At 44.1% G+C, this 57,671-nt stretch carries 47 protein-coding genes, 1 tRNA gene and 1 other RNA gene (1 of these 49 running past the window's edge); 20 read left to right on the top strand and 29 right to left on the bottom strand.

All coding sequences use genetic code 11. From position 1 onward, the window contains the following. From pflB to R7F64_RS03460, 8 genes are all read left to right on the top strand, one after another. Positions 1-1,207, top strand: the 3' portion of a protein-coding gene (gene pflB, locus R7F64_RS03495; protein WP_005378442.1) for a formate C-acetyltransferase. The gene continues 1,070 nt to the left of window position 1, outside the view; only the last 1,207 of its 2,277 coding nucleotides appear in the window; the start codon falls outside the window, past its left edge; it ends in the stop codon at positions 1,205-1,207. A gap of 153 nt (positions 1,208-1,360) precedes the next feature. Beyond that, positions 1,361-2,338, top strand: a complete 978-nt coding sequence (locus R7F64_RS03490) for a lipid A deacylase LpxR family protein (protein WP_005378443.1) — start codon at positions 1,361-1,363, stop codon at positions 2,336-2,338. A 211-nt stretch (positions 2,339-2,549) separates the two neighbouring features. Then, complete coding sequence (gene pflA, locus R7F64_RS03485; protein WP_005387854.1) at positions 2,550-3,290, top strand: pyruvate formate lyase 1-activating protein; 741 nt, start codon at positions 2,550-2,552, stop codon at positions 3,288-3,290. Positions 3,291-3,444: 154 nt separating this feature from the next. Further along, positions 3,445-4,110, top strand: a complete 666-nt coding sequence (locus tag R7F64_RS03480; protein WP_104978939.1) for an energy-coupling factor ABC transporter permease — start codon at positions 3,445-3,447, stop codon at positions 4,108-4,110. A gap of 136 nt (positions 4,111-4,246) precedes the next feature. After that, positions 4,247-4,747, top strand: a complete 501-nt coding sequence (locus R7F64_RS03475; protein ID WP_005378446.1) for a YfbU family protein — start codon at positions 4,247-4,249, stop codon at positions 4,745-4,747. 493 nt (positions 4,748-5,240) lie between these two features. Next, positions 5,241-7,175: a PrkA family serine protein kinase gene (locus tag R7F64_RS03470; protein WP_005378447.1), complete on the top strand. Its 1,935-nt coding sequence runs from the start codon at positions 5,241-5,243 to the stop codon at positions 7,173-7,175. Positions 7,176-7,222: 47 nt separating this feature from the next. Continuing rightward, positions 7,223-8,494, top strand: a complete 1,272-nt coding sequence (locus tag R7F64_RS03465) for a YeaH/YhbH family protein (RefSeq protein WP_005378448.1) — start codon at positions 7,223-7,225, stop codon at positions 8,492-8,494. Positions 8,495-8,505: 11 nt separating this feature from the next. Beyond that, the gene (locus tag R7F64_RS03460; protein WP_005378449.1) at positions 8,506-10,065 is read left to right on the top strand and encodes a SpoVR family protein; all 1,560 of its coding nucleotides are present in this window, start codon (positions 8,506-8,508) and stop codon (positions 10,063-10,065) included. Between the two features lie 79 nt (positions 10,066-10,144). Here the strand turns inward: R7F64_RS03460 and kdsB are convergent, their stop codons facing one another. Genes kdsB through R7F64_RS03435 form a run of 5 tightly spaced genes read right to left on the bottom strand, consistent with a single transcriptional unit; the run spans position 10,145 to position 16,108 of the window. Continuing rightward, positions 10,145-10,900, bottom strand: coding sequence for a 3-deoxy-manno-octulosonate cytidylyltransferase (gene kdsB, locus R7F64_RS03455; RefSeq protein ID WP_005378450.1), 756 nt, complete (start codon positions 10,898-10,900; stop codon positions 10,145-10,147). Beyond that, positions 10,900-11,079 carry a Trm112 family protein gene (locus tag R7F64_RS03450; RefSeq protein WP_005378451.1) on the bottom strand — a complete coding sequence of 60 codons (180 nt, stop codon included), beginning with the start codon at positions 11,077-11,079 and terminating at the stop codon, positions 10,900-10,902. The genes kdsB and R7F64_RS03450 overlap by 1 nt, the downstream gene beginning before the upstream one ends. Continuing rightward, positions 11,060-12,067 (bottom strand): tetraacyldisaccharide 4'-kinase, encoded by a 1,008-nt coding sequence (gene lpxK, locus R7F64_RS03445; RefSeq protein WP_065274294.1) that lies wholly within the window; start codon positions 12,065-12,067, stop codon positions 11,060-11,062. Before lpxK ends, R7F64_RS03450 begins: the two co-directional genes overlap by 20 nt. 5 nt (positions 12,068-12,072) lie before the next feature. Then, a complete protein-coding gene (gene msbA / locus R7F64_RS03440) occupies positions 12,073-13,821 on the bottom strand; it encodes a lipid A ABC transporter ATP-binding protein/permease MsbA (RefSeq protein WP_213866959.1) in 1,749 nt (582 codons plus the stop codon). Between the two features lie 31 nt (positions 13,822-13,852). Beyond that, a complete protein-coding gene (locus R7F64_RS03435; protein WP_115385843.1) occupies positions 13,853-16,108 on the bottom strand; it encodes a DNA internalization-related competence protein ComEC/Rec2 in 2,256 nt (751 codons plus the stop codon). 8 nt (positions 16,109-16,116) lie between these two features. On the opposite strand from R7F64_RS03435, the gene R7F64_RS03430 reads away from it, so the two are divergent. Next, positions 16,117-16,626 carry a DUF2062 domain-containing protein gene (locus R7F64_RS03430; RefSeq protein ID WP_005387834.1) on the top strand — a complete coding sequence of 170 codons (510 nt, stop codon included), beginning with the start codon at positions 16,117-16,119 and terminating at the stop codon, positions 16,624-16,626. A 149-nt stretch (positions 16,627-16,775) separates the two neighbouring features. On the opposite strand, the gene lolE is transcribed toward R7F64_RS03430, so the two are convergent. Genes lolE through lolC form a run of 3 tightly spaced genes read right to left on the bottom strand, consistent with a single transcriptional unit; the run spans position 16,776 to position 19,931 of the window. Then, positions 16,776-18,020: a lipoprotein-releasing ABC transporter permease subunit LolE gene (gene lolE / locus R7F64_RS03425; protein WP_065274291.1), complete on the bottom strand. Its 1,245-nt coding sequence runs from the start codon at positions 18,018-18,020 to the stop codon at positions 16,776-16,778. Between the two features lie 2 nt (positions 18,021-18,022). Next, positions 18,023-18,730, bottom strand: coding sequence for a lipoprotein-releasing ABC transporter ATP-binding protein LolD (gene lolD, locus R7F64_RS03420; protein ID WP_005378457.1), 708 nt, complete (start codon positions 18,728-18,730; stop codon positions 18,023-18,025). Further along, positions 18,723-19,931, bottom strand: a complete 1,209-nt coding sequence (lolC, locus tag R7F64_RS03415) for a lipoprotein-releasing ABC transporter permease subunit LolC (RefSeq protein WP_053349430.1) — start codon at positions 19,929-19,931, stop codon at positions 18,723-18,725. Before lolC ends, lolD begins: the two co-directional genes overlap by 8 nt. A gap of 249 nt (positions 19,932-20,180) precedes the next feature. Here lolC and R7F64_RS03410 point away from each other — a divergent pair, with 249 nt between their 5' ends. From R7F64_RS03410 to R7F64_RS03395, 4 genes are all read left to right on the top strand, one after another. Then, positions 20,181-20,750, top strand: a complete 570-nt coding sequence (locus R7F64_RS03410; protein WP_065274290.1) for a hypothetical protein — start codon at positions 20,181-20,183, stop codon at positions 20,748-20,750. A 5-nt stretch (positions 20,751-20,755) separates the two neighbouring features. Continuing rightward, on the top strand, positions 20,756-24,217 hold the full coding sequence (gene mfd, locus R7F64_RS03405) for a transcription-repair coupling factor (RefSeq protein WP_033905041.1): 3,462 nt from the start codon (positions 20,756-20,758) through the stop codon (positions 24,215-24,217). A 7-nt stretch (positions 24,218-24,224) separates the two neighbouring features. Continuing rightward, positions 24,225-24,992 carry a peptidoglycan binding protein CsiV gene (locus R7F64_RS03400; RefSeq protein WP_021707672.1) on the top strand — a complete coding sequence of 256 codons (768 nt, stop codon included), beginning with the start codon at positions 24,225-24,227 and terminating at the stop codon, positions 24,990-24,992. A gap of 160 nt (positions 24,993-25,152) precedes the next feature. After that, positions 25,153-25,701, top strand: a complete 549-nt coding sequence (locus R7F64_RS03395) for a GNAT family N-acetyltransferase (RefSeq protein ID WP_005387823.1) — start codon at positions 25,153-25,155, stop codon at positions 25,699-25,701. Between the two features lie 76 nt (positions 25,702-25,777). Here the strand turns inward: R7F64_RS03395 and R7F64_RS03390 are convergent, their stop codons facing one another. From R7F64_RS03390 to hinT, 7 genes are all read right to left on the bottom strand, one after another. Beyond that, a complete protein-coding gene (locus R7F64_RS03390) occupies positions 25,778-27,067 on the bottom strand; it encodes an NAD(P)/FAD-dependent oxidoreductase (protein WP_005378463.1) in 1,290 nt (429 codons plus the stop codon). 533 nt (positions 27,068-27,600) lie between these two features. After that, positions 27,601-28,143 (bottom strand): alpha/beta hydrolase YcfP, encoded by a 543-nt coding sequence (gene ycfP / locus R7F64_RS03385; protein ID WP_005378464.1) that lies wholly within the window; start codon positions 28,141-28,143, stop codon positions 27,601-27,603. Between the two features lie 75 nt (positions 28,144-28,218). After that, positions 28,219-29,100: a thiamine kinase gene (gene thiK / locus R7F64_RS03380; protein WP_258509561.1), complete on the bottom strand. Its 882-nt coding sequence runs from the start codon at positions 29,098-29,100 to the stop codon at positions 28,219-28,221. Positions 29,101-29,124: 24 nt separating this feature from the next. Beyond that, entirely contained in the window at positions 29,125-29,715 is a 591-nt protein-coding gene (gene lpoB, locus R7F64_RS03375) for a penicillin-binding protein activator LpoB (RefSeq protein ID WP_005378467.1), read from the bottom strand. Between the two features lie 66 nt (positions 29,716-29,781). Beyond that, positions 29,782-30,174 carry a YcfL family protein gene (locus tag R7F64_RS03370; protein ID WP_005378469.1) on the bottom strand — a complete coding sequence of 131 codons (393 nt, stop codon included), beginning with the start codon at positions 30,172-30,174 and terminating at the stop codon, positions 29,782-29,784. Further along, positions 30,174-31,571, bottom strand: a complete 1,398-nt coding sequence (locus R7F64_RS03365; RefSeq protein ID WP_025766940.1) for a COG3014 family protein — start codon at positions 31,569-31,571, stop codon at positions 30,174-30,176. The genes R7F64_RS03370 and R7F64_RS03365 overlap by 1 nt, the downstream gene beginning before the upstream one ends. A 69-nt stretch (positions 31,572-31,640) precedes the next feature. Then, the gene (hinT, locus tag R7F64_RS03360; RefSeq protein ID WP_005378473.1) at positions 31,641-31,991 is read right to left on the bottom strand and encodes a purine nucleoside phosphoramidase; all 351 of its coding nucleotides are present in this window, start codon (positions 31,989-31,991) and stop codon (positions 31,641-31,643) included. A gap of 269 nt (positions 31,992-32,260) precedes the next feature. On the opposite strand from hinT, the gene R7F64_RS03355 reads away from it, so the two are divergent. Further along, positions 32,261-34,252 carry a methyl-accepting chemotaxis protein gene (locus R7F64_RS03355; RefSeq protein ID WP_318071463.1) on the top strand — a complete coding sequence of 664 codons (1,992 nt, stop codon included), beginning with the start codon at positions 32,261-32,263 and terminating at the stop codon, positions 34,250-34,252. A 163-nt stretch (positions 34,253-34,415) separates the two neighbouring features. Further along, a complete protein-coding gene (locus R7F64_RS03350; protein WP_005378476.1) occupies positions 34,416-35,576 on the top strand; it encodes a DUF1887 family protein in 1,161 nt (386 codons plus the stop codon). 156 nt (positions 35,577-35,732) lie between these two features. Here the strand turns inward: R7F64_RS03350 and udp are convergent, their stop codons facing one another. The 7 genes from udp to R7F64_RS03315 all read right to left on the bottom strand — a co-directional run bounded on the left by udp (position 35,733) and on the right by R7F64_RS03315 (position 44,033). Continuing rightward, positions 35,733-36,491, bottom strand: coding sequence for a uridine phosphorylase (udp, locus tag R7F64_RS03345; protein ID WP_005378479.1), 759 nt, complete (start codon positions 36,489-36,491; stop codon positions 35,733-35,735). Positions 36,492-36,805: 314 nt separating this feature from the next. Beyond that, complete coding sequence (locus tag R7F64_RS03340; protein ID WP_318071462.1) at positions 36,806-39,112, bottom strand: zinc/cadmium/mercury/lead-transporting ATPase; 2,307 nt, start codon at positions 39,110-39,112, stop codon at positions 36,806-36,808. A 173-nt stretch (positions 39,113-39,285) separates the two neighbouring features. Beyond that, positions 39,286-39,705 carry a CBS domain-containing protein gene (locus R7F64_RS03335; protein WP_005378483.1) on the bottom strand — a complete coding sequence of 140 codons (420 nt, stop codon included), beginning with the start codon at positions 39,703-39,705 and terminating at the stop codon, positions 39,286-39,288. A 247-nt stretch (positions 39,706-39,952) separates the two neighbouring features. Beyond that, positions 39,953-40,687, bottom strand: a complete 735-nt coding sequence (locus tag R7F64_RS03330; protein WP_005378485.1) for an RNA methyltransferase — start codon at positions 40,685-40,687, stop codon at positions 39,953-39,955. A gap of 212 nt (positions 40,688-40,899) precedes the next feature. Next, positions 40,900-40,996, bottom strand: an RNA gene (gene ffs, locus R7F64_RS03325) — signal recognition particle sRNA small type. Positions 40,997-41,133: 137 nt separating this feature from the next. Then, complete coding sequence (locus R7F64_RS03320) at positions 41,134-43,137, bottom strand: GGDEF domain-containing protein (protein ID WP_005389940.1); 2,004 nt, start codon at positions 43,135-43,137, stop codon at positions 41,134-41,136. 152 nt (positions 43,138-43,289) lie between these two features. Next, positions 43,290-44,033, bottom strand: a complete 744-nt coding sequence (locus R7F64_RS03315) for a hypothetical protein (protein ID WP_005389942.1) — start codon at positions 44,031-44,033, stop codon at positions 43,290-43,292. Between the two features lie 257 nt (positions 44,034-44,290). Between R7F64_RS03315 and R7F64_RS03310 the strand changes: the two genes are divergently transcribed. Then, complete coding sequence (locus R7F64_RS03310; RefSeq protein WP_005378570.1) at positions 44,291-44,593, top strand: DNA base-flipping protein; 303 nt, start codon at positions 44,291-44,293, stop codon at positions 44,591-44,593. A gap of 30 nt (positions 44,594-44,623) precedes the next feature. On the opposite strand, the gene R7F64_RS03305 is transcribed toward R7F64_RS03310, so the two are convergent. Next, positions 44,624-45,058 (bottom strand): YbaY family lipoprotein, encoded by a 435-nt coding sequence (locus R7F64_RS03305; RefSeq protein WP_318071461.1) that lies wholly within the window; start codon positions 45,056-45,058, stop codon positions 44,624-44,626. Positions 45,059-45,298: 240 nt separating this feature from the next. Here R7F64_RS03305 and tesB point away from each other — a divergent pair, with 240 nt between their 5' ends. After that, positions 45,299-46,159, top strand: coding sequence for an acyl-CoA thioesterase II (gene tesB / locus R7F64_RS03300; protein ID WP_005378575.1), 861 nt, complete (start codon positions 45,299-45,301; stop codon positions 46,157-46,159). A gap of 68 nt (positions 46,160-46,227) precedes the next feature. Here tesB and R7F64_RS03295 read toward each other — a convergent pair whose 3' ends face one another. Both R7F64_RS03295 and R7F64_RS03290 read right to left on the bottom strand, forming a co-directional pair. Next, the gene (locus R7F64_RS03295; RefSeq protein WP_053307490.1) at positions 46,228-49,269 is read right to left on the bottom strand and encodes a hypothetical protein; all 3,042 of its coding nucleotides are present in this window, start codon (positions 49,267-49,269) and stop codon (positions 46,228-46,230) included. 456 nt (positions 49,270-49,725) lie between these two features. Continuing rightward, on the bottom strand, positions 49,726-50,190 hold the full coding sequence (locus tag R7F64_RS03290; RefSeq protein WP_025998626.1) for an Lrp/AsnC family transcriptional regulator: 465 nt from the start codon (positions 50,188-50,190) through the stop codon (positions 49,726-49,728). Positions 50,191-50,330: 140 nt separating this feature from the next. On the opposite strand from R7F64_RS03290, the gene R7F64_RS03285 reads away from it, so the two are divergent. Beyond that, entirely contained in the window at positions 50,331-51,425 is a 1,095-nt protein-coding gene (locus R7F64_RS03285) for a PLP-dependent cysteine synthase family protein (protein WP_005389952.1), read from the top strand. A 62-nt stretch (positions 51,426-51,487) separates the two neighbouring features. Here the strand turns inward: R7F64_RS03285 and R7F64_RS03280 are convergent, their stop codons facing one another. Then, positions 51,488-51,805: a DUF1244 domain-containing protein gene (locus R7F64_RS03280; protein WP_005378586.1), complete on the bottom strand. Its 318-nt coding sequence runs from the start codon at positions 51,803-51,805 to the stop codon at positions 51,488-51,490. Positions 51,806-52,019: 214 nt separating this feature from the next. Between R7F64_RS03280 and R7F64_RS03275 the strand changes: the two genes are divergently transcribed. Then, the gene (locus R7F64_RS03275) at positions 52,020-52,595 is read left to right on the top strand and encodes a porin family protein (RefSeq protein ID WP_033905033.1); all 576 of its coding nucleotides are present in this window, start codon (positions 52,020-52,022) and stop codon (positions 52,593-52,595) included. A gap of 90 nt (positions 52,596-52,685) precedes the next feature. Here R7F64_RS03275 and R7F64_RS03270 read toward each other — a convergent pair whose 3' ends face one another. From R7F64_RS03270 to R7F64_RS03260, 3 genes are all read right to left on the bottom strand, one after another. Continuing rightward, positions 52,686-52,883, bottom strand: a complete 198-nt coding sequence (locus tag R7F64_RS03270; RefSeq protein WP_031781369.1) for a type II secretion system protein — start codon at positions 52,881-52,883, stop codon at positions 52,686-52,688. A gap of 221 nt (positions 52,884-53,104) precedes the next feature. Further along, positions 53,105-56,218 carry a multidrug efflux RND transporter permease subunit gene (gene vmeF, locus R7F64_RS03265; RefSeq protein WP_213871759.1) on the bottom strand — a complete coding sequence of 1,038 codons (3,114 nt, stop codon included), beginning with the start codon at positions 56,216-56,218 and terminating at the stop codon, positions 53,105-53,107. Then, on the bottom strand, positions 56,218-57,312 hold the full coding sequence (locus R7F64_RS03260) for an efflux RND transporter periplasmic adaptor subunit (protein ID WP_262645627.1): 1,095 nt from the start codon (positions 57,310-57,312) through the stop codon (positions 56,218-56,220). The genes vmeF and R7F64_RS03260 overlap by 1 nt, the downstream gene beginning before the upstream one ends. 292 nt (positions 57,313-57,604) lie before the next feature. Between R7F64_RS03260 and R7F64_RS03255 the strand changes: the two genes are divergently transcribed. Further along, positions 57,605-57,671 (top strand) — tRNA-Tyr (locus tag R7F64_RS03255).

Below are 57,671 nucleotides of genomic sequence, written 5' to 3'. Positions count from 1 at the left end.
CTCACTATACACTATGGGTCCTTCTCCAGAGCCAAACATCACTGTTCTTTGGTCTGAGCAACTACCTGAAGGCTTCAAGAAGTTCTGTGCGAAAGTATCTATCGATACTTCTTCTATTCAGTACGAAAATGACGACTTAATGCGTCCAGACATGAACTCTGACGACTACGCGATCGCATGTTGTGTATCTCCAATGGTTGTTGGTAAGCAAATGCAGTTCTTCGGTGCTCGTGCGAACCTTGCGAAAACAATGCTTTACACCATCAACGGTGGTGTGGATGAGAAGCTAAAAATCCAAGTTGGCCCGCAAATGCCTAAGATCGAAGGCGATGTTCTTAACTACGATGAACTGTGGGAGAAAATGGACCACTTCATGGATTGGCTAGCGAAACAATATGTGACTGCACTAAACGCTATCCACTTCATGCACGATAAGTACAGCTACGAAGCGGCACTAATGGCTCTACACGACCGTGACGTTAAACGTACTATGGCTTGTGGTATTGCTGGTCTATCTGTTGCGGCTGACTCACTATCTGCAATTAAATACGCAAAAGTTAAGCCAATTCGTGACGAAGACGGTCTAGCAATCGACTTCGAAATCGAAGGCGATTACCCTAAATTCGGTAACAACGACCCACGCGTTGATGACATTGCATGTGAACTTGTTTCTGTATTTATGGGCAAAATCCGTAAGCTTAAGACTTACCGTGATGCAATCCCTACTCAGTCAATTCTTACTATCACTTCAAACGTGGTTTACGGTAAGAAAACTGGTAACACGCCTGACGGTCGTCGTGCTGGTGCTCCATTTGCTCCAGGTGCAAACCCAATGCACGGTCGTGACGAGAAAGGTGCTGTAGCATCACTAACTTCAGTTGCTAAACTGCCGTTTGCTGACGCACAAGATGGTATCTCTTACACATTCTCTATCGTACCTAACGCACTAGGTAAAGATGAGGGTTCACAACGCGCTAACCTTGCTGGTCTTATGGATGGTTACTTCCACCACGAAGCGGGTATCGAAGGTGGTCAACACCTAAACGTGAACGTTCTTAACCGTGAAACTCTAGAAGACGCAGTTAAGCACCCAGAGAAATACCCTCAGCTAACAATCCGTGTATCTGGTTACGCTGTTCGCTTCAACTCTCTAACTGCAGAGCAACAAGCTGACGTAATCGCGCGTACATTCACTGAGTCTCTATAAGACTATAGCGAAATAACGTTCTAGTAATACAACAAAGGCTGATGCTAAGTAGCATCAGCCTTTTTTTATTTCTTGAATGAAAGTTGTGATATCGCGAAAGACTTTTGCCCGCATTCTTACGTATGATGCGAAAAAAGTTAGCAAATAAAGTCTATGAGATTTAGTAAATTAATTATTCTTACCCTTCTTTCTCCAGTTGCAATAGCATCCACTAAGTCTACGGTTTCTTTTACCATCGACAACGATGGTATTTTTGGCGTCGATCAAGACTATACGAATGGTGTTTTCCTTTCTTACGCGACAGACCAACTGACACAAGAAAGCCAATGGAAATGGCTGAGTCTAGCTAACTCAGAGCACGCCAATATCGATAAAATAGAGTTGGTTCTTGGCCACAAGATGTGGACTCCAAGCGACATTGAAGCCGATTATCCACTAATCAATGATCGCCCATATGCCGGTTACCTACACACCGAAATCAACTACCTTTCCCTAACGAGTGACAAAGCTGTACGGTACAATTTCACCATAGGAACTACGGGTGAAAGCTCGCTATCAGAAAAGGCGCAAGAAATCGTTCACGGCATAACAGGATCGACGGACCCTCAAGGTTGGGATTACCAGATTGAAGATAAAGTGGCGTTCAGCCTTGGTTACCGCGTATTTAACAAATTGATGCGCAGCGAAGAACAAAAAACACAATGGGAGATCACCAACATTAACGACATCAATGCGGGTAACTTCCGTAGTGATGTCTCTCAAGGCGTCATGTTTCGTTGGGGTACAAACCTAGCGAATAGCATCGGAGCCGCCAATATCAGTGTCGAAAGCCCTTTCTCAGCAAGTATGATCGCTCAGAACACGTCGAGTTGGTTCTTGTTCACCGGGTTTGAAGGTCGTTACCGCTTTAATGACATGACTATCGAAGGAGATCGTCCTGGCATTCCTGAACCGTCAGCGCCATACGACGTCACACTGCAAAATTGGCAAGCAAGTGCCGTCGCGGGAGTATCTTGGTACAACCAAAATTACGGTGCAAGCATCACCTTTACAATTAAAACACCGGATTATGAAGAAGCCCAAACCGATGTTTATGGGACAGGCTCGTTCTCCGTGTTCGCCTTTTTCTAAAAACTGGATTATCCCAGCATCGAAGTCAATCTAGATACACGGCAAGTTCTCGGGGTAGGTATTAACCACCTCGTGTTCAAGCGTTTATGCAGATTGGCTCCATCTATTTTCTTTCTTCAAATAACCTTGCCTTTAGTACCGACAAAGCTGTTTTAACCCTGCTTTTTGTAATAAAATAACAGCTAGAATTTACTAGTAATGAGAGCAAAAGATGTCAACAGCTGGTCGTATTCACTCATTTGAGTCATGTGGTACCGTAGACGGACCTGGTATTCGATTTATCGTCTTCTTGCAAGGTTGTTTAATGCGCTGTAAGTATTGCCATAACCGCGATACTTGGGACACGCATGATGGCAAAGAAGTCACGGTTGAAGAAATCATTTCCGAAGCGAAAAGTTACCGCCACTTCATGAATGCATCAGGTGGTGGCGTTACTTGTTCTGGCGGCGAAGCGATGCTTCAACCGGAATTCGTACGTGATTTTTTCCGCGCAGCTAAAACCGAAGGCATTCATACATGTCTAGATACTAACGGTTATGTTCGTAAGCACACTGATGTTATCGATGAAGTACTGGATGCAACAGACTTAGTCATGCTTGACATCAAACACATGAAAGACGAAGTGCACCAAGATCTCATCGGTGTATCCAACCGACGCACATTGGACTTTGCTCGTTACTTGCAAAAAATCGGAAAGAAAACATGGATTCGCTATGTCGTCGTGCCTGGTTACACAGATGACCCAGAAGCAGCACACATGCTTGGTGAATTTATTAAAGACATGGATAACATCGAAAAGGTCGAGTTACTTCCTTACCACAAATTAGGGGCTCATAAGTGGGAAGCGTTAGGCTTAGAATACCCACTCGAAGGCGTAAACCCGCCACCGAAAGAAACCATGGATGAAATTCAATCCATTCTTGCTCAATACAACGATAACGTAAAATACTAAGTGAACCGCAAGACTAACCTCTTTAAAATACCAGCTTATTGCTGGTATTTTTTTGATTATATCTAAGCCTTATCAGTGAGTTTCTCTGCGGTCATTTAGGTATAAAAAGAACGATAGAAATGATTGCGTCATGTTCGCATAGGAAGGAAGTAACATGGATTTGTTTAACTTAGGCTCTCTTGTTGTCTCAATTTGGATAGTAGTAGTCTACTGCCTACCAGATTGGAAAAAAGTCGTTTGGCCCAAACTGGAAAAAGAAAAAGGATTTCAGCACCTCGTTTTTGCAACGCTCTTCTTTTTCAGTATTTTATGGGCCGCTCAAGCAGGTGTAAAAGAAGGATTACAGATTCATTTTCTTGCACTAACAACGCTGACGATGATGTATGGTTGGCGCATGGCATTTATACTCAGCATTCCCGCTATGTTGGTCAACCACCTACTACATGATGTGTCCTTGCTACTCTTACCCACGTCGTTAGTTCTATCTGCCCTAATTCCGATTTTCATTAGTTACTTAGTGTTTCTTCTGAGTTACCACTACTTGCCACGAAACATTTTTGTTTTCATCTTCGTTGCTGGATTTTTCAATGGCGCGATAACAGGAAGTCTGCACCTCATCATTAACTCTTTTTATCACCTATCAGTTGGTCACTACGATTGGGAAACCATTCAACATAACTACTTTGTTTTTGTGCCGTTGCTCGCCTTTCCAGAAGGTCTATTAAATGGTATGGCACTGGCGGTTTTAACCGTATTCAAGCCAGAGTGGCTGAGAGTATTTTCAGACCGAGACTACATATACAATCATTACCATAAATAAGTGTTTTCAAACTGGTCAAAAGTGACAGTTCTTGCCATTTTTTAGTATTAAATATGTGTTGAGATCATGTTTCACTCATGTCTTAAGCGTTAACCTAAGCACATTAAAAATGTATTAGATATCTAGTGAGGTCACCATGGAAATGTCAAACGCTCAACGTTTGATTCTATCAAACCAATACAACCTTATGTCTCAACTTGATCCAAGTAATGCGGCCAAATACAAACGCTTACAAACGATCGTTGAACGTGGTTATGAACTACAAATGCGAGAGTTGAACAAAGATTTCGGCTGCCTCTCAGAAGCAGAATGTCGTGAGATCATCGACGTTATGGAGATGTATCATGCGATGCAAGAATCTTACAACATGCTAGACGATGAAGACCGCAGCAACGTAGATCAGCGCCGCTTGAAGTTCTTGGGATTTGATATCGCTTCAGAAGCGCAACAAGTACATTACGTACGTTTTCTCATCGATTCTGAAGGTTTGTACCCTCAGTTTGACAAGGCAGATCATCACTTTAACAGCCAAATGCCGATGCTAGATAAATACCGCCGTATGCTGCAAACTTGGCGTAACTGCCCTCGTCAGTATCATTTATGTGAAAACGAACTAGCGCAAATCTTCAGCGCATAAAATGGTCGTCTAAGAATGAGGAGAGCGCCCGCTCTCCTTGTTATTTACCCTGTCACAAACTTATCTAAGACTTTGCTCTCTTCCTACCTCTTTCACTTACCTTGCTCAATGTAGAACAACGAATCACTGAGACTCTTCTGTCTTTGCCAAATATTTGATTTCTATTGCACCTATTCACGACATAAATTCGTCCTTAATAAAAGAGTGATTCAAATGTCACTTTTACAATAAATTCATAATTGTTAAGCAAAATTGCAAATCCCCGACTAGGCTTAAGTAGAGAAAGGCTGTGATTGAAAAATTCATATCCACCGCTCACCGTTGTAACGAAAAAACCGTCCATAAAGCAAAGTCTTTGGTGTCGCCAATCTTACATTCTGTACGAACCAAATGTGATAACAGGACGTATATTCAAACAACAACGAGCATAACTGTTGGTGGAAAGCCTGAATCAACGTTCGTCGGTAGACTGACTATTAAAGGGGAAAGCGACATGAGTATTTTCGACCACTATCAATCAAGATATGAAGCTGCAAAAGATGAAGAGATGTCGTTACAGGAGTTTTTAGCCCTGTGTAAAGATGACAAAAGCGCTTATGCTAATGCAGCAGAACGCCTACTGATGGCGATTGGTGAACCAGAGATAATCGATACGGCAAAGGATCCGAGACTAAGCCGAATCTTCTCGAATCGTGTTATCTCTCGTTATGAAACCTTTAAAGACTTTTATGGCATGGAAGATGCCATAGAACAAATTGTGTCTTACCTAAAACATGCGGCGCAAGGCCTAGAAGAGCGTAAGCAGATTCTTTACTTACTCGGCCCTGTAGGTGGCGGTAAGTCTTCGCTTGCAGAAAAGCTTAAGGCTCTGATGGAACAGATGCCTATTTATGTTCTTACTGCTAACGGCGAACGCAGCCCAGTGAATGACCATCCATTCTGCCTATTCAAAGCCACAGAAGATGGCGATATTTTGAAAAAAGAATATGGCATCGAGCACCGTTATCTTCGCTCGATCATGTCTCCTTGGGCCGCTAAACGTCTTCACGAGTTTGGTGGTGATATCACCAAATTTAAAGTAGTGAAAGTACGCCCTTCTATCCTTGACCAAATCGGTATTGCCAAAACTGAACCAGGCGATGAAAACAACCAAGATATCTCATCATTGGTTGGTAAAGTCGATATTCGTAAGCTTGAACACTATTCGCAAGACGATCCAGACGCTTACAGCTACTCCGGTGCGCTGTGTAAAGCAAACCAAGGTTTAATGGAATTCGTTGAGATGTTCAAAGCACCAATCAAAGTGCTTCACCCGCTGTTAACAGCAACGCAAGAAGGCAACTTCAACGGTACAGAAGGCCTTTCTGCGATTCCATTCGACGGTATGATTCTGGCTCACTCAAACGAATCTGAGTGGCAGACCTTCCGTAACAACAAGAACAATGAAGCGTTCTTGGACCGTGTTTATATTGTGAAAGTACCTTACTGTCTACGTGTTTCAGAAGAAGTCAAAATCTACCAAAAACTTCTCGAAAACAGTGAGTTGTCTCAAGCCCCTTGTTCACCAAGCACGCTCGAGACTCTGGCACAATTCAGTATTCTTTCTCGACTTAAAGAGCCTGAAAACTCGTCCATCTTCTCTAAGATGCGCGTATACGACGGTGAAACGCTGAAAGATACGGATCCAAAGGCAAAAAGCTATCAAGAGTATCGTGATTATGCTGGTGTCGATGAAGGCATGAACGGTCTCTCAACACGTTTTGCCTTTAAGATTTTGTCACGCGTATTTAACTTCGACCAAACCGAAGTGGCAGCCAACCCTGTACATCTATTCTATGTGATTGAACAACAGGTTGAGCGCGAACAGTTCCCTGCTGAAACAGCAGAGAAATATCTCGAGTTTTTGAAAGGCTACCTAGTACCTCGATACGTTGAATTTATCGGTAAAGAGATTCAGACCGCTTATCTTGAGTCTTACTCTGAATACGGCCAAAACATCTTCGACCGATATGTCACCTATGCAGACTTCTGGATTCAAGACCAAGAGTACCGAGATCCAGAAACTGGTCAGCTATTTGATCGCTCTTCACTGAATGCTGAGCTAGAGAAGATCGAAAAAACAGCTGGTATTTCTAACCCGAAAGATTTCCGAAACGAAATCGTTAACTTTGTGCTTCGTGCGAAAGCGAATAACAATGGTCAAAACCCGGTTTGGACCAGCTACGAAAAACTGCGCACAGTAATCGAGAAGAAAATGTTCTCCAACACCGAAGAGCTACTTCCGGTTATCTCATTTAATGCGAAAACCTCTTCTGAAGATCAGAAGAAGCATGACGACTTTGTCGCTCGCATGATGGAAAAAGGCTATACCGAGAAACAGGTTCGCCTACTTTCTGAGTGGTACCTACGAGTACGTAAGTCATCCTAACCCAGTATTGAGTTAGGTCGCTTGTGAAACATGAAGAGGGCTATTTCATGGCGCAATTTATAGACCGAAGGCTCAATGGCAAGAACAAGAGCGCTGTTAATCGACAGCGCTTCTTGAAGCGCCACAAAGAGCAAATAAAAGAGTCGGTAGCAGACGCAGTGAATCGACGCTCGATTACGAATACGGAAACGGGCGAAGACGTCTCTATCCCTCACAAAGACATCAATGAGCCTATATTTCATCAAGGCAAAGGTGGTGTTCGAGAACGAGTTCATCCCGGTAACGACCAATTCATTACTGGTGATAAAATTGAGCGTCCCAAAGGTGGCGGTCAAGGTAGCGGCTCTGGAGAAGGGAACGCCAGTCCAGATGGAGAAGGCCAAGACGAATTTGTATTCCAAATATCAAAAGATGAGTACCTCGATATTTTGTTCGAAGATCTCGAGCTGCCTAATCTAGAAAAAAACCAAATTGCCAAAATCACAGAATGGAAAACGCACCGTGCAGGCTTTCAAACTGCCGGTATCCCTTCCAATATCGCCGTAGTACGCTCTCTGCAACAATCTCTTGCGCGCCGTACTGCAATGACTGCTGGTAAGAAACGACTTCTTAAAGAGTTAGAAGACGAACTTGCTCGCATCAAAAATATTGAACCTGCTCAGCAGTTTGAAGAGAACCGCTTGAAGGCTGAAATTGAAGAACTGCGCAAGAAAATCGAAAGCGTGCCGTTCATCGATACCTTCGACTTACGCTTCAAGAACTATGAGAAACGCCCGGTACCATCGAGCCAAGCGGTAATGTTCTGTCTAATGGACGTATCCGGTTCGATGGACCAGGCAACGAAAGACATCGCAAAACGCTTCTATGTTCTTTTGTACTTGTTCTTAACTCGTACCTACGAGAATGTCGAAGTCGTCTTTATCCGCCACCATACCCAAGCGAAGGAAGTGGACGAGCACGAATTTTTCTACTCACAAGAAACCGGGGGTACCATTGTATCTAGCGCGCTCAAGTTAATGGATGAAATAGTAAAAGAGCGATACCCGATTGGTCAGTGGAACATATATGCAGCTCAAGCATCCGACGGTGACAACTGGGCAGATGATTCGCCAAGATGCCGGGATCTGTTAGTGAACAAATTACTTCCAAACTGTCAGTATTACTCTTACATAGAGATCACGCGGCGATCGCACCAAACTCTATGGCATGAGTACGAAAAACTCACTGAAGAGTTTCCTAATTTCGCAATGAAAAACATTCGCTCTGTGGAGGATATTTTCCCAGTCTTTCGTGAACTATTCCAAAAAGAAACGGCGTAAGGAGGCTAGCGATGAATACCGCAACGAGAAACCTCTCAGGAGAGGCGCCTAAAAAGCGTAACAGTAAAGTGTTGCCAGATGGACCAGATTGGACATTTGAGCTGTTAGAGCGATACCACAAAGAAATTAAGCGTGTCGCGGAGCATTATCGCCTAGACACTTACCCTAACCAAATAGAAGTGATTACTTCAGAACAGATGATGGATGCCTACTCAAGTATCGGCATGCCAATCAATTACAACCACTGGTCATTTGGTAAAAAATTCATTCAAACAGAGCAGAACTATAAACATGGTCAAATGGGGTTAGCCTACGAGATTGTGATTAACTCCGACCCTTGTATTGCTTATTTGATGGAAGAAAATACGGTAACAATGCAAGCACTCGTTATAGCGCACGCGTGTTACGGCCATAACTCTTTTTTCAAAGGTAATTACCTATTCCAAACGTGGACTGACGCCAGCTCTATTATCGACTATCTGCTGTTCGCCAAAAAGTATTTAGCCGAGTGTGAAGAACGATATGGCGTAAAAGAAGTGGAAAAACTGCTCGACTCTTGTCACGCGTTAATGAACTTTGGTGTAGACCGCTACAAGCGTCCAGAGAAAATCTCAATTACAGAGGAAAAAGCAAGACAAGAAGAACGCGAAGCATACCTACAATCTCAAGTTAATGAGCTTTGGCGCACGGTACCGACAGCCAAGACGAAAGAGGAAGACATTAAAGAGCGATTCCCAAGCGAGCCTCAGGAAAACTTGCTCTACTTCTTCGAAAAACATGCGCCGTTGCTAGAGCCGTGGCAACGTGAAGTTGTTCGGATCGTCCGTAAGATCAGTCAGTATTTTTATCCGCAAAAACAAACGCAAGTTATGAATGAGGGCTGGGCAACGTTCTGGCACTACACCATACTCAACCATCTTTATGATGAGGGCTTGGTGTCTGAAAAATTCATTCTAGAGTTCTTACATAGCCACACCAGTGTCGTGGCTCAGCCGCCTTATAACAGTCCTTACTTTAATGGCATTAACCCCTACGCGTTAGGCTTTGCCATGTTCCGAGATATTAAGCGTATCTGTGAAGAACCAACTGATGAGGACAAAGAGTGGTTTCCAGACCTAGCAGGAACCGACTGGTTAGATGCAGTGCATTTCGCGATGCATAATTTCAAAGATGAAAGCTTTATTAGCCAATACCTTTCTCCGAAATTAATGCGTGATTTCAAGCTGTTTGCGATCAACGATGATGATCATAAGAACTTTATTGAAGTCGCTGCGATACACGATGAGATGGGTTATAAACGCATTAGAGAAACCTTAGCCGCTCAGTATAACTTATCTAATCTTGAGCCAAACATTCAGGTGTTTAATGTCGATGTCCGTGGTGATAGATCGCTTACGTTGCAGTACGTTCCTCACAACCGCATCCCACTTGATGATAGTTACGAAGAAGTTCTAAAGCACGTGTACCGATTATGGGGCTTTGATGTCATTCTCCAAGAAGTGAAAGACACCGGTCACCGAGAAGTGTTAGCAACCTGCCCTAAACGGAACCAATACGACACTAACATTTAACTAATACCGCGATACAAGTAAAACAAAAAGGCTCCTAATTCAGGAGCCTTGTTTATTCTTAAATCTATATGAGCATTTGTTACGCTTGCTTTGCAACAATCGCGCGCACGGCTTCTAGGTCTTCGGGCGTATCAACCCCTGCCGCTGGTGCTTCTTTCGCTACCGCCACATGAATTTTTTCACCGTACCAAAGCACTCGCAGTTGCTCAAGACACTCAATCTGCTCTAATGCACTTGGTGCCCAGTTGACATACGTATTAATGAAACCAGCTCGATAAGCATAAATACCAATATGACGCATTAATGGGTTGGCAATAGTTTTGTCTTGTTTAGCAAAGTTATCGCGATCCCAAGGGATGGTTGCTCGACTAAAGTACAACGCATAGCCTTGCTCATCTGCGACAACTTTAACAGCGTTCGGGTTGAACACTTCCTCTTCCGAGTCTATTTCTACAGCTAACGTCGCCATCGGGGCTTCACACCCAGATAAGTTATCAGCAACCTGACGAATGATGGACGGCGGAATCAAAGGCTCATCCCCTTGCACATTAACAATAATGTGGTCTGACGGAATAGCCATCTTTTCAACAACTTCGGCAAGACGCTCCGTACCTGATTCGTGGTGGGGAGAGGTCATACAAACTTTACCACCAAATGACGAAACCGCTTTCGCAACACGCTCGTCATCAGTTGCAACGATGACATCTTCCGCACCCGCTTGTAGCGCTTGTTCATAAACCCACTGAACCATAGGCTTACCACCAATATCCGCTAGCGGTTTACCAGGCAAACGGCTCGATGCGTAGCGCGAAGGGATGACAACCGTAAAAGACATTAGCGTCCCTCATCCATGCTCATAGTGCGAGCTTCAGGCTCTAGCAGAACTGGAATACCCTCTTTGATCGGGTAAGCAAGGCGATCCAATTTGCAGATCAACTCTTGATTATCTTTATCGTACGTCAGCTTACCTTTGCAAACAGGGCAAGCTACAATCTCAAGTAGACGGTGATCCATAAGCCGCTTTAACCTCTTTTATTCTATTTAAAATTTGCTCTGCATCGTTTGATTCAAACTGGGCAGATACAGGCAGATACCACCAATTATCTTGCGCATAATGGCTGCACTTGACGGCATCTTTCTCGGTCATAATCACATTGGTCCCTTGTTGAGCCAATGCTTCTAATTCTTGTTGATCAAAGTCTTGATGGTCAGCAAAACCTTTTGTGACTTTAACATCTGCGTCCATCGAGTTTAGTGTATGAAAAAAACGCGGAGGATGCCCAATGCCCGCAAATGCGACGAGATCTTTCAACTCCGAGACATCCACATGTTGCTTAGTCTTAAGATTAATAGCTTTAGAGGGTGCTAAAGCCATTGCGATTTCGCCCGTATGCGCTTGACCGCCATTGGTGATGATAAAGTCGACTTCTTTAAGTCGCTCAATACCTTCACGTAAAGGACCTAATGGAATCAGGCTTTCATTCCCAAACCGGCGATTCCCATCCACAATCACTAACTCAATATCACGGCCTAACGCATAATGTTGTAATCCATCATCCGTAATTATGATATCCACATCCAAATCTAGCAGTGCTTTCACTGCATTTGAACGCACAGGATCTACCGCAACAGGTGCTCCTGTACGGCGATGAATCAACTTAGGTTCATCGCCACAATGCTTCGCTGGCGTATCTTCTTTTAGCACTAACGGATAGGCAGGAGCCTTTGCCCCATAACCACGAGAAACAACCCCCGGCTTAAAGCCCATTTGCTGTAGTTGCTCAACAAGCCACACAACAACTGGTGTTTTACCATTGCCACCAGCAGTGATATTGCCAACCACAACAACAGGTATAGGCGCATTATAAGCTTGCTTGCGGCCAGTTTGGTATTGCTTTCGCTTTGACTTGCTTATCGCTCCAAATAATAAACTCAGTGGCCACAAAAGCGGCCACAAGAGGTATTTTATTGGATGGTTTTCAAACCAGATTTTTTCAATCACCGCGCTTATTCACCAAACTGAATACGGTGCAATTGTGCATACGCACCATTTTTCTCAATAAGCTCAGCGTGGTTGCCACGTTCAATGATGGCACCATCATCAACCACAAGAATTTCATCGGCTTTCTCGATTGTGGATAAGCGGTGCGCTATTACAAGTACCGTTTTGTCTTTTTGCAGCTCATCAAGTGCAGCTTGAATAGCTCGCTCGGATTCGGTATCCAAAGCCGAAGTTGCCTCATCAAGAATCAGCACTGGAGCATCACGCAATAGAGCTCGCGCAATCGCAACACGTTGGCGTTGACCACCAGACAAGCTAGCACCATTTTCACCAATCATGGTATCAAGTCCATCATCCATTTTGCCGATGAACTCCATCGCATGCGCGAGTGTTGCCGCTTTCTCGATATCACTGCGCTCATATTGACCATCCGTTGCGTACGCAATATTGTTTGCTATCGTGTCATTAAACAAATGAACATTTTGCGATACTAGTGCAAATTGCTGACGTAAATTCTTTAGCTCGTAATCACGAATATCATGCCCATCTAATGTGATAGATCCACTGTCAACATCATAGAAGCGGTTGAACAAGTTCGCGATGGTACTTTTACCTGAGCCAGAACGGCCAACTAGCGCCACCGTTTTTCCTCTTGGAATATCGAAGCTGACATTTTCCAATGCTGGTTTTTCTGCACCAGTGTAAGTAAAGCTTACGTTTTTAACTGAAACATCGCCATTTGCGCGTTTAACTGTCAACTTACCTTCGTTTTTCTCAGGCTCGAGGTCAATTAACGCGAAGAGCGTTTGGCTCGCGGCCATACCACGTTGGAACTGAGAAGTAACGTTAGTCAGCGCTTTAAGTGGGCGCATCAGACCAAACATTGCAGAGAAGACAACAGTAAATGTACCTGGAGTCAGTTGCTCTTTAATCGAATCAATACTTGCTAAATAAAGAACGGCAACAATTGCAAGTGATGCAATCATTTGGATGATAGGGTTAGCCGCCGCTTGAGCCGTCACCAACTTCATGCTTTGTTGACGCATTTGGTTGCTGACTTTTTCAAATCGTTTACGTTCGATGTCTTGGCCGCCATAGCTCAACACAACTTTATGGCCTTTCAGCATCTGCTCTGCTGATGCAGTTACGTTACCCATCATGGTCTGCATATTTTTGGATATTTTTCTAAAACGTTTAGAAACAACACCAATACCCCATGCCACAACGGGAGCAACAGCAAACAGCACTAGCGACAATTGCCAGCTGTTGTAAAACATCAAGACTAACAGACCAATGATACTTGCGCCTTCACGCACAATGCTCACCAACGCTTGGCTAGTTGCCGCTGATACTTGCTCTGAGTCGTAGGTTATACGCGACAATAAGTTGCCAGTCTTTTCCTTATCAAAGTATGACACTGGCATATGCATAAAGTGATTGAACACCATGCGACGGACCTGCATAACTACGTTGCCAGATACCCAACTCAAACAGTAGGTGGAGACAAATCCACTTATGCCACGGATGAACATCATGGCAAAAATAATCAATGGAAGCGTGCGTAAAAAATCAGATTCAGCGTTCCCAAAACCTTCATCGAGTAGTGGTTTTAGTAGGGAAATCATATAGGTATCTGATATAGCATTAATAACTAATGCAATGACTGCAACGACAAGACCTGACTTATAAAGGCGAATAAATTGCCATAGACGCTTAAACGTCTGCCAAGTCGTTTCATCAGTATTTATCGACATAGAAGTGCTTTATTTTCTTACATTAAGACTCTCATTCTACTCCCTTACGCAGCATCTGCCTATACCAAGGCTCAAATGTATCGCTACGTTTGGTTTCTGAGCGCCAATTATCACGGTGAATAAAGAAGCTTACCTGACCACCCTCACCAGTATCAAGCCAAGTGACGCCAAGTTTTCGGTATGAAGCAACGACACTTTCCGCTGGCATTCCCCATCGATTGTTTTTTGCTAAAGAAGCAACCGCCACACTCGGGCTCACCGCCTCAATAAATCGAGGATTCGATGAACTTTTACTCCCGTGGTGAGGGACTAGCATCACATCGCTTTGTAACTTTCCGGGTTCTCTAAGCAAAATCCACTCGCTAATGGCCTCAATATCACCAGTAAAAAGCATACTAAAGTTAGAAATAGGGTCAGTAAGTCGTAATACACAGGAGTGCGGATTATACGCACGTTGAACAAGTGCAGGAGGCCAGAGCACTTCCATGTTTAATCCTTGCCATTTCCATTGGTCGCCTCTAGTGCAAGGCTCATATTCGATAAAGAATTGACTACTAAGTTTACGCTGTGGAGAAAAGGCATCTTCAATGAAAAAGCGGCCGCCTGCGTGATCATTATCGGAATGGCTTAGAATCAGTGTATCTATGCTTTCATAACCTCGTTGATGCAAAACCGGAGTGACGACCTGCTCTGCGATACTGCCGCTTTGCCATGCTTTACCAGTGTCATACAGCAACACCTTGTCGTCTTTTTCTACAACCACTGCAAGGCCATGACCTACATCTAATACATCGATACGCCAATGCGGTTCATACTCCGCTGCAAACTTGATACTAATAACGATGCCGAGTAACAAATACCACGCGTACTGAGACATGAACCGTTGAAATATTAAGCAAACCACTATCACCATAACCAGCATTGTCATTTCCATGCTAATGGGTTGCCAAGAACCTACTGCGTACTGTATTGACGTGCTCAATGGCTGTAATGACCAGTCCACCAAATGCCACAGAGGCTTCGCTATCATTTCAAGAAACAAAGATGAGAACAGGGCTAGAAACATCAAAGGTACAACGATAAATCCGAACCAAGGAATAAATACCAAGTTGTAGGCTATTGAGGACAAACTAAAACCGGAGAAGAAATGGCCACTAACAGGTACGATTAAAGCGCTCAACATCAATTGAGTAAGCAATAACGCTTTTAATCGCGCTTTCCAACCTCCCCTTTGATGTCGAATCAAATTAATTGCGAACAATACCGCACAAACGGAGAGGTACGATAACCAAAAGCTCATACTGTAGGATGCAAAAGGTTGGACAAGCAGTTGTAGAGATACTGCAAGCAAAAGAACTCGCCAAGAAGTCCAGTGCACCAGAGTATACTTCAGGAGAACGTAAACAACGCATACCGACACTGCTCGCGTAGTAGGCAGAGAGAAATCCGCTAACCAAGCGTAGGCAACAGCGAAGATCAGCCCATATAAGCTAGGCAACAACTGGTATTGGGGTAATAGATAACGAACGGTACCGCCCACGACTAGCCCAAAAGTAAACGCCATACCAATATGTAAACCAGAAATGGAGACCAAATGCAGTAAACCACTGTCCCTGAGCGCTTGCCAATCTTCCTTAGACAACCAAGAACGGTCAGCAAAAACTAACGCACTTATTAACGAGAAATGATGAAGGGAAGACACATCATCAGCGACATCGGCAATAATGGATTGACGCAGAGATACATTAGAACGAACAATCCACTGAGCGTCTTTGTTAACAACCGCTCGGGCGATAATATTTTTACCCATCGCGTGCTTTTCAGCATCAAAGCCAGCTTCGTTGCGTAGACCTGTAATCGGCTTTAACGAGATGGATGTCGTAAACTCACTGTTAACATCGAGTGGAAAAGGCGTAATAAGACGGATTTTAGGTTTAAGAAAAGGTAACAGAGTTTGAGAATTTACCGCTTCTATAGCGACAATACCTTCATAACCGTGACTTATTTGCGTAAAAGGGCTGTCAACTTTACCAATTATGGTAATATTCTCCCCTGCTTGAAAAAGGGCTTGTCTCTGAGACTCCAATACATTGCCGTGGACGATGACAACCATAAAGCCCGCAATTGCGCCTATGCTAATTAAGCCACGACGTAATTTGATTATTGAGCCAGTGGTTATTATTCCCAGCAGCAACCAACGCCAATCTGGTATTGTCGGCCACCAAGCTGACGAGATTACGCTCGCTACAAATAACGCCAAGGTCCAACTTTTTTCTGAGAGAGTCATGCTGTCCTATGCCTAGAAAGCTGATAAAACGCTTCATGCCAGATCATGAATTGATCAAACGCCAAAAAGCATTGAAGGTCTTCGGCAATGTGTTGTACAACCCAAACTTGTGGTGCTTAAACCGCCGCTCGGCATCAGGGGCTTTTGCTGTCGGGTTATTTATGGCTTTTGTTCCGCTGCCGAGCCAAATGATCATGGCCGCTGGTTTGGCCATTATGTTGGGTGTCAATCTGCCCCTCTCCGTCGCTTTGGTATGGATCAGCAACCCTATCACTATGCCTGTGCTATTTTACTTTGCGTACAAGCTAGGTGCTCTAGTGATGCGTCTTCCCCCGCAACCTTTTCACTTTGAACTATCGTGGGAATTCATCATGCAGCAAATGAGCACCATTGGACCTCCATTTCTATTGGGCTGCGCAATTTGTGGGGTTGTATCCGCGATTATTGGCTACTTCGGAATTCGAGGGCTTTGGCGCTACTCCGTGGTACGGAGCTGGCAAAAACGCAAAATAAGATAAGACCTTACTGCGTAAAAATCAGCATTTGAGCTATCAGTTGAGGGGCATCTAACAGTTAGAATGAAACGCGATGTTACTCAAGTCGGATAAATACAAAAAAGGACCGAATTCGGTCCTTTTTTGTATTTCGCATATTGTAAAACAATCAGCTATTTAGAACTCAGTACAGCCGCCGGATTCAACCTTGCGGCACGAGAAGCAGGATACCACGTCGCAAGTAAACTAAGCACTATCGCCGTCACTGACACCAATGCCACATCTGGCCAGTGTAGTTGTGATGGTAAGAAGTCAACAAAGTAAATATCACCCGATAAAAACTGATGACCAATTAAGCTCTCTAACCCTTTAATTAACGGAGTCAGGTTTAACGCCACTAAGACACCGATAACACTGCCGACGAGACTGCCAAATACACCAGAGAATACACCTTGCCAAACAAAGATCCGTTTGATTAGGCTATCTTTTGCTCCCATTGTTCGCAAAATTGCAATTTCCGCCGCTCGGTCTTTCACTGCCATCATCAACGTAGACACAATATTAAAACATGCCACGCCAATCACCAGTACCATCACCAAGTACATAATGGTGCGCACGAGCTGAATATCGCGATACAAAAAACCAAACTTTTGCTGCCAGCTTTTCAAATACACGTAAACATCAACCATGCTACCAACCTCACGAACAATAGAAGGCGCATTGAGAACATCGTCAGTTTTTAGTGAAATGCCTGTGACCCCTCCCCCTAACCTCGCGTATTGCTGCGCATCAGCTAATGGTACTAACGCTAGAGAGTGGTCGATTTGGCCATTCAACGTTAAGAACCCTGACACCTTCACGCGCACACGCTTAGGAGCCTGCACTTTATTTGCGCCGCCTGTTTGCGGAATCATTAACGTAACGTAATCCCCCACGGCGACATTTAGCTCGTTTGCTACACCTCGGCCTAAGATCACTTGCTGCTGACCGGCATAAAAGTTTTGCCAAGCTGCTTGGTCAATAAAATTCGATAAGCTCGACACCGCTTGCTCGAAAGTAGGCTCTACGCCACGAACTTCTATCGCTTTTAGCTTACTGCCTTTTTCTGCCAAACCCGTAAAACGAACGTACGGTGCTGCCGCGACAACATGTTCATGTTTTAGAGCTTGATTCATCGTTTTGGTGTAGTCATGAAGTGGTCCATTAACACCTTCTAACTCGCCGTGTGGGATCACAGACAACACACGCGATTGCAGCTCGCGCTCAAAGCCATTCATTGCAGACAAACCGATAATGATCACAGCAACGCCAACCGCAATACCAATGGTCGAAGAAAGCGATATGAAAGACACCATCTTGTTGCGCTTTTTCGCTCGACTGAAGCGACCACCAATCATCAAAGCTAAAGAGGTAAACAAAACTAGCCCTCCGCAGATGCTGTATCAGTCACAAAACGATCTACGAGCAAACCATCTTGCATGTGCATTTGACGATCCATTTTTGCTGCCAGCTCTTTGTCATGCGTGACAACCAAAAATGCAATGTTTGACTCTTTATTGAGCTCGCGCATCAAATCATAGATAGACAGTGCCGTATTGTGATCTAAGTTCCCCGTAGGTTCATCAGCCAAGACCAGATCAGGTTTATTCACCAATGCACGCGCAATCGCAACACGCTGACGCTCACCGCCCGATAACTCGGAGGGTCTATGTTGCATCCGATGACTCAAACCAACTTTATCTAACAGCGCTTTAGCCGCCTGTTTTGCATCCGCTACTTTAGCACCGCCAATCATCAGTGGCATCGCCACATTTTCAAGCGCAGTAAAGTCAGCCAATAAGTGATGAAACTGGTATACAAAACCAAGGTGCTTGTTGCGTAATGCCGCCTGTTTGTTCGAGCTCAAAGCTGATAGGTTTTGCCCTAGAAAATCAACTTCACCATGAGTTGCGTCATCTAACGCACCTAAAATATGCAATAAGGTACTTTTTCCCGAACCAGAAGAGCCAACAATAGAAACCAACTCCCCTTTGTCGATATCGAAACTTACGCCTTTCAACACTTCCGTATCTAACGAACCCTCTCGGTAGACTTTACGAATATCACGACATTCTAATAGCTTATTCATAGCGAAGTGCCTCAGCAGGTTTAACAGAAGATGCTCGATAAGAAGGATAAAGCGTAGCAGCAAGGCTAAGAGCAATCGCCAATACCACCACTAAAAGAATTTGCAGTGAATCAATCAAGATGGGTAGATGACCACCAAAGCTGAATAGCGCCACACCAGCAGATTCAAGAATCGCATTTAGATTAAGTGACAAGATCACGCCCGCAGCGCCACCAACAATCGCGCCAATTACACCACTACTTGCACCTTGCACCATGAAAATGGTCATCACTTGAGATTGAGTCATGCCTTGAGTTTTCAATATTGCGACTTCTGATTGTTTCTCCATTACCACCATGATTAAAGCGGAGATAATATTGAATGCAGCGACACCCACAATTAGACCTAGCATAAGTCCCATCATGTTCTTTTCCATTTTCACCGCTTGGAAAAGCTCACCACGCTGTTCGCGCCAATCACTCCATTGCCACCCATCAGGCATGGGTTGGTCAGCAAAATCCGTCACCATAAATGGGTCAGAGAAAAAGACACGCCAACCAGAAACCGTGTCTTTAGGGAAACGCATCAGCTTAGATGCATCCGTCATGTTCACAATCATTAATTGACCATCAACGTCCGATCCCGTATTGAAAATGCCTGAGACAGTAAAGTTTCGCTGGCTAGGAATACGGCCAAGTGGGGTAAACTGCGTTGCGTTGGTCACCATCAAGCGCACTTTATCCCCGATTGAGACCTTTAGTGAACGCGCCAAACTGTGACCCAAAAATACATTGTAGTCACCTGCTTGAAGTGACGATAATCGTCCGGCAATCAAATGGTTGCTAATCGGATCGCCTTTCTTAGGTTCAATACCGATGAGGTAACCAGCCGTCAGCTGTGCAGAACTCTGAATAACAGCCTCTCCTCTAACGATAGGCTCCGGCTGAGATTCACTCGACATCGCTTGAACAAATGGAGGGGCAGACTCGGTCATAGGCGTTTTTCCATCGTGTTGCGAAACCACGGCATGAGGTAGCACACCTAAAATGCGTTCTTTTAACTGCGATTCAAACCCGTTCATCACAGAAAGAACCGTCACCAACGCCATTACACCGATCGTAATACCCGCCGTCGACATATAAGAAACAAATCGGCTGAACCTATCTCCAGAGCGTCCCCGAAGATACCTTAAGCCAATAAACAATGAGATAGGATGATACATATAAGACAAACCAACTGGTTGTTTTGATATAAAGCTTTAGCGGATTATCTTACCTTACTCTTCTCATTAAGAAGACAAGAGAATCGCTAAATTTGTCAACGACATGCAATAAGTCTGTATTTAGGGCAAAAAGTTCAAGGACAAATCGGCTAAACTTGATAACTTCATTCAGTTAGCGATAATCAGTGCCCTATTTCTCTTTGTTTGTTGAGTGAGCAAGGAGCGCTCACTGGCAAAAGGATCGACTATATGACAGAGCAAGAATACTTTACCGTCCATCATAACCTCACCATCAACGTCGAAACGTTGAGTGCGGACTTTGCTTTGCCAGATGAAGAAACATTTGCCTCCGAAATTCCAGCACCATTTATTGTCGCCAGTGAATTTAGTCACTTAGATATGTTGGCAGACAACGCGCGTCTAGGGCTGAAAAACAAAGAGTTAAAGCATGTGATCAACTTGCTTGATACGCAAAACGCGAAACTTAACCTCTTGTTGAGCTTTATGCTTTCACAACAAGATGACGCCTCCATTCGATATCAAACGACGCAGTTTGGTGCTAGTCAACTCAGTTTCCGCTCAGATACAGCGTTAACTACTCAACAACTCGTTCGTGTTAAACTGTTCCTCGATCACCCTGCTGCGGCGATTTACTGTTACGCTCAAGTAGAAGAATGTGATGCTTCAGAGCAAGATTTCATTATCACGCTTAGATACAAGATGCTCCGAGAATCTGATCAAGATTTACTGATAAAGGCGGCACTGTATCAACAACAAAAACTTTTACGTCAGCGCTCGATGGAGCGAGATAAAAAATAATTCCTATGACAAAAGCAACGATTCTTTCCGTCACAAACCCTTCAGAGCGTGGCGACAAAAAACAGCTAGGTAATTTGCCGGGCGCAGCTCTACCTCTAGCCATTGCAGAGCTGGCCAAGCAGCATTCGAGTCACTCGCTACTCGTTGTGCCTGACCCGCAAATCGCTTTAAAGCTTCAGGCAGAGATTGAGCAATTCACCGACCAAACGGTAAGCCTGTTCCCCGACTGGGAAACGCTGCCTTACGATAACTTTTCTCCGCATCAAGAAATCATCTCTGAACGTATCGCACGCCTATACCAACTGCCAAGTCAACGTGATGGCATAACCATCGTCCCGGTCAGTACAGTATTGCAACGCCAATCGCCACGTGATTTTCTGTTGCAACACACTTTAATGGTGAAAACTGGTGATCGGCTCTCGCTAGAGAAGTTACGTGTACAACTTGAAAATTCAGGCTACCGCCATGTAGATCAAGTATTTGGGCCAGGTGAATATGCAAGTCGTGGGTCTATTCTGGATCTCTTTCCTATGGGCAGCAATGACCCGTACCGCATCGACTTCTTTGATGATGAAATAGATACCATTCGCACGTTTGATCCAGAGAACCAACGCTCTATCGACGATATTCAGCAAATCCAATTGCTGCCTGCACATGAGTTCCCAACCACTAAAGAAGCGATTGAAGATTTCCGTACACGTTGGCGCACCCAGTTCGACGCACGCCGCGAGCCTGAATCAATCTACATGCAAGTGACCAAAGGCACGTGGCCCGCTGGTATTGAGTATTGGCAGCCGCTGTTTTTTGACCATACCGAGACTTTATTTGAATATTTGCCAGAAGACTCTCAAGTCATCACATATGGTGATATCGAATCTGCGGTCGATACTTTCTTAACCGATGTCGAATATCGATACGACCAGAAAAAAGTTGATCCGCTGCGTCCTCTTTTGACTCCTGAACAGCTTTGGTTGAAAAAAGACGAACTTTTCAGTCAACTAAAACAGCTCCCTATCGCTCAATTGAGCCTAGATAAAGTGGTTAAGCGTGCCGGTCGTCAAAACCTACCAGTACAATCGTTAGCCGAGCTTGGCGTTCAACAACAAAATAAAGAGCCGCTCTCGCGCCTTCGTCAGTTTAGTGAGCAATTCAGCGGCAAAATCGTTTTCTCGGTAGAGTCAGAAGGTCGTCGTGAAGCACTAACGGAGCTGTTGCAAGGCATCAAAGTTCGGCCGGTCGTACATGGCTCACTTTACCAAGCTCTAGACTCGGGTGATCGATTCAGCTTGATCTTAGGCGCAGCAGAGCATGGTTTCATTCACGAAGAGCTGAACTTCGCTCTGATCTGTGAAAGTGATCTACTCGGTGACCGTGTTATCCAGCGACGCCGCAAAGATAAAAAAGCCGTCAACAGTGACACCGTTATTCGCCATCTTGCGGAACTAAAACCCGGTCAACCTGTGGTTCATATTGATCACGGTATTGGCCGCTACATCGGTTTACAAACACTTGAAGCCGGTGGCATGAAAACGGAATACGTCACCCTTGAGTATCAAAACGATGCCAAGCTCTACGTGCCAGTTTCATCACTGAATCTTATCAGCCGTTATTCTGGCGGCGCTGAAGAGAGTGCGCCACTGCATAAATTAGGTGGTGAAGCGTGGGCAAAAGCACGTCGTAAAGCGGCAGAAAAAGTGCGTGATGTCGCAGCAGAATTGCTGGATGTGTATGCTAAACGAGAATTAAAACCTGGCTTCAAATTTGAGCTAGATCGTGGGCAATACGCAACATTTAAAGCAACATTCCCGTTTGAAGAAACAGATGACCAAGCGATGGCCATCAATGCCGTATTGTCAGACATGTGCCAGGCAAAAGCGATGGATCGCTTAGTGTGTGGTGACGTGGGCTTTGGTAAAACGGAAGTCGCTATGCGCGCAGCATTTGTCGCAACGGATAACAGTAAACAGGTCGCCGTACTCGTACCAACAACCTTGCTTGCTCAGCAGCATTTCGAAAACTTCCGTGACCGTTTTGCCAACTTACCAATCCGAGTTGAAGTACTGTCTCGTTTTAAATCTGCCAAAGAACAAAAAGTCATTCTGCAAGACGTTGCCGATGGTAAAGTAGACATTGTCGTTGGTACGCATAAGCTGCTTTCGAGCGACATTAAATTCAAAGATTTAGGTTTGTTGATCGTTGATGAGGAACACCGCTTCGGGGTTCGTCAAAAAGAAAAAGTCAAAGCAATGCGTGCGGATGTGGACATTCTTACCCTCACCGCAACACCAATTCCACGCACACTGAATATGGCAATGAGTGGCATGCGAGACCTGTCGATCATCGCGACACCTCCTGCACGCCGTTTAGCCATTAAAACCTTTGTTCGACAAAAAGAAGAGCCAGTGGTCCGTGAAGCGGTACTGCGTGAAATTATGCGTGGTGGTCAGGTTTACTTCCTGCACAATCAGGTTGAAACCATTGAAAAAACGGCAGAAGACTTACAGAAACTCATCCCAGAGGCACGTATTACCGTGGCTCATGGTCAAATGCGCGAGCGCGAACTTGAGCGAATCATGAATGACTTCTACCATCAGCGCTTTAATGTGTTGGTGTGTACAACCATCATCGAAACCGGTATCGACGTACCAACGGCGAATACCATAATCATGGATCGTGCGGACAATCTTGGCTTGGCGCAGTTGCATCAATTACGTGGCCGTGTTGGACGTTCGCACCATCAAGCCTATGCTTACTTATTAACGCCACATCCAAAAGCCATGACCAAAGATGCCATCAAGCGTCTTGATGCGATTGCTTCACTGGAAGACTTAGGTGCTGGCTTTACGTTAGCAACCCACGATTTAGAAATCCGTGGTGCTGGTGAGCTGCTTGGTGATGAGCAAAGTGGGCAAATTCAATCCGTTGGTTTTACACTTTATATGGAAATGCTGGAACAAGCAGTGCAAGCATTAAAAGAAGGCAAGGAGCCATCTTTGGATGAGCTGCTTCGTGAGCAAACTGAAGTGGAAATGCGAATCCCAGCGCTCTTACCAGATGATTACATTCCGGATGTAAACACACGACTGTCGATGTACAAACGCATTGCGAGTGTCACAAGCAGTGATGAACTATCAGAGCTAAAAGTGGAACTGATTGATCGCTTTGGTCTGCTTCCAGACGCAACAAAGAACTTACTTGCCGTCTCAGAATTGAAAATTTCGGCTGGTAGTTTAAAAGCGAAAAAGATAGAAGCCCATGATAAAGGTGGATTTATCGAGTTTTACCCTGATGCTGACATAAACCCAGCGTATTTAGTTAAACTGCTGCAATCACAGCCGCAAAAATTTGCAATGGAAGGTCCAACTAAGTTCAAGTTTAGCGTACCATTGGTGGACCGACGTAAACGCATTCAGTTTGTTCAAGACTTACTGAATGATTTTAAACAGAATTTATTACCAACGAGCTAATAGTCGAATGAGAATACTGATCCCGTTATTGCTTCTATGTGTCTCAATGCCCTCTTGGGCACAGCGCCAATTTGATATTGAAGTGATCATTTTCAAGCGAGCAGTCGACGCTGAAAGCACAACAGAATCTTGGCCGAATCAACTGCCAAAAATCGATATGGAAAATGTCGGTAGCCTAGAGAGTGAATCCTACCGCCGCTCTAAAGGCGTAACACTTTTGCCAAGTTCTTCTTTCCGTCTCAACGCGCAAGAAGCGGCACTAAATAATCATGCCGGCTTTAAAGTGCTTAAACACGTAGCCTGGCGTCAAGGTGACCGAGGTAAATCTAGCGCCCCAATTTTCCGCATCGTTGGCGGGCGAGATTTCTCTGATTCTTATCAAGCAGATGGCCGCCCAATCAATGGCAATCAAACATTTTCCAGCGACGGTTACAGTGAAGAGACGGTCAATGGTCCTTTATATGAACTAGATGGTCGATTCCAAATATACGTACAGCATTATCTCTTCGCCGAAACAACACTAGATCTGCGCGAACCAAGTGTTAGAGAGGTGCGTTTTGAACCAACCTCAACTGAGCAATTGGCGGATGACTTAGGTGAAGTCGATGGTAACGTCCAAGTCGGTAACTTGGCAGAAATATCGCCGACAGTAACCGAAGAGAAATTCCTGAAGAGTTATCGAATGGATCAAAAACGTCGTATGCGTAGCAGCGAGACTCATTACCTAGATAATCCGTTGATGGGTATGATCATTCAAGTTCGTCGGGTTCGATAAGCACGAGCGGTTCGACAAAGCGCAGCAAAGCTGCGCTTTGTTTTTATCTGCTATACCTCAGTTATTCCTAACCAACGCAGAGCAAGGAAAATAGCTGCGTTCAAGTATAAATAGACAGCTTTCAATTTACTTACACTCAACATGGAAGTCGTATTAGTTCATGAGTCCAGACTTTGAAATCATTGCGCCCCGCTTAGCGCTCAAGCTCATCCCTGCTGAAGAAGCACATTCACTACAACGATTACTTGCAGAATCCCCTTCGCTGCACCAATGGCTTGACTGGTGTGATAAAAACGTCACATTGAAAACCGCGCAGGATTTTCTGTTGGCAACCCGTCTTAACTGGGTCAAAACTGAGGCTTTTGGTTTCGGTATCTATGAGCGGCAAAGTAACACTTTGGTAGGAATGGCAGCGGTTAATGAGTTATATCATACGTTTAATATGGCGAGTATTGGTTACTGGGTTGCCGACCGCTATCAACGGCAAGGCTATGCCCAAGAAGCCGTTAAAGCCTTAGCAGAATTCTGCTTCGCAAAGCTAAGTTTAACTCGACTAGAGATTGTTTGTGACCCCGACAACGAAGCTAGCCAAGCCTTAATTGAGTCCGTCGGTGCACAAAAAGAAGCCATCGCCAGAAACCGGTTTATTTTTCAGGGTAAGCCTAAAGATGGCGTTGTGTTCTCACTTTTACCGACAGATCTAACATAAACAAAAAGCCACCGACTTGCGGTGGCTTCTGCATTTTTTAAGATACAACACATCCACACAGAGTGGATTTAAAACCTTAGTGCAGCTTAAGGTTTGGACGCAGCACGCGATTAATGCGGCCGACGAGCATCATCAGACCGGTTTTGAATACACCATGCAACGCCATTAGGTGCATGCGATACAATGAGATGTAAACGACACGAGCAATACGGCCTTCTACCATCATCGACCCTTTAGTTAGGTTCCCCATCAGACTACCAACGGTTGAGAAGCGACTTAGAGACACTAATGAACCGTGATCTTTATATACGTAGTCTTTCAACTCGCGCCCGTTGATCTTCGCGACGATGTTACTAAATGCCTGGCTTGCCATTTGGTGTGCAGCTTGAGCGCGTGGCGGCACGAACGAACCGTCAGACTGGGTGCATTGTGCTAAGTCACCAATAACAAAGATGTCATCATCTCGTGTTGTCTGTAGTGTGTTTTTCACTACAAGCTGATTGATACGGTTCGTTTCTAAGCCAGCGATATCTTTAATAAAGTCTGGAGCTTTGATACCCGCAGCCCAAACCATGATTTGAGCTGGGATCTTCTCACCATCTTTTGTAGTAAGGCCATCTTTTTCAGCTTTAGTCACCATAGTGGCGGTGCGCACGTTTACGCCCAACTTCACCAACTCTTGATGAGCAGCAGAAGAAATACGTGGAGGTAACGCTGGTAAAATACGCTCACCTGCTTCAATCAGATTGACGTTCAACTTGCTAGAATCAAGATCACCGAAGCCATAAGTGCGCAGCTCTTTAACAGCATTATGTAACTCAGCTGATAGTTCAACGCCAGTTGCACCAGCACCAACAATAGCAATATCGACCGTACCGTTACCGTTTTTCGCGTGCAGCTTTAGGAACTCGTTGTTCATTTCTGTACGGAAACGGTGTGCTTGCTCAGGGCTGTCTAGGAAAATACAGTTTTCACGAACGCCAGGCGTGTTGAAGTCGTTTGATGTCGAGCCAATTGCCATCACTAGAATGTCGTATTCTAGCTCACGGCTTGGCATAAGAAGTTCACCGTGTTCGTCTTTAAGCTCACTTAAGATGATCACTTTACGTTCACGGTCGATGTCTTGAAGACTACCCATTTGGAAGTCGAAGCTGTGGTTTTTTGCATGAGCTCGATAGCTCAGTGCATCTACTCCTTCGTCCAAAGAACCTGTAGCAACCTCATGCAATAATGGCTTCCACAAGTGGCTCGCTTTTCGATCGACTAGCGTAATTTGCGCACGGTTTTTGCGACCTAGAGTTCGACCAAGCTTAGTTGCCAACTCAAGACCACCTGCACCGCCGCCTACAACGATAATGCGTGTCACAATGATTTTCCTCTACAAAAATGAATATATGGGGTTCAGCTCGATGCATGACTCACAAACATTTGTGGCATCCATCCAACCGATGAATTCTTGGTTCTTAGAGGTGTCTCAATTACTTGGATTAAAAAACTGCCACTCACCTTGATTCTTTATCTATCAATGACTTGTCAGGGTTTGGCATGTTTATCTGGTACGCATACGACGCCAGAATTTTTTGGGCAAGTTTATTACTCGCTCTCAATTTTTTTTGATATTTATCAAATTATTTTAGTCCGGTTCATTATATAGAGACCAACTTTGAAGGCAACCAAAATCCGTGTAACGAGTACGGATTGACTACTTTTCGACTACTCTACAACAAGGTGTTCGTGCTACATAGGAGGGAAGTAAGAAAACGGTAAGGAGAACACAATATTCAAAGCGTTAAACCAAGAAAATGTGCCTTTCAAAGAGACAGTGGCTCGGCATACTCAAGAGAAGGAATCGCAGCAAAGCAGCCAATAAAAACGCCGCTTTACTGTCTACACTCAACATTAATAAGTATTTTTAAATGCCTTTATCGCTTGTAAATGATGAGAGATTTTTTTGAACTTATGAGACTGAGTTTCATCCCAAATGATTTGATAGTGTTTTTCTAACTCAGCTGCCGTTTTCGAATTGTCATGCACTTCATCATCTTTAGAGAGAATCACTAAGCAGTGCGCTTGATTTTTCGCTCGGAACTGATCAACACATTTTGTTGCGATATCTTCGTACTCTTCTGGGCGATCGATTCGACCAGCCATCGTTTTTTCTGGGTGCAAGTTCGGGTTGAACATCACTTGCTTGATACCGCATAGAAAACCAATTCGCTCAGACCAGTAACCACCTAAACCAACCCCACAGATTAACGGGTTTGGGTCATCAGATTGATCGATAACTTTAGACACTTCTTTTAACAAGTGTTGCATGTCGTGCTTTGGGTGAAGGGTGCTGTAATTGATAAAACGAACGTCGTCGTCGATAAATTGCAGTTGAAGAACTTTTTCGTGGTTACCCGGGCTTGTACTGTCAAAGCCGTGTAAGTAAATAATCATGTGTACCTCTCCCTGTGTGTATCTGGTACTTTTATTAAAACTACCACTATTTCCTTACTGTTAAAGGGGAAAATATCACGAGTTCTCAAAACAGTGATCTTCCATACACAATGAGCCTTTCAACTCATACGCACTGTTTAAGTATTGTTCATCTCCCCACAATTTATAGGCAAGTAGATACCAGAGCATCGCCATCACCAAGGTTCTTGGTTGCCAAGCTTTTACACCTCTCAGCCAAAGAGACACATCTTCGACACCTCGAATTTGGCAATACTGCTTTACCGCTTCTTCCACAGGCGAATTCGCGACCTGAATAGTTAAGGTCAAATCAAGCCTAGGGTCAGCAATCCCGGCATACTCCCAATCAATGACTTTCACCCCACTCTCTCCTCGCACTAGGTTGTAACACCCCAGATCGAAGTGACATAGGGCAAGCGGAACAGGTGCAACGTTCGGTTCCGTGCGCCACTTCATGTACAAAGCCTCAAACTCCGTACCCACATACTGACCATCAAGCTCAAGCCAATAATGATCGATGCGAGAAATATATGAAAATGGAACCAAAGGAATTGCGCTTATCGGATATTGATGAATCTTCGCCGCAATGGATAATAAATCGCTTAGTGCTAAGCCTGACTCCGTCAGTGCCTCTCCTTCTATCCATTCCACCAGCAACCCTTGCTCATGAATAAAAACTGGCTTGGGGCCAATTTCCAATGAAGAGACTGCATTCAGCACTTGATATTCACTGTGACGAGAAATTGAAAAAGCCTTGCAGACATGACTGGTCGGTCGCCAGATGTATGCAAGGCCTTGAGAAGATTCCAACCGCCAACAGCGGTTGGTTAGCCCCCCGGTAACAGTTTGTACTTTTACCGGAGGCTCCGTAAAGAAGCCATCGAGAGCATTAAGACTCGGATCTAACTGTTTTGCTTGTTGCCAAGAAAACCATGCCATTGATGACTTCTCCACCCTGTTCGATTAAAGACCGAATAGGCTCTTAGATTGCGCTTTACGAATTTCAGTTTCATCCGCCCACTCAATCAAACCTGTTTCTAGGTCCATTAGGCGCATGGTCATCTTGTAGTATACATCTTTATCGCTACCTGCATTTTTCACAATGCTAGATAGGTTGCCGTAAAGCATGTATTGAGCACCAACCATTTTACCAAATTGGATAGCTGTGCTTTGGTTAACAAGCTCATCCGTATTTTGGAAGTTAAGTTGTTCACGCACAGACTCAACACGATCCATATCAACAAAACGGAACTTACCTGAGTTCAACATCTTAGTAGAGATCGTGTCAGTAATGGATTCAGTGTCAATATGTTCACTGGTTTTGTTCTTAATTCGCTCAACAAAAACGATAGGACGTTGGTCACGAGTAATTGCTGCTACAGAGCCCGACATCATCATGCTATCCACCATTTCAGCCGCGATTTTTTGTAAATCTGTTGAGCCAAAATCGATAGTCGTGGTTTCTGTTGCTTGCGCATCGCCGTAAGAGACTTTGTTAGAACAGCCACCTAAAATGACGGCAAGACCTAAAAGAGCAATAATACTTTTTTTCATGAGAGTTCCTTAGTTTTTCAATACCAGCGCATCGTTAGCGCGGCAGCTTCGGCAGAGCCGTTAAGATTAATCGTCTTGTGCTTCTCTAATTTGCACACGGAATTTTGTGCCATTTGGATTCACAGTAACTTCAGATAACGTGACTTGCTCAAATCCTCGCACAATCATTTTTCGCCACGGACCAGGTTTGGTATTCACTTCTAAACCATTGTTGTCATACCAATAAAATCGGTAAAGAATGTGCTGATCACCTTTGTAATTGCTACTCAGCTGCACGACTCCTCGTGGGCGATCATCAACGTAAGTGGTGGTGATGTTGTCAACTAATAAGCGACTACCTAAAACGTTATCATTAAAAAATACTTTTTGCGTTTGGCCATCAATTCGAATACCAGCCGTGTTTTCGGCGCATCCAACTAAACCAATAGCCATTGCTAAACAAACAAGCCATGCTTTCATTACAGTCTCCCTAGCTGTTTATGCCACACGGTTGAGTGTGCTCCCTGACGAGATACCCATACCAATGTAGTCTGCTGTGCAGGCACTTCAAACTGATAGGTTTGATCACCCAAGTTTAAACTTTGTGTTCCCGGTTTCACGATTTTTGAAGCCGTTTTCACTTGCGCTGGCAATGTTTGCCAACTTCTTGTATCTGGCTGTTCGGTCAATGTGTTCCATACATTGAAAAGTATGTTGCCCACATCATCGCCTTTTTTCGCCGCCTCTTTTCGGATTCGATCTTTTGCCCAAACACGAAGAGCTTGACGGATCACTATTGTAGTAAGACGTTCATTAAGATCGTTTTGCGCCATCGCATTAACATCAGTCAGCGTACTGGAAGGCAATACCTGACCATTTAAAACAACATCGCTAAAACGTTGAGCACCTCGGTTCTGATAATAAGGAAGCGCCAACGAATAAATCGCGCCATTATCGCGACTGTCGTAAATCGGTAAATCAATACGCCACCCTTTCATCGCCTCAACAACACCCTGCTCATCAATAACGATGACTCGCCCTTGTGACTGAGTTAATCCAGAAGGTGCTTTGCCATACCGCTTCTCTAGCATGCGCAAGTCTTCACGCATGCCCAGCTTCTTAGCAGCGTATAAGGTGCTTTCCACAACTTGCTTGTTGTCTGGCATTACAGCGAGTGCTCGTCGGTAATCAACATAAGCACTGTTTAAGTCTCGCGACGCTTCATATAACAAGCCAGAAAGATAGAACAGATAACCATTTTGTACCGCGCTTAGTTTTTTACCAGCATCAGGGTAGTTCGCTAACACACTGCCTAAATTGGCAGACATGCCTTGCTTGTTAAGGTCTTTCTCTGCTGCTTTTAGCTCTTTTTCACGCGCCTTTCTTGCTGCTTCCTGAACTTGATTAGCTCGACGCACTTCAACTAGTGCCCCTTCTAAATCGTTTTTCTGTAAGTAATTTAGTCCTAGATACAGGTGCAAAAAGCCAAGTTCGTAATCGGCGGGATGATAGTCTTGGAGATTGTCGTTCACTGCGAGAGAGCCGACGCTCGTTGCCGTGTCTGACACAGATATCGTCGCACGATCTTGTTGAACACGTACAGCACGATCGCTGCTTTCTAGCGCATTTAAACTTGTTGGGTAATCTTCAGCAAGAAAAGAGATACGACCTTTTTCAAAATTGCCAAGTATCTCGCCACCCACTTCACTTGATTGAAGTTGTTTTGCTTTGGCATATTCCCCTGCAACAACGGCTTGATAAACTTCTTGATTCTGGTTGCTGTAATGGCTAAACAGATTGCCCGCAGATAAATTCGCGCAGCCAGAGGCCATTAAAGCCCAGCTCATCAGCCCTAACAGCTTTACACCTAGTTTCACATTTATCTCCACAAATGTGTCATTCGACAGGAAAAAGAAGTGGGTGAATCGCCACCCACTTTTAAAAGCTTAGCTCAATACCATTGGACCTAGAGGGCGGCCGCCTAGTAGGTGCATGTGAATATGGTAAACCTCTTGGCCACCATGTGGATTACAATTAACGATTAGGCGATAGCCGTCTTCAGCAATACCTTCTTCTTTCGCTAACTTTCTAGCAACAGTGAACAAACGCCCCATCATTGCTTCATCTTCAGCTTCTACATCATTCGTTGTTGGGATCAGTTTATTCGGAATAATGAGAATATGGCTTGGTGTGCGAGGGTTAATGTCGCGAAACGCAGTCACCAAATCATCTTGATAAAGGATATCGGCAGGGATTTCCTTGCGAATAATTTTACTAAAGATCGTTTCTTCCGCCATGAGGACTCCATTTTATAAACGTAATTAGACCCCAATTAGTATGCGCCAACCAAAAGCGGAGCTCAATAAAAACAGTGTTCACTTAACATTATTAATCAAATGCTAATTAACGAGGCTTTTTTTGTCGTGTGCGTCATAAAATGCGCGTCACAAACTGAATACAATCCAATGAATTTTGTTACTTTTTTAAGACAATTATTATTTTTATACCCAAGTAAACTCAAAAATGCTTGGGTAGCTTGTCTATTTTTGGGAGAGGAAACTCACTTATGCGAGGTTCAGTTATTAAAAGGATGTATGCCGGCTTTGCACTGATCATCATCCTATTTGCCGTCACAATTGCCATTATGATGGGAGGAATGAGTGATATTCACGGAAAATTTGGCACGGTATCTAAATCATCCCTACCGTTGGTATCGTTATCTAATCAAACCAGTGTTGAGCTGCTTTCTGCCGACAAATCATTTAAAGACTTCCTGACAACAGAGAATAAACAACGCATGGATGAAATGCGTCAGGAATTTGCTAGATCTCAACAGCGCTTCGAATCCACATTGGCTCAACTGAAAACCGCAAGCCAAATTTACCCTTCTCTTGCCGAACCGTTTTCACAGTTAAAAACGTTAGAGCAGAGCTATTTTACAGAAGCTCTAGAGGCCATGGACAACTACGAAGCAATGTTCGCGGCTCAAGAAGAAGTGCAAAAATCCTCACGCCGCTTCCAAAAACTGAATACCGAACTGTCGGTTGGTCTTAAAGAATATGTGGCAGATCAAACCAGCATTTCTGTCAAAGTCATGGCAAAGAGCTACTTTATCAAGTTAAAAGATGCCGAAGTAATTACCTCTGATGCCCTCGCCAGTTCCAACCCTGAGTTTGTTACGCAAGCCGTAGCTAAAAACCGCAAAGCAGTAACGCACTTGAATTACGCATTCCGCGGGTTGGTGACTCAGCTTCCTGAGCTAGAAAAAGCTTTTGGCGAATCTGTAGAGCAATTTACTCGTGACGTTGGTATGCGTGGCGGTGTGCTAGACCAACATAATAATTACCTCAATGCTCGCGCCGCTTTGTATAACAATATCGCCAACCTAGCAAATAAAGTGGATTCAACCATGGCGATTCTTGAGCAATTCACGACAACCGCAACAGATAAGCTCAATGAATCATTGGCAGACGCAGGTGACATATATTCGGCGGGTGTAACGAAAGCCATCATCATTGGCGTTATTGTCGTTTTACTCGCGACAGCGATTGGCTACCACATCGCACAAAGCGTTCGCGAACCGTTGACTCGTATTCTAAAAGTGTTAGAAAGCCTGACTGAAGGTGATATGACACAGCGTATCGACATTCGCTATAACAACGAATTCAGCCGTGTGAGTGGACACATTAACTCACTCGCCGACAACCTTCACGAGATCTTGGTGAAACTCAACGAAGCGTCAGAAAACCTATCGTCAACCGCGACAACCAACGAATGCACCTCTTCGCAAGCACAAATTAAATTGAGCTCTCAACGCGAACAAACAGCAAACGTCGCTACCGCGATGACAGAAATGTCTCATTCAGTGCAGGAAGTCGCGCAAAGTGCGCAAGGCTCGTTAGAAATGGTGCAACGCGTCGAATCTGCCTCTGAAGAAGGTAGAAATGTTATGAGCAGTAATATCTCAACCATTAATCAACTAGAAACACGTTTGAACGAATCGGTCTCCGCAGTTTCTGAGCTACAAAAAATGAGTGGTCAAATTGGGTCTATCCTTGATGTGATCCGCAACATTGCGGAGCAAACCAACCTACTGGCATTGAACGCGGCAATTGAAGCGGCTCGCGCTGGTGAACAAGGTCGCGGCTTCGCGGTAGTGGCAGATGAAGTACGAGTACTCGCATCAAGAACGACTCAATCAACCACTGAAATTGAATCCATGATCAGTAATCTGCAATCTAGCTCGCAATCGGCGAACCAAGTCATACAAAGCTGTATGAGCGATATGGAGATGTCGGTTGAGCAAGCATCAAAAGCGAACAGCTCAATGGAAGAGATCCAGGCGCTAATCATTGAGATCAGCCAAATGAGTACGCACATTTCACAAGCAGCAGCAGAGCAAAGTGAAACATCAACAGACATTGCTCGCAGTATTGAAGATATCAACAGCATCGCCGATGAAAGTTTCCAAGCCATGTCGAGTATCGCACAAACCAGTGAATCACTGACCCACTTGGCTCATCAGCAAAATGAATTGGTCCACCGCTTTAAGTTATAAATACTTTATAATTAAGAGTATTAATTAGTGCAATCAACTGTATAAGGGCGACTTTTTGTTAAGTCGCCCTTGTTTTTTGTCGGCCATGTCTACATATGATTAATAAGGCCAGCTCATCCCCTTGCACAACTCTTTTCGAGCGGCCTCATAAAAAGGAAAATCTATGGCTGTTCATGTTGGTATTATCGACCAAGACCCAGTGAGATTGGTCACTCCTCTATTAGATAATCGTACGCTAAGCACACATATCGTCTTCATCGGAGACAAGAGCCAGTTAGATATATTTGACCGACTGAGTGCCGTTTTAGATCAACGAGAAATTACTTCTGAATTTTTTGAAATTCCATCCGCTGTTAATACATCTCTGATCAAACAAGCAATTCAAAAACTGGCAAAAGATCTCCATGAACGCGGCGAAGATGTAAAATTGAACGCGAGCTGTGGTCTTCGTCATCGCTTGTTGTCGGTGTACGAAGTTTTCCGTACCTATCGCTGGCCAATTTTTGTGGTTGAGCCTAGTAGCGATAAGCTTTGTTGGTTATACCCTGATGGCAAAGAAGATACCCAAGTCGAAGATCACATTACGATTGCAGATTACCTCACTATCTTTGGTGCACGCGGCGAGTTTCACCACGTTGATTTACCACCTCTTCTTGATAAAAAATTGTATGAACTTGGTGAACGATGGGCCTCAAATGCGCTTGAGCTTGGGCCAGGTCTAGCAACACTTAACTACCTTGCAACCACATGCCGCAAAGAACAAAAGCTTGATGTCGAGCTCTCCGAAAAACAGCAGGGCTACCGTGAGCTCAACATGTTGCTTTCAGATTTAGTAGAAGCAGAAATCGCCACCTATGAGAATGGCGTTTTAACGTTTGCAGATGAAGATGCTCGACGCTTTTCAAACGGTGAGTGGTTAGAAACTTTGGTTCACAGCACCGTGAAGCAAATCCAAGACACCATGCCGACGATCCAAGATCGATCGTTAAATGTTCAGGTTTATCGCAAACTTGGTGAAAGTGAAGTACGCAATGAGTTAGATGTCGCAACAGTTGTAAACAACAAGCTGCACATAATCGAGTGCAAAACCAAAGGCATGAGAGATGACGGCGACGATACTTTATATAAGTTAGAATCGCTTCGCGATCTATTAGGTGGCTTACAAGCGCGCGCAATGTTGGTGAGCTTCCGTCCTCTTCGTCACAATGACATTACTCGTGCTGAAGACTTAGGGCTAGCCCTGATTGGCCCTGATGAGCTTAAAGATTTAAGAACGCACTTAACGGCTTGGTTTAAAGACGCGGGCGGTTCAGACGAGATCTAGTGCCATTAAGAAAAGCTAAAATTCACAACGATAAAAAGCAGCATTAATGCTGTTTTTTTATACCTAAATTTTAGCTGTACGCATTTCTATAAGTAGAAAAAAACCAGAGGTTAGCCTCTGGTTTTTTCTGTTTGTTTAAATGCCAACTATAGCGGCTTAAAGCATTTTACGCGCTGCTTCTACAACCACTTTAATTGAACGCGCTTCCGTCTCTTTCAGAGTTGAATGATCTGGAATCTCTTTTTGTGTACGGTTGATGATAACACCTGCCACACAACCCGCTTTTAAACCAGAGCTCGCACACATTGTTAGCAGTGTTGCAGACTCCATCTCGAAGTTAAGTACGCCCATGTCTTGCCATTCTTGCATAGAGCCTTGGAAACGCTTAACAACACGACCAGAGAACGTGTCGTAACGTTCTTGACCAGGGTAGAACGTGTCGCTTGATGCAGTCACACCCATGTGAACTGTAGCGCCAGACTCTTCTACCGCTGCTTTCATTGCGGTTGCTACTTCAAAGTCAGCAACTGCTGGGAATTCCATAGGAGCAAAGTGTAGGCTCGCACCGTCAAGACGAACTGACCCCGTCGTTACGATCATGTCACCCACGTTTACATGCGGTTGAATTGCACCCGTTGTACCAACACGTAGGAAAGTGCGAACACCAAGCTGTGCCAATTCCTCAACTGCGATAGAGGTAGAAGGACCACCAATACCTGTAGAACAAACCACAACAGGTTTACCGTCTAGCTCTGCACGGTATAGCGTGTATTCACGATGGCTTGCTAGAAATACTGGATTTTCCATTTGTTCTGCGATTTTTTGAACACGCGCTGGGTCACCAGGAATGATCGCTAGAGTCGCACCATTAAGATCAGCTTCAGTAACACCTAAATGGAATACAGCTTGAGACATAAGTCGCTCCTTATTGTGGCTTATTTTATGAACAATAAGCTCATTAATCAGTTATTGGGTACAGATGCACTGTAGCGAACCTTTCACCAACATAGAGTGATCACAATCACAATGACAAAATGTAATGAAAATGAAATTTCAAACAAAACTGGTATTGATCACACTTTAAGGGGCGTTAAATCATTTTGTTGCATAGCAATGCGTGATTTCAAGGACGAGAAAAACGTCTGATCGCATCAGGTGAATACGGTTAAAAAAAGCCCGATACACGAATGCCTCGGGCTATTAATGAGTGGGATCATTGGTTAGGTCAGTTATTTGATCTGTTTGGACTCAAAACGAAGTAATCTCAACGCATTCAATGTCACCAGTGCTGTTGCACCACTGTCAGCTAATACTGCAACCCACAACCCAGTAACCCCAAGTAAACTTGTCACTAAGAATACACCTTTCAAACCTAGCGCTAACGCGACATTCTGACGAATGTTACTTAGCGTCGCACGCGACAGTTCTATCATGGCAGGTAGCTCAATCAACCGGTTGTGTGTTAACGCCGCATCAGCAGTCTCGAGCGCAACATCCGTACCGCCTCCCATCGCAATACCAATGCTCGAAGCTTTCATGGCTGGAGCATCATTGATACCGTCTCCCACCATCGCAACGGTATGTTGTTGTGATAGTTTCTCGACGTAATGCACCTTGTCTGCAGGTAACAAACTCGCTTTATAATCCAAGCCTATTCTATTTGCCATTGCTTCTGCACTTCTCGGGTTGTCACCCGTTAGCATCACCGACGTGACCCCAAGTTCCTTCAACATTGCGATGGCTTGCTGGGCATCTGAGCGCAATGTATCTTGCCATGCGATCACGCCAATGACCTCGTCATCGAAACGCACAATGACAACCGTTTTACCTTGTTGTTCCAACGTAACCACTTGCTCTTTGGCTTGTTGAGAAAGTGGAAAGTCTGCCTTTGAAGGCGTGACCACTTGGACCATTTTTCCATCGACGTAACCTGTGACACCAGAGCCTACTTGCGCGGTTTTATCCAACGCTTCAGGAATAGTAAGCCCCTGCTCTTGCACTTTGGTAACTAAAGAAACCGCTAGAGGATGACTTGAACCAACCTCGATTGACGCAGTTAGGCTAAGTAACTTACTTTCATCCATATCAAAAGCAAAGACGTCGGTCACTTCTGGTTTACCTTGCGTCAGTGTCCCAGTTTTATCAAATGCGACAGACTCAACCTTGCCAAGCAACTCAAGCGCCGCTCCACCTTTGATCAATGCGCCCCGCTTAGCCGCTGCCGCCAAGCCAGACGTGATCGCCGCAGGCGTTGAAATTACTAATGCACATGGACAAGCAATCAACAGCAGGGCGAGTCCTCGATAGATCCACGTTTCCCACGGTTGGGCAAATAGTAATGGCGGCGTAACGATAACCATCAGAGACACCAGCATCATTAGCGGCGTATACCAACGGCTAAATTTATCAAGAAAGCGTTCTAATGGTGCCTTACGAGATTCGGCTTCTTCAATCAAATGAAGAATTCGATCTATCGCATTCTCGCCCTGACGGGAAGTCACCTGTAAACGAACCACTTTATCGACAACCACAGCCCCGGCCATCACTTTGCCACCGGTTTGGTGCTCAACGGGAACAGATTCTCCCGTTAACGCACTTTCGTCAAAACTCGCAAGCGCATCTTGCAAAACACCGTCGGCAGGCAAACGACCTCCGGGTGCGACTTCTATGATATCCCCTGGTTTAAGCTGAGCAGCTGGCACTTCTTTACGTTCACCATCAATAATTAAAATTGAATTTTCTGGGACTAAGTCCATTAACGCCTGGACACCGCTTCGCGCGCGAGATGATGCATATGCTTCTAACTTTTCACCAATAAGGAAAAGCAATAACACCATTGCGGCTTCGGCGGTTTCACCTAAATATAAAGCGCCGAGCGCCGCTACACTCATTAACGTTTCAATCGCAAAAGGCGTACCGCTACGCGCCAACTTAAATGCTTTGAGCGCGATTGGGTATAAACCAAGTAAACACGTCAAAGTGAATAACCAAGCGCTTATTTGAGGGTCGATCTTAGAAATTACTGCCGCAGTAGCCATTGCACCAGCAATCGAGAGAATTTGGATGTTGTCTCTTATGACGCCAAGCCAGCCTTTCTTTGTAGTGCTTGGTTTTGGAGCATCCAGTGAAGAGAGCGGGAAACCCGTTTTTTGTGCTGTCTGCTCTATCGTAGCTATCAGCTCTCGATCATCAAAATCGACGACCAGTTTTTCTGTTGCAAACAAAACCTTGGCTTGGCTGACGCCTTGTAAAGACTTAATGGCTTTCTCAAGCTTTTGCGCACAAGATGGGCAATCCATACCTGACACAAGCCAAGCGTTCCGAACGGAGGAATTACTCTCCCTTGTGGGATCGTCTTCCTCGCCTGTATCTACGCTGCAGCCTCCTCCACTACAGCAAGAGCTTTCAGAAACATCAACACTGGCCTGAGAGATATTGAGCGAAGATTTTACTGGCGCACAGCATGACTCGCTTGCACCAAGCGGCACCGCAGTTTTGATTTTGCTAGATTGGCAACCTTGATGTTTTGTACACATAATTTTTTCCTTATTGGTATCGGTGATTTACCTATTGCTAAGGATAAACCTTAGAGTAAGCTCCAAGGTCAAGATAAATTTGTACAGTTCGGCGATAGAAAATAAAAAAGACGCCGAAGCGTCTTTCCCAAACCAGTTTAAAAGCAATATTCCGTAAAATTTAAACAGAGAGGTTAAACGGGATGCTTAAAACACTCATTTAATGTCATTCCGATGGCACGCAGCACGTCTCTTCTTGTGATAACACCAACCAACTTACCTTTGCCATCCACCACTGGATACATTTTCGGCTTTCCAACTTTCATCATGTCAGCCAGTTCAATTACTGACATTTCTGGAGAAACAGATAAGACATCATCATGCATACACTCTTGTACCGTATGTGTATCTTGGCAGTGATAACTTGCTTTCACCAACTTATCTAATAAGTCTTGCTCCGATAAAAACCCAACCACTTTTTCATTTTCATCAATGACAGGGCCACCTAGTGTGACACTTTGCATTACTTTGTTTAAAGCTGCCGAAAGTGACATATCTTTCGTGAAAGTCACCGCTTGCAACGTCATGTAATCTTTTACTTTTAATGAATGCATTCTTATCTCCTTAAGGGCATTTTATTGCGGCCTTTAGATAAGTGTCGCCTAATTTCCTGATTTTACTAAATGGAAAGGAGTAATTTTATTTATAGGCACAGCCTATTGAACTAAAACAAAATTAACTCACCGAACAACATTCACTGTATTTCGTTAAACGCAAGATTCAGCCAGGCTGATTTTTCTAGGCAATAAATACAACAAAGCCAGTCAAATAGACTGGCTTTGTTATTAAGTAATTGTTGCATTAGCTATGTTGGCGGCGCATGTTGTCTAAAATAATGCCAGTCGCCATCGCGACATTCAGTGATTCGGCACCGCCAAACGCCGGAATCGTGATCTTATCTGTCACGAATTTTGCTGCGGCTTCGCGCACACCATGAGATTCGCTGCCCATCAACAAAATACCTTCAGCAGCGAAATCCGTTTTATGAACGCTCTCTCCTTCCAAAAACGCGCCATATACTGGCAATTTGGCGTGTTCCAAGTAACTTGGCAAATCCACCAAACTCACTTGTACGCGGCCAAAGCTGCCCATGGTCGCACTGATCGTTTTAGGATTATAAGGATCAGCACAATCTGTACTCGCAATAATGTGCTTGATGCCATACCAGTCTGCAACACGAATAATCGTACCTAGATTACCAGGGTCGGATACACCATCTAGCGCAATCATCAAGCCTTTCGCTTGAGGCTCTTTTACACTCGGAATTTCAACCACAGCAATGGCCGCATTATTGCTCACAAGCGTGCTCGCTTTGGTCAATTCATCAAGCGATGCTTCAACACAATCAAAACGATTTAGCGTACCAGCATTTTGTTCGAGAAATGCCGCTGTTGCAAAAACCTGCTTCACCTTCAATGAACTACTTGCTAGCTCTAGTACGTTCTTTTCACCCTGAACTAGGAATAAGCCATGCGCTTTACGCTGTTTCTTTTGACCTAAAGCACGAAGCAGTTTTAATTGGTTTTTTGAAATCATTAAAGTATCCCAGGTGAAAATGGTTATTCGACGAGCGTACCCTAAACAATCTTCACGAAAGTTCGGTATCGAGCGGATGAGATTATAAATTATACCTAAATAACCTCAAGAAGCTTGATCATCAGAAGACGTTGAACACCAAGCGTAGCCAAAATAAAAGAAGGCTCAAAAACGAAAAAAGCCCTGCGATAACGCAGGGCTTTCAAAGGGTGGGACCCCAGCCACATCCCGGCACACAAGTCACACGCTGCGGCTGCTTCCTTCCGGACCTGACCGAGTTCACGAGCTATTGTTGCGAGAGGACCAGAGCCCCATAATTCTTTTCGAGAGGTCTTGCCTCAATCGATGGGGCGATTATTCAGTATCAGCTCTCATAATGCAAGAGCAAAAACCTTGAATTTCATCATTTCATTACCGTTTGAACAAAACTCGATCAATTCATTCCTTTATGATGAAACCGTACAGTCACGATAAGAGGAGTCGTGCCGTGAGGACTGCTTACTCATGTACATGTCTTCATCAGCCAAATGCATCGCTTGCTCTAAGCTCATGTGCCGTTCCCTTTTTGCAGAGAAACCAATAGAGATACTTATAGACTCCAAATCACTACATAATTTGCCTTTCACGTCGATTCTACTGAGCTCTCTCATTGCTCTAGTTAACTCGGCTTGCGTTGGATAACCCAGCAATATGAACTCATCCCCTCCAATTCGATAACATCTTCCCGACCAGACATAATGAATTTTTAGTGCCAGTAGTTGTAAAACTTCGTCCCCAGCGCGATGCCCATAAGTGTCATTGATTCGTTTGAAATGATTAATGTCTAAGTAAAGTATGGATAGATCTTTGTTTACTCCTTTTCGATACTTTACTTGCAACGCACGACGGTTCCTTAACCCTGTTAAGTTGTCAGTGTTCGATTGACGGTAAAGATAAAGCGAAACACAAATAGCAAACAATAACACAAAGATAAACACAGCTTGTGTTTGCGTCGCTAATCGAATCTCATATTCAAGTGCGGTACGCCAATCTGGGCGTACATCGTACTGAGCAATGATCTTATCAACTTCTAACATCGCTATCGCTCGACTGAAGAAAGGCGCAAGCATGGCTCCTTTTTCATTCGCGACCAATCCAACAGAGAGTTGAGACTCATAAAACTCGCCAATAGCGGTATCCTGCTCTATCGGAACCAGTTCACTGAGACGTAAAAAATGATTGAGCATCGCCGTATCCATCGGAATGTAATCGACTTCTTCATTTAATAGCCCCTGAATGAGCTCTTGTTGAGTACGATAACGTTTGAGTTCTTTTAGCGGTAACAGTTGCGTCATCATTTGATCGAAAAAGTCATCCTTAACTACGCCAATCCGCTCAGATATCAACTGTGAAACATGAGAGTATGTGCTCGGCTTGTAACCTAAACGCTTGACCATCACCGATGCTGGCGCGTAATGGGACTTTGGAAAGTAGCTAAATGCGCGCCGCTCACGGCTGACCGTTAACGGCGCCAAAATTTCGAAATTACCTTGGATAAACTCATGGTACATAGAACCCCAGCTTTCACCAGGCTCACTAATGATCAAGCAGTTTAAAGCCAAGATCTCACAACTTCTCAGGACTACATCAGCCGTCATCCCTTCGACACTACCATCTGCGTTGTATACAACATATGGAAAGATAGATTCGAGCTTAATCCGTATTGGTTCATTAAAATCAAGGGGTAATAAACGAATAGAATCACGCAACGCTGCTCGCCTTAATTCAAATTGATACTGGGAAATTTCTTCGCGAAGCTGCTTTTGCACCGCTTCCCCGTGAATAAACGTAGCGAACGTGTCCAACTCTTCAAGATGATGATCTTTTTTACTGATGATGGATACGGGCTTTATCGAAATCTGATCATTGAGCATCTTGGCGTCAAACCCCTCCATCAGCATCGGCTTGAGCTGGTTAATGGCATCGACAACGCCGTCCACAGCACCTGAACGTAGCAGTGTTACTGCTTGTTCGTGACCTTGATAAGAGATCTGTTCTAGCTCAGGGTAGTGTTGTTTAAGTAATTGGGCATAAACTGTATCTTTGGGGACGCCAACACGCGAAATGTCACTCAACGTCGAATCTTTTAAACCAAAGAGGTAGGTATATTCGATATTTGTTGGGCGGGAATAACTAAAACGTTGAGCACGTTCTTGTGTGTAAGTGATATTCGCAGCAAAGTCCGCTTCCCCATTCGCTACTGAATTTAGAATGGCATCAAAGCTGGAGTAGTTCACGTATTGAACGGTAAAGCCAAACTCCTCTGAAGCAGCATTGAAAAGAACACGAGTGACGACATCATCCGCTTCAGTCGCGACTTTATAATGAGCAATTAAAGGGGCTTCGGCTTTTACATTCAAACTCAAGAGGCAACATGCAAAAAGCAACAGTGTTCGAGCAAAAGTTGTCATGACAAACTTATCTTAAATCAACCACTTATATTGTGGTTATTATTATTGGAAGTGTAGTAAATATGAAATGAAGAACATATACTAATCTCCATTTTGTTCCACAACCAATTCGATACTCTGCCGCACATGTCACTTTTTACCTGACTAAAAACTCATAATTCAGCCTGTTCATCGCTACTACGTAAAATATAGTCAGTCATCCAAGCCGTCCCTAACAAACAGATCCAAACCACGAAAACAGGGTTTGGCACATCCGTGGTCGGGCTGACGACTAAAGCGGCAAAACCCACAGTCGGCAATGTCCAACATAATAATTTGCTCCAACGAATGGTATGTTGAAGCTTCGCAAGTGCTTCCATTGACGCTAACATTCCCGTCAAACTTAACGCCATAAGAACGGCGTACGGTAGGCCTGCAATCCACAATGGGAGCAACAAAAACAACGGCCACCAGCTGTGTTTATTGGATGGCGTCCAATGCGCAGCCGACCACCACATCGCCATAACCGCAATGGTTTGAACCACTGTAACCCAAGCAGACCCATCCAGCTTACCGCCTTGCTGTGTGACCATAAGACCAACTTGCAGTGTAAGTACAATAAGACCAGCGGTGAGCAACACGCCTAAAGAGCTTCTACGAGAAAATACCACCATTAAAAGTGGGAAAAGGATCAAAACACCAACCGACAAAGCAATTGGCTGCATTGAGAGTGTCGCACCAAAAGCCATCATCGCGCCCAGCAATACTAAGCCAGCGAACCCACCTTGTGGCAGAACCCACAGCGCGGGGATCATAAGTGCAAGAACGGGAATGTCACCCTCGCTCAAACTCATCGCCCGAACACAGACAACAGCGAGTAAGGTCGTAACGAAAAATTGAAGTGTCGATAAAATCATAGCGCCTCCTGGCTTCCCCACCTACTTGGTAACTCAACGGCAAAAACTGGGATTGAAAGTCGTTGAGAGGGTCTAGATTCAAGCTTAGCTTGCGTTTGCTTCATGCTGTTTAAGGCTCATCAACCAACGACACTAAAGAGCAGAAAATGTAATTCTTCAAAGTGAGTCGCTGGCAACACAAGGGTTAAGAACCGTTAGCAATATACAAGTCCAATGGTTTACCATTCCTTAGTAATCCAAAATAGACACTTTTGAGTATGGACCAATTTTTAGCGCAAATCTTTGCTGTAATTCACCAAATTCCAAAAGGAAAAGTCTCCACCTATGGGGAAATTGCAAAAATGGCCGGTTATCCGGGCTATGCGAGACATGTTGGTAAAGCACTGGGTAACTTACCAGAAGGCAGTAAACTCCCCTGGTTTAGAGTGGTAAATAGCCAAGGAAAAATATCTTTAAAAGGCAGAGACTTAGAGCGACAAAAAAAGAAATTAGAAGCAGAAGGGATTGAAGTCTCGGAAGTTGGCAAAACTTCACTTAAAAAATACAAATGGCAGCCTTAAGCTGCCATTTTTTGTTCTCAGTACGTCGTATTAACGTGTTCCAACTAGACGAATATCTAATTGGTGAGTTTGTGCTTCATCTGTAATAACACCGTTATGTGTGTCGCTGATAAAACGCAGCTTTCCATCTACCTCAATGCGAGCACGAACGCTGTAACGATGGTTTGGTTTGATTTCATTGCTGTCGTAACTCAACTCAAAAGAAAGAGGAACTTGCTTACCTTCTGTTTCGAATGTCTGTTTCGCCAACACTTTTGCTGGCGCATCCGCCAAGGACACATCTTCTAACGCAATAGTAACCATTGCGTTTGGTGGCAAGGCAATCCGCTCGCGATAAGCCACTGTACCTGTAATCGTCTTCATTGACGCCTCTGTAGATTCCATTTCTGTATTTTGAGAAGTTTGGCAACCCACTAACGCAGCCCCAAAGAGTAGAGAAGTAACAAGTAGTAGTGTTTTTTTCATATATTCCTCGAAAAGAGCATTAAACCGAAGCAATGATAGGTGTGGAATATAAAACTGTCTGCTTCCTGTCACTTTATTTGACAATAGTTTGACTGAGTTAGAATTTATCAAACAATTGATTTTGTTTCATAATTGGAACAATACTATTTCTAAGTTACTCAATAGTTCTTAACTATGCCACTTCACAAGAGTGAGGCTGTTGAGGTAACTTGGAATGAAAGACAACGGTGAGGAGACACAATGAGTAAACCACTACGAGAATTGCTCAGCCTACTACAACTCGAAAAATTAGAAGAAGGCTTGTTTCGTGGCCAAAGTGAAAACCTAGGTTTGCCTCAAGTTTATGGCGGTCAAGTAATTGGGCAAGCACTTTCTGCTGCGCGCTACACCGTTGAAGAAACACGCACGGTACACTCCTTCCATAGCTATTTTTTGTACCCTGGCGATCCAGAAAAACCTATTATTTATGACGTAGAAAATCTGAGAGATGGCCGTAGCTTTAGCACTAGACGCGTAAAGGCAATTCAAAATGGACGCCCTATTTTTTACCTAACCGCATCCTACCATGGCGATCAACCTGGGTTTGATCATCAAAAAGAAATGCCAGATATCCCTGGTCCAGAAAACTTTGCCTCAGAGAGTGAGCTCGCAAGCCATATTGCAGAATTTCTACCCAAACGCTTACGCAAAACATTTTGCGGGGAAAAGCCAATCGAAACTCGCCCCGTTACGGTTATCAACCCTTTGAAGCCCAAAAAAGCAGAACCCAAACAGTACCTTTGGATTCGTGCTAATGGTGAAATGCCAGAGAATCAGCTAATTCACCAGTACCTTCTGGCCTACGCATCCGATTGGGGATTCCTTGTAACAGCAATGCATCCACATGAAGTCTCATTAATGACGCCTAACTTTCAAGTGGCCACCATTGACCACTCTATCTGGTTCCATCGCCCGTTTAAGATGGATGAATGGCTTCTATATGCGATAGAGAGCCCAACGGCGAGCAATACTCGTGGGTTGGTCCGTGGCGAAATATACAACCAGCAAGGTCACTTAGTGGCGACCGCCGTGCAAGAAGGGGTGATGCGCTACACGAAATAGCTCGTGTTCGCTAGACGAAAAAAGGAGTGCTGTTCCGCACTCCTTTTTTAATGGGTATCAAACGATGATTAATTTGGTTGATACTTCATGTTAACAACCGACCATTCGTAAAGTGATTTCGGGTAACCATATTCGCCTTTCCCGTAAATGACATTTGGGTCGGCATAGAATCCACCTTTATTCGTTGCTAAAAATTCACGAACCCCACGACGGTAAGTAATCACAGGTGCTACTAACTCATACTCTACCTTTTCCATCTTCGAGTCATCAATTATTAAGAACCGAGTCATACGAATCGTGCTGCCGCTGGTGCAGTATCCTGGGTCATCATAGTCAATTGCTTCAAAAGGCTTGAGATCATCTTCGAACAGCTCTGATGTACATCCATCAAATCGAGCTAAGTGTACCCACGCTCCTTTTATTAGAGTTGGGTCATCGTTACCCACCGGCTTGAATGCAAGTAGTGCAATCTTACCTTTGCCGTATAATTTCAATTCTTCGTCCGTTGGCTCACGCACTGAACGAACGTTCATCAAACCAAACTCACTTTCTTCTAAGTTAGAAAACTCACGTGCATTTAGCGTGCTAAACAATACTGTTTGTTCAGTTTCAAGCAATGTATATTGATCCGCAACACCTTCATCTGCAAAGCTTAGATACAGCTGGACTTTCTTACTTTCCAACGCTTTGTAATCTCGAGATTCTCCTTCCGAAATGTCGAGAGAAATCCAACGTCTTTTTACTGGCGGGAGATCAAGTAACGTCAGCTCTTCCTTATCAACATCTAATGAAGCGACTCCTTTAATTGTTGAGCTGGATATTTGATAGCTGCGGTTTCCTATTGGTGTACCAAAGTCTAGCTTAACCTTTTTAAATGGTTCAAATTCCACCTTCATTGTAGAAGCACTTAAACCAGGGTGATTCGCTTTGTTAATAGTGCCATTTACGACGATTGTTTTAGCTTTGTAGTTGCGCCCAGTAAGGGTAACCTCTAATTGGTACGTGCCTGCATGCAGGATTTTCAAACGCCCTGTATCAGGAGAAACTAGCTCGACCACAGGGTCTTTTTGGTTAATAAGACGGTAACTTGCCTTCGCAGTCCCACCACTCATCACTGGCGAGATAACACTACCAGCGGAGAATTCTACCGTTGGGTAAGTAACCGATACCGGGTTTGTGCCTTGTTTAATCGTGACCGAGAAACTACTTTCACCCGGATCCACTTTGTCGTCCCCCGCATCCGAAACAATAATTTTTGTGCTACCCGCGTTAAGAATTTGCATGGCACCCGTTTGGCTGTTTAAGGAAACCACATCTATTGCTGCGTTGTCTGCAAATCGGTACGTAACTTCCCCAACCGTACCAGAGATTTTCGGCGCAACAAATGTTTGGCCAACCTTCCAAATCTCTTCCACATCGGATTGAACTTCAATTCGGCTCGGCGCGCTCAAAATTGTCACGTAGACTTTTTGATCAGGACCAACGGTATAATTCGCGCTCTCTTTTCTGCGCACAGTTAGCGTCGCTTTACCCGCTTTATACACATGGAGACGTCCTTCACTAAAACCACCGACAACATCTGGTGCGGTGTTATCTACAATCTCAATTTGCTCGTCAGCACTCAAACCAAAATCACGGTGAAGATCAAAACTGTATTTGTTGCTGTATACAACGTCATAATCGTGCGTTGCCATCGGTTGGCCTTCAGCCTTTGCAACTTTGATGACGACATTAAATTGAATAGGTTGGTAGAACTCCCCACCATCGTCTTCAAACTTAAGGTCGTACTCACCCGCAGTCACTACCTCCAACTTGCCGTCAGTCATTCGTAAGCCATTAGGTAAGCTGCTAACTAGATTTACGTTACCTTTTTGCCCTTTAAACGCCAGAGGGATTGAAAGATTTGGTTGATAAGTAAGCGGCATTTCAATGTCTTTTATAACTGGATGAGGCGCGCGATTAACTTCAAGATCAAAACGAGTTTTGCTTGCAGGATAATTACGCATGTCATGCTCGTAAATTTCCACTTCAGCAGCACCAACACCTTTGATCAGTAATGCTTCACCATTTTCTGTTTTAGCAACAACGTCTTCACCACGAATGATTCTCAGCTCATAGTCACCGTAGGCGTTCGTCACCTTAGGGAAAATTCGTCCACCTTCCTCATAAGTTGTGACAATATCCGCTGCGCTGATTTCTTGACGCTTGCCTTGTTTTACATCCACAAAAAATTGCGCTGTTTGCTGTTTATCTAGAAACGCGTCGCTGTAAGTTGCAGTCGCTTCAACCGTTAATCGCCCAACATTATGAACAAGAAGCAAACCCGTTTCAGGGTCTAGCAACTCGGCCACCTTGCTGTCTGGTACGCTATTTATGATTTTGTAAGAAATACGTTGCGTTTGAGCTTTATCTAGACGCACTGGTTCTAACGTCAACCCTTCTCGATACTCGTCTTCAAGCAAAGCGAACTGTAATTGCCCCGGAGCTACTGCATGCAGTTTAACCGTAGCGCGAACTTGTTTCGGCAAGTAAAAGTCGTTACCTGAATCAGTAATCAGCACCGATGCCTGACCAACTGAACCTAATGAATATACCGACCCGTTCTCATCAACACGAATCAAGTTATGACCACTTTCTACCTCATAACTCAGTTCGCCTTTTTGGCCACGGACGATCAACGCTTTTCCTTCTGACTCAATCGCATTGAAATTCAGATCACTCACTGAAAGTTCAGTATTGATACCTCGCTCTACAGTCACAGAAAATCTTGCTTCAGAAGATTCATAAGCAGAGCTACTATCTGTAGCAAGAATAGTCGCCGTTCCTGGGCGCAGAATTTGTAGTATTCCTGAGTCATTAATTTTCACGACATTTGGCGGATTAGAATCAATGACTTGGTAAGATACCGACCCATGTACATTGCTCAGTTTTGCTTCAGTAACCGTTCCCACTCCTTCAAACTTCAATACCGTGTCTTCCACTTTTAATTGCGGACGGTTCTGCTTTGTTATCGTAGTTGGTGTCTTCGTATTGTTCGGCTTAGAGTCTCCCCCACCGCCACAGCCAGCAAGTAAAGCTGCGAGAAAAAGCAAATAGTAATTTCTGTTCATTTTTAGTAATACTTTGTTACATACAGGATGGGGCGATAATAATACGATGTTTTATTAATCACTACCCCCATTTTTGAGTACTTTATTACTTAAGTAATTGCTACTGTATTCATCCTAAAAACAAATACTCAAAAATAGCGACCAAATTACATGAAAACACAAAAAGCAAACGTTTAAATCAAACTCTTCCATTAATTTAGTAAAAATTAATATTCAATAAAATAAAACATGAAAAAGAAAGAGAAAAAATTGCGTTATTTTTTCTTTCATTATGATGTAAAGGATTAATGGACTGTAAAAACAAATGGTTAATGAAAAATAGAAGAGAGAATAAATATCGTTTATATTTATAAAAATCTGGTAGGAAATAGTTTTAAAAGCATAATCAAACTACCTTTTAACATTTAAAATACTAAAAGGTAGAATTAACATTAGATAGAATTCTTATAGGGCGAGTTATTTTAGGATTGGTAACTCTGTTGTGTATTTAATGGACTCCATAGCAAATGTTGAAGTCACATTAGATAGCCCTTTTACGCTATTAACTAACCGCTTATAGAATTCGTCAAAACACTTCATATCTTTGACTAGTACTTTCATCATGTAGTCATACTCGCCAGCCATACGATAAAACTCCATTACCTCAGGAAAGTCACTCACAGTTGTAACAAAATGGTGATACCAACCTTCGGAATGATCAATCGTTTTTAACTGAACAAATGCAATGAAAGATAGCTCGAGCTTTTCTGCACTTAACAACGCCACGCGTTTTTCGATGTAGCCCTCTTCTTCCAACCTTTTCAAGCGCTTCCAGCATGGTGTTGTAGTAAGATTGACTCGCTCAGCCACGTCATTTAATGACAAGGTGCTGTCGGTTTGTAGTAAAGCAAGCAGCTGCTTATCTATTCGATCTAAACTCATTTCTATAAAACCCATAAAATGCAGAAAATTTTTCTACAGATATCTTTATTAAGAGTAACAATAGCAAAGTTTTTCTCGGAAATTATAGATAAATTATCCCTATCTAATACTTATCTATCGATTTCCCAAGGAGAGACGCCATGTGTACTGACCACAATTGGATCAACAATGCAGTGCGTAAAATTGAAGCAGACTTCCAACGTTCTGCTGATACTCACTTATTTAAACTCGAACTACCTTCTCTTGATGGTATCGATATCTATCTAAAAGATGAGAGTACGCACCCTACAGGCTCTCTTAAGCATCGATTGGCGCGCTCATTATTTCTTTACGCTATTTGTAATGGATGGATTGGTCCTGAAACCACTGTAATCGAGGCGTCCTCAGGCAGCACTGCCGTTTCGGAAGCGTATTTTGCGCGTTTACTTGGCTTACCGTTCATTGCCGTCATGCCGAAAACCACTGCACGTAAAAAGATCGAACAAATTGAATTTTACGGTGGTAAAGCGCACCTTGTTGAACGATCAGATCAGATTTATGACGAGTCTCGACGCTTGGCTCAAGAGCTAAATGGTCACTACATGGATCAGTTTACTTATGCTGAACGTGCTACTGACTGGCGCGGTAACAACAACATCGCGAACTCTATCTTTAGCCAAATGGAGTTAGAAGATCACCCGATTCCTAGCTGGGTAGTGATGAGTCCTGGAACAGGCGGCACATCAGCAACCATTGGCCGTTTTATTCGTTACCAAAAATACGACACTAAGCTTTGCGTGGTAGACCCCGAAAACTCAGTGTTTTACGATGCTTTCCAGTCAGGAAATCACTCATTGAAAGGCGATACTGGCAGCAAAATTGAAGGTATCGGGCGACCACGTGTCGAACCAAGCTTTATTGCTGGTGTCATTGATGAAATGCGCAAAATTCCAGACGCAGCCAGTGTGGCAACCGCCCATTGGGTATCTCAGCTGATTGGGCGTAAAGTCGGCGCATCAACAGGCACCAATCTTTACGGTGTGCTGCAATTGGCTTGTGAGATGAAACAACGCGGTGAGAAGGGTTCTATCGTGACGCTTCTATGTGATTCTGGAGAGCGTTACCTAGATACGTATTATGACTTAACATGGGTAAAAGAGAACATCGGCGATATTCAACCTTACTTAGCTCAACTCGAAGTCATTCAAGCAAAAGGTTGCGTTGAGCCAGCTTGTTGCGGCTCAACTAACGCTTAACGTGCAAACTGGACTTTAAAAAAACAGCCCAACTTCATGCGGGCTGTTTTTATCGCTGGGTTTTACTTTTTCTGGCGCGCTTCAAACGCAGCCAATTGTTCTGGCGTTGCCGCTGGTTGATGATTTTGTTTCCATTCATCGTAAGTCATGCCGTAAACACGTTCGCGAGCGTCATCAATATCTAAATCCAAACCGAGATTTTCAGCCTCAGATTTATACCATTTGCTAAAGCAGTTGCGACAGAAGCCCGCAAGGATCATCAGGTCGATGTTTTGTACGTCTTTGTTGGCATCTAAATGCGCCAATAAACGGCGAAATGTCGCCGCGTCTAACTTATCTTGTTCTTCTTGAGTCAAGTTTTTGTATTTGAATTCAGCCACTTTCCTTTCCTTCTCTCTTATTTAACTAGCTTTCGTCACCATATCTAGTTAGTCGGTAGTCATGAGTAAGAAGTATGCTTTAGCGCAACAATTCCCATTCTAAAATCACTACCTTTGATAAAAGCTGATATGATAATTACCATCCATCCTATTGATTAAATTAACATTTAAACAAATCATTACAACGGTCTTTTACCAAGGTTATCGTCTAGTTATGAAAAACGCCATTCTATTATTGTCTGCCTTGACCATTAGCGTGCCAACTTTAGCTGCTCAAGAACAAGCTCATCAATCTTATTTTTATCTGGGTACTGGTAACGTTGGTTTTGATACACCGTATTTCGGCTCGGATAGAGACAATGAGTGGTCAACACCACATATCACAGTTGGCTGGGGTTACCATGTAAACCAATACCTCGCGTTTGAAGGGGTTCTGCGCTATTCACAAAATGAACTTAAGAACGATGCTCTAAAAACTGACTTAGATCTTCACTATTACCAAGCAGGTATGTCTGCTGTTGTAACGAGTGATGACTTAGGCGATACGCCACTATCACTATTCGGTCGCGTAACAGCGCTTGGCACTCAAGCCGAAATGTACGTACCAAACGAACAAAAAGTCACAGATGACTCAGGCGCACTATTCAACATCGGTGCTGGCGTCCATTGGGATATGAGTACAGATATCTGGTTACGTGCAGAGTACATTTATAATGTCGCGGATATGGGTTTTGAAGATTTTTACGACAGCTACGAAGGTGTACAAATCAGCCTAGGGAAACGCTTCTAACATTAGATAGCACCAAGTTTCCATAATTGAAAAACAAAGAAGCCGAGTGTTTTACCTCGGCTTCTTTTAGATTCTATAGTATGTCGTCACTTACTGAACAGAGAACGTTTCTGTTGCCTCTTTGTTCACATGGTTGCTTGGTTGACCAGCATCGAGAGAATGCAAAATACCATCTTGACGATCTTTTAATGCATTCGTCAACGTTGGAAGTGCGGTAGTTGCTAGCAACGCCATAACACCTGCAACTAAAACCATTTCGACCATGTAACTACCACGTACTTTTTTCAAGGAAACACCTCAATAATAATAGGCATAGGCTGCTTTCCTAGCATTAAACCTAACAAGACCCAACATTCAGTCAAAACGATGAGCGAGTCCTGTGCCCCTCGAAGAAGTGGCGAAATAACAAACAAAAATAATCATTAAATCTATAAGTAATCACTATCTATATAAAAAAACACCGAACAAAAATTGCCCGGCGTTTTCAATCAAAACTTTACGTGCTACTGCTAGGGGTGGGCAACACGGCCCTTCGTATCATGGCTAATTGCTTTGTTTAACTCTGCTTCTACATGACCTGGTGCTTGTGTTTTCGCCGAAATCAATCGGTACATTGCCGGGATAACAAACAGGGTCACCAATGTCGCAAACCCCATCCCGAAAAAGATAACCGTACCCACGGCAATACGGCTCTCATAACCCGCCCCTGTCGATACGATCAACGGAATTGCGCCAGCAAGTGTGGTAAACGCAGTCATCAAGATTGGACGTAGACGTCGCGCAGCTGCATCAATGATCGCTTTTTCAAACCCAACGCCACGATCACGTAACTGATTGGCAAATTCTACGATCAAAATACCGTTTTTCGTCACCATACCAATCAACATGATCATGCCAATCTGGCTATAAATGTTCATACCTTGGCCCATAATAACCAAACCAAGGAAGCCACCAAATACACCCATCGGCACCGTAAACATGACCACTAACGGGTTTACGAAGCTTTCAAACTGAGCCGCCAACACGAGATACGCCACTAGTAGTGCCAATGCAAACACAACAGCAACACTCGCTTGGTTCTCTTTAAAGTCTTTCGACTCCCCCGAATAACTCACCGAAATGTCACCCGGTAAGTTGTCGATGGCTTCCTGGTCTAGGTAATTCAGCGCATCTCCTAATGTATAACCTTCCGACAGGTTGGCAGTAATAGTGATGGACTTCTGTTTGTTGTAGTGAGAAAGACGAATAGAGGCCGCCACTTCTTCAATTTTTGTGACCGCATCTAACGTCACTAGCTGACCGCTATTCGTGCGCAGATAAATCTGACTTAAATCTGCAGCATTATTAAAGCTATTTTCATCACCGCGAAGATACACATCGTACTCTTCGCCACGCTCAACATAAGTCGTTTCGCTTTTACCACCGAGCATGATTTCTAGGGTGTCAGAAATGTCTTTAACACTGACTCCTAGCTCTGCGGCACGCTGTCGGTCAACTGTAACCAATAACTCAGGCGTTTTTTCCGAGTAATCTATCTCTGCTCCTTCCATCATTGGTGATTCTTCTGCTTTGTTCTTTAGCATTTCAGCCCAAACAACGAGCTCATCGTAATCAGAGCCGCCTAATACGAACTGAACTGGCTCACTCGAACCACCTTGGAAACCTGGCATAAATGGGAACACTCGAACATCTGGGATACCCGCCAATTCTTTCCGTACTTTGTTAAGGGCTTGCTGAGCCGTGATATCACGTTCGTTCCAATCTTCTAGAATCATGATCACAAAGCCTGTCTGGTCTCCTGCCTGGCCACCAAACGCTGGCGTTTGGATACTGAATGACTTCAGATAACCTTGCCCTAGTAATGGCATCAATCGGTCTTCGACAATATCCATATTGGCTGACATACGATTGTACGACGTAGCATCTGCACCGCGCACAAACGCGAACATCACACCGCGATCTTCTTGTGGGGTCAGCTGGGCCGGTACCTGATTCATCAAGAAATAGCTACCGCCCAAACAAGCTAGAATCACCAGCGGAGCAGCCCAACGTACTTTCAATGCACCTTTCAATAATGCGCGATAGCCACTCTCAAGCTTGCTAAACAAGCGATCAACCGCTTCATTGAATCGATTTGGTTTTACATTCGCTTTCAAAATCTGACTACCTAATACAGGAGTCAGCGTCAGGGCAATCAAAGAGGAGAATATGACCGACATAGCCAGCAATACAGAAAACTCTGTAAATAGTAGACCTACCATGCCATCCATAAAGGAGATCGGTAAGAACACCATCACCAGCACTAATGTTGTTGCTATAACAGCAAAACCAACCTCTCTTGTGCCTTTATATGCGGCGAGTAATGGCGATTCACCGCGTTCAATATGGTGGAAGATATTCTCTACAACCACAATTGCGTCATCCACCACCAAACCAATCGATAATATCAACGCCATCAAGGTGATCAAGTTGATAGAAAACCCAAAGTAGTACGCGGCAATGAACGAAGAAATCAGAGAAACAGGTACCGTAACCGCAGGAATTAAGGTTGCACGAGCTTGGCCGATGAAAATGTACAATACCAAAATCACCAAGCCGCCCGTGATAAATAGCGTGCTGTACACCTCTTCGATTGAACGCTCGATAAACACTGTCGCGTCGTAATCTATCGCAAGACGTGTACCTTCTGGTAAGAACTTCTGGATGTTATCGACTTCAGACCTAACCAGCTTCGCTACTTCTAACGGGTTTGCGTCTGACTGCGGTACCACACCAAGACTGATGTTTACTACACCATCACTTTTGAAGGTTGAGTTTTCGTTTTCTGCACCAATGAAGACATCTGCTACATCTTTTAAATAGATAGGTGTATTGTCGCTTGCGCGTTTAATGACAAGATATTGAAAATCTTCAGGCGTGTTATAAGTACGAGCCGTACGCACGGACATTACTGTTGAGTCGTTGCGAACTTCACCACCTGGGCTTTCTAGGTTCTCACTTCGTAAAGCTGATGTAATGTCCGAAGCTGTAACTGAACGTCCAGCCATTAGTTCTGGCTTAAGCTTCACGTACATGACCTTGTACAAACCACCGGAGAGATCAATGGAGCTAACCCCAGAGATCAGGCTAAAGCGGTCCATCAATACACGTTCGGCATAATCGGTTAATTGAGTACGGTCCATCTCTGCAGAACTGAGATTGATGTAGAGCGACGCCTCTCCCGAGCCATTGTTCTTATAAACAATAGGGTCATCCGCTTCATCAGGTAGCGAGCGCTGAGCACGAGCTACGGCATCACGCACGTCGCTCACACCTGTGTTGAGATCGTAACCTAACTCAAACGTGATCGTGATACGCGACATGCTGTTACGAGTAGTGGAGCTAATTTCATCAACTCCACTGATCCCAGAAAGCTGGTCTTCCAAAACAGAGGTAATTTGGCTTTCAATAATAGTCGCCGATGCACCCTCATAACGCGTACTGATAGAAACGACTGGGCTTTCTATATCAGGCATTTCACGAACGGCTAATTTGGTGAATGACACAAAGCCAAACACACACAACAGCATGCTCAGAACCAACGCCGCGACAGGGCGTTTAACTGAAACGTCGGACAGTAACATTAGTTTTCTTCCTCATCCGATTCACTGTCATTGCGTGTCACATCCGTGGTGTTCGCTTTTAGTGGCGCGACAATTTCTTTCACTTCGACACCATCACGCATGTTAACAATGCCTTGAACCACAATCTTGTCACCAATCTCAACACCAGATTCGATCACCACCTCGTTACCAACACGAGCCCCTAGCGACACTTCTAGACGAGTAGCTTTGTTATTTTCATCAATTACATATACAAAACGTTTAGTTCCGGAGTATTCAAGTGCTTGAACAGGAATGATTGGCGCCTTAATAGCAGGAAATGCTAGTGAAGCGTTCATCAACATGCCCGGCTTCAATTGATTTTCTGGGTTATCAAACTCAATACGCACGCGAAGATTCAGTGTTTCGGCGCTGATCCGCGTATCAATACCTGTGACTTGACCAGTAAATGTCTGGCTACCCCATGCACTGGTTTTAGCGATGACTTCCATACCAATAGAAAGCATCGATAAATAGCGCTCCGGTACTTGTAAATCCAGTTCCATGACGGAAAGATCATCCAACGTCAAAAGTTCAGTACCGGCACTGACCATTTTGCCGCGGCTAAAATCGATAAAACCAACAGTGCCAGAAAATGGGGCAGTAATATGGAGATCAGCTAAATTGGCTTGAGCAGCATCAAGCCTCGCTTGTGCTATTTCAACACTGGCTTTTTGTGCATCGATTTCAGTTTGAGTAATCGCATTCCGCTTAACCAAACGTTGGAACTCTTTTAACTTACGCTGTTCATCTTTAAGGTACGCCTTTGCCTCAATCAAAGCGGCTTGAGCCTTATCGTCATCTAACTTAATTAATAACTGGTCTTGCTGGACATTTTGATTCGCTTTAACAGCGATTTGATTCACTTTGCCAGCGACTTCCGATGCGACAACCACAGACTCCGCTGCCTTTAATTTGCCGATAAGAGTTAAGGATTGATTGATCTCGTGCGTTTCTACTTGTTCAGTCACAACGGTAACCGCTGAGCCTCCTCGCATCGCAGCGCAAACCGATGGAGAACTCAGTAATATAGAAAGCGTTAAAACAGATAACGATAACGTGGCTTTCATGCTCATGATATTGACTTCTAAACGAATAAACTTATGTCATTAAACTGCTTACAGTTTATCAGTAGATACGGTGTTTAACGTCAAGTAGTGTAAATTCAAGTAAAAAGCGCGCTTCTCTTCTGTTCAAAGGACAAACAAAACGCTGACTTTCTACCATCTTTGCCCAAAAAGACAGCATTCAACGTAAAAACGTAAGAAAAACGCTTTACAGCCTGAGCGAGTTTGCTATGATTCGCTCCGCACTTGGGAGATGAGTTGGGAAAACATCTTACTAAGTATAAAAATCCTCTGGAGGGGTTCCCGAGTGGCCAAAGGGAGCAGACTGTAAATCTGCCGGCACTGCCTTCGATGGTTCGAATCCGTCC

It is taken from the genome of Vibrio sp. Vb1980, from assembly GCF_033338615.1.
Taxonomy (GTDB): domain Bacteria; phylum Pseudomonadota; class Gammaproteobacteria; order Enterobacterales; family Vibrionaceae; genus Vibrio; species Vibrio alginolyticus.
The sequence above is the reverse complement of the archived record's forward strand: the minus strand, read 5'-3'. Positions and strand labels throughout refer to the sequence as shown.

What these genes read in the sequence shown, in the direction of transcription:
- R7F64_RS03275 (WP_033905033.1), top strand. Translation starts at nt 52,020, where the DNA reads ATGAAAAACGCCATTCTATTATTGTCTGCCTTGACCATTAGCGTGCCA.
- R7F64_RS03480 (WP_104978939.1), top strand. Translation starts at nt 3,445, where the DNA reads ATGGATTTGTTTAACTTAGGCTCTCTTGTTGTCTCAATTTGGATAGTA.
- R7F64_RS03315 (WP_005389942.1), bottom strand. Translation starts at nt 44,033, where the DNA reads ATGATTTTATCGACACTTCAATTTTTCGTTACGACCTTACTCGCTGTT.
- R7F64_RS03260 (WP_262645627.1), bottom strand. Translation starts at nt 57,312, where the DNA reads ATGAGCATGAAAGCCACGTTATCGTTATCTGTTTTAACGCTTTCTATA.
- pflA (WP_005387854.1), top strand. Translation starts at nt 2,550, where the DNA reads ATGTCAACAGCTGGTCGTATTCACTCATTTGAGTCATGTGGTACCGTA.
- hinT (WP_005378473.1), bottom strand. Translation starts at nt 31,991, where the DNA reads ATGGCGGAAGAAACGATCTTTAGTAAAATTATTCGCAAGGAAATCCCT.
- R7F64_RS03435 (WP_115385843.1), bottom strand. Translation starts at nt 16,108, where the DNA reads ATGACTCTCTCAGAAAAAAGTTGGACCTTGGCGTTATTTGTAGCGAGC.
- udp (WP_005378479.1), bottom strand. Translation starts at nt 36,491, where the DNA reads ATGTCTCAAGCTGTATTCCATTTAGGTGTTACTGAAGCTGATCTTAAT.
- R7F64_RS03310 (WP_005378570.1), top strand. Translation starts at nt 44,291, where the DNA reads ATGGACCAATTTTTAGCGCAAATCTTTGCTGTAATTCACCAAATTCCA.
- lolC (WP_053349430.1), bottom strand. Translation starts at nt 19,931, where the DNA reads ATGTATCATCCTATCTCATTGTTTATTGGCTTAAGGTATCTTCGGGGA.
- R7F64_RS03475 (WP_005378446.1), top strand. Translation starts at nt 4,247, where the DNA reads ATGGAAATGTCAAACGCTCAACGTTTGATTCTATCAAACCAATACAAC.
- tesB (WP_005378575.1), top strand. Translation starts at nt 45,299, where the DNA reads ATGAGTAAACCACTACGAGAATTGCTCAGCCTACTACAACTCGAAAAA.
- msbA (WP_213866959.1), bottom strand. Translation starts at nt 13,821, where the DNA reads ATGTCGATAAATACTGATGAAACGACTTGGCAGACGTTTAAGCGTCTA.
- R7F64_RS03490 (WP_005378443.1), top strand. Translation starts at nt 1,361, where the DNA reads ATGAGATTTAGTAAATTAATTATTCTTACCCTTCTTTCTCCAGTTGCA.
- R7F64_RS03290 (WP_025998626.1), bottom strand. Translation starts at nt 50,190, where the DNA reads ATGAGTTTAGATCGAATAGATAAGCAGCTGCTTGCTTTACTACAAACC.
- R7F64_RS03285 (WP_005389952.1), top strand. Translation starts at nt 50,331, where the DNA reads ATGTGTACTGACCACAATTGGATCAACAATGCAGTGCGTAAAATTGAA.
- R7F64_RS03450 (WP_005378451.1), bottom strand. Translation starts at nt 11,079, where the DNA reads ATGGATCACCGTCTACTTGAGATTGTAGCTTGCCCTGTTTGCAAAGGT.
- R7F64_RS03320 (WP_005389940.1), bottom strand. Translation starts at nt 43,137, where the DNA reads ATGACAACTTTTGCTCGAACACTGTTGCTTTTTGCATGTTGCCTCTTG.
- mfd (WP_033905041.1), top strand. Translation starts at nt 20,756, where the DNA reads ATGACAAAAGCAACGATTCTTTCCGTCACAAACCCTTCAGAGCGTGGC.
- vmeF (WP_213871759.1), bottom strand. Translation starts at nt 56,218, where the DNA reads ATGTTACTGTCCGACGTTTCAGTTAAACGCCCTGTCGCGGCGTTGGTT.
- R7F64_RS03370 (WP_005378469.1), bottom strand. Translation starts at nt 30,174, where the DNA reads ATGAAAGCATGGCTTGTTTGTTTAGCAATGGCTATTGGTTTAGTTGGA.
- R7F64_RS03335 (WP_005378483.1), bottom strand. Translation starts at nt 39,705, where the DNA reads ATGCATTCATTAAAAGTAAAAGATTACATGACGTTGCAAGCGGTGACT.
- kdsB (WP_005378450.1), bottom strand. Translation starts at nt 10,900, where the DNA reads ATGTCTTTTACGGTTGTCATCCCTTCGCGCTACGCATCGAGCCGTTTG.
- R7F64_RS03470 (WP_005378447.1), top strand. Translation starts at nt 5,241, where the DNA reads ATGAGTATTTTCGACCACTATCAATCAAGATATGAAGCTGCAAAAGAT.
- R7F64_RS03330 (WP_005378485.1), bottom strand. Translation starts at nt 40,687, where the DNA reads ATGATTTCAAAAAACCAATTAAAACTGCTTCGTGCTTTAGGTCAAAAG.
- lolD (WP_005378457.1), bottom strand. Translation starts at nt 18,730, where the DNA reads ATGAATAAGCTATTAGAATGTCGTGATATTCGTAAAGTCTACCGAGAG.
- R7F64_RS03340 (WP_318071462.1), bottom strand. Translation starts at nt 39,112, where the DNA reads ATGTGTACAAAACATCAAGGTTGCCAATCTAGCAAAATCAAAACTGCG.
- R7F64_RS03465 (WP_005378448.1), top strand. Translation starts at nt 7,223, where the DNA reads ATGGCGCAATTTATAGACCGAAGGCTCAATGGCAAGAACAAGAGCGCT.
- lpoB (WP_005378467.1), bottom strand. Translation starts at nt 29,715, where the DNA reads ATGAAAAAAAGTATTATTGCTCTTTTAGGTCTTGCCGTCATTTTAGGT.
- R7F64_RS03350 (WP_005378476.1), top strand. Translation starts at nt 34,416, where the DNA reads ATGGCTGTTCATGTTGGTATTATCGACCAAGACCCAGTGAGATTGGTC.
- R7F64_RS03355 (WP_318071463.1), top strand. Translation starts at nt 32,261, where the DNA reads ATGCGAGGTTCAGTTATTAAAAGGATGTATGCCGGCTTTGCACTGATC.
- R7F64_RS03295 (WP_053307490.1), bottom strand. Translation starts at nt 49,269, where the DNA reads ATGAACAGAAATTACTATTTGCTTTTTCTCGCAGCTTTACTTGCTGGC.
- ycfP (WP_005378464.1), bottom strand. Translation starts at nt 28,143, where the DNA reads ATGATTATTTACTTACACGGCTTTGACAGTACAAGCCCGGGTAACCAC.
- R7F64_RS03395 (WP_005387823.1), top strand. Translation starts at nt 25,153, where the DNA reads ATGAGTCCAGACTTTGAAATCATTGCGCCCCGCTTAGCGCTCAAGCTC.
- R7F64_RS03410 (WP_065274290.1), top strand. Translation starts at nt 20,181, where the DNA reads ATGACAGAGCAAGAATACTTTACCGTCCATCATAACCTCACCATCAAC.
- R7F64_RS03460 (WP_005378449.1), top strand. Translation starts at nt 8,506, where the DNA reads ATGAATACCGCAACGAGAAACCTCTCAGGAGAGGCGCCTAAAAAGCGT.
- R7F64_RS03400 (WP_021707672.1), top strand. Translation starts at nt 24,225, where the DNA reads ATGAGAATACTGATCCCGTTATTGCTTCTATGTGTCTCAATGCCCTCT.
- R7F64_RS03430 (WP_005387834.1), top strand. Translation starts at nt 16,117, where the DNA reads ATGCCTAGAAAGCTGATAAAACGCTTCATGCCAGATCATGAATTGATC.
- thiK (WP_258509561.1), bottom strand. Translation starts at nt 29,100, where the DNA reads ATGGCATGGTTTTCTTGGCAACAAGCAAAACAGTTAGATCCGAGTCTT.
- R7F64_RS03305 (WP_318071461.1), bottom strand. Translation starts at nt 45,058, where the DNA reads ATGAAAAAAACACTACTACTTGTTACTTCTCTACTCTTTGGGGCTGCG.